Source organism: Corynebacterium gottingense (assembly GCF_003693265.1).
In the GTDB taxonomy this organism is placed as follows: domain Bacteria; phylum Actinomycetota; class Actinomycetes; order Mycobacteriales; family Mycobacteriaceae; genus Corynebacterium; species Corynebacterium gottingense.
In genome coordinates, this window is sequence record NZ_RDRE01000005.1 from 1 (window position 1) to 57,671 (window position 57,671).

The following is a 57,671-nucleotide window of genomic DNA, read 5'->3' on the forward strand; positions in this document are numbered from 1 at the left end:
TCACCCACGTGTTACTCACCCGTTCGCCACTCGAGTACCCTGCAAGCAGGGCCTTTCCGTTCGACTTGCATGTGTTAAGCACGCCGCCAGCGTTCATCCTGAGCCAGGATCAAACTCTCCACAAAAAGTTTCAGCAAGAAACAAAGGCCGTGAAAAGCCCAAACCTAACCAAAAACAAACCAACCCACACCACAACCAAATGCAGTGCAGGACTGGCAAATCCTCAAATTACCTTCACGTGCCGACCCAACCCGACGGGGCAAAAACAGGCCGACACAACAAAAAAATAGTTACAAAACGCGAATCAAATCACGCACCATAACCAGCAAACACCACCTGCAACTAGAGGTTCACAAGCAGCGCCACCGGCACACACCAACCACACAAAACGTGCAGCCAGCACAACACAGGCACGCAACCAATCCACAAACAAAAGTACATTGGCACACTATCGAGTTCTCAAACAACACACGCACATTTACCCACCACCAGGCGAATCACCCAGTAGCTGTAAAAAGCGACTTTGTCGACACTACATAAACCACGATCCGAAAGTCAAATCCTTGACTTAAGCCGGACCGAAGTCCATATTTTCTTATGTCGGCCAGCGATCGTTTTCCTGACCGCCATCTCACCAGCTCAACCCCCTTGCGGAGTCTGTCTGGCGGGGCGTTGTCGGTCTCGCTGACTCACATAAAGTTACACACACCCAAACACCAACACAAATCCCCAGCGTATGGGGCCTAAATCGCGCGTTAAAGGTGTCACTTAATCGCGCTTACGCAAGCGAACGCTCGATCTTGCCACCGAGCTCGTTGATCTGCTCGACAAACTTGGGATATCCGCGGTCAATGTGGTGGACATCGTGCACGGTTGTCTGCCCATCGGCGACCAGGCCAGCGAGCACGAGTCCGGCGCCGGCGCGAATATCGCTGGACCACACGTCAGTGGATGAGAGGTTTTCCACTCCCCTGATCACCACGTGGTGGCCGTCGACATTGGCGTCGGCACCCAGGCGAAGCATCTCGTCGACAAAGCGGAAGCGGGCCTCGAACACATTCTCCGTGATCACGGTGACGCCCTCGGCGACCGCGCTGATTGCGATGGCCATGGGTTGCAGATCCGTCGGGAACCCGGGGAACGGCAACGTCTGGTAGTCCACCGCCTTGGGGCGCTGGTCCATGCGGACGCGGAAGCCGTTTTCGTAGGTTTCCACGTTGGCACCCGCGAGCTTGAGCTTGGACAGCGCAAGGTGCAGGTGGCGCGGGGCAATATCGGTCACAGTGATGTCGCCGCGGGTGATCGCGGCCGCGTATGCCCAAGTACCCGCCACGATGCGGTCGCCCACCACGGAGTGCTCGGTGGGTCGCAGCTCGTCCACACCGTCAATGGTGATGGTGGAGGTGCCAGCGCCGCTGATCTTCGCGCCCATGGAGTTCAGCATGTCGCAGAGGTCGACAACCTCGGGCTCGCGCGCGGCATTGTCCAGCACCGTTTGCCCCTCCGCGAGGACGGACGCGGTGAGGATGTTCTCGGTCGCGCCGACAGACGGGAAGTCCAGACTGATCTTCGCGCCCGTGAGCTTCTCGGCGCGCGCAACGACGGCGCCGTGCTCGATGTGCGTCGTAGCCCCCAGCTTCTCCAGGCCGGATTGGTGCATATCCAGCGGTCGCGAACCGATCGCGTCGCCGCCCGGCAGCGCCACGTATGCCTCATGGCAGCGCGCCACCAACGGCCCGAGCACGGCGACGGAGGCGCGGAACTGGCGTACCGCATCGAAGTCGGCGCGGGGAGAGACGGTGGCCGGGGTAGTAATGCGGACGGTCGAGCCGTCGATGTCGACGTCACAGCCGAGCCCGATGAGCACGTCGCGCATGAGCGGAACGTCGAGGATTTCGGGGCAGTTGTGCAGCGTTGTCGTGCCCTCCGCCAGGAGTGCCGCGGCCATCAGCTTCAGCACACTGTTTTTCGCGCCGTCGACCTTGACCACGCCTTCGAGTCGGTTACCGCCTGTTACAAGAAATCGCTCTTTCACGGGGCCTACTGTACTCAACTCGGGGTGCGGCGTGGCGTCGATAGGCAAAAAGCGTTACGGCAAGGCACCGATGCGGCGCGCGGCGTTGACCGCCTCGTAGCGGGTGTGCGCGCCGAGTTTGCGCATCACGCTGCGCAGGTAGGACTTGACGGTTTCGGCGCCGATGCCCATTTCTTCGGCCGCCTCGACGTTGGTGTGACCGAGCGCGACGCAGGACAGTACGTCCAGCTCGCGGGCCGAGAGCTTGGTCGACTGCTTGACGCGGACGGGCGAGACCATTTGGTCACACAGCTGCTCGAGCTCCTTGCGGAGCGCGTCGTCGTCGACCCGGTTGGCCAGCATGCGCAGCTTGGAGTGCGTGGAGCGGATCTGCTCCCACTCCGCGCCGTTTATCACGCGCCCCACCTTGGCCGTTCCCTTGCCACCGTCGGCATTGCGGAGCGCGGCGTTCACGGCCAGCTCCTGTTCGAGGGTGCGCGCCGTCATCGCGACCTCCTCGATCACCTTCTCCCCCAACCGCACCGGCGAGTGGACGCCAACATAGAGGACACCGCGAATATCGCGCAGCACGATGACCGGGACAGCGACAACGGAGTGCAGCCCCTCGTCCTGAATCTGCTTATCGTACTCGTGCGAAATGACCGCCGCACGCGTGTAGTCCGAGACGCCAACTGCGCGCCGCGTACTCACCACGCGACCGCCGACGCCGGAGCCGCTGTCCAGCACGAGGTCCTGCAGCGCGGGAGTGCGCAGCCCGATCCACTGGGTGATCTGCAGCCTGTTGTCCGGCAGCAGCGTGCCGTACATGGCAACGGGGATGCCGGTCGCCGTCTTCAGCGCCGTCAGGGCTGCCCGAATCGCGTCGTCATCGTCCTTGATCCGCTGTGCGTCCATGGTCATTGCTGTTGAGCCTTCCACCCATCTGAGTGTCCCCACGGGGCCACCCGCGAGTTGAACTTGACGTTGAATCCCAACCATCATAACGCGACTTTGGGGGTAGCCAAAGTTCACCCCTCCCGCTGTATTCACACGCGCGGGTGTGGTTTTTTGGGGGCGGCGGGCCTTCGCTTATCGACGCCCCCGCGCCCCCCACACCAAATAGACCATTCGGTCTACTGCTGTGAGACTACATAGTCTGTTTTATCCGTGTATAGTTGGCCGCACAACGGATTTGGATATGAACAGCAAGGAGCTGATCACCATGGCAAAGATCGCCAACAACGTCCTCGAGCTCATCGGCAACACCCCGCTGGTTGAACTGCACGGTGTGTCCAAGGATTCCAAGGCCCGCGTGCTGGCCAAGCTGGAGTTCTACAACCCGGCAAACTCGGTGAAGGACCGAATTGGTAAGGCCATCATTGAGGCCGCTGAGAAGTCAGGCGACCTGAAGCCGGGCGGCACCATCGTCGAGGCAACCTCCGGCAACACCGGTATCGCCCTCGCACTGGCTGGCGCGGCCAAGGGTTACAAAGTCATCCTGACCATGCCGGAGACCATGTCCATTGAACGCCGCGTGGTCCTGCGCGCGTTCGGCGCAGAGATCGTCCTCACCCCGGGCGCGGCCGGCATGAAGGGCGCCGTGGAGAAGGCCGACGAGATCGTGGCTAATGATGAAGGCGCGATCCTGGCTCGCCAGTTTGAGAACGAGGCCAACCCGGCCATCCACTACGCCACCACCGGCCCGGAGATCTGGAACGACACCGACGGCGAGGTCGACATCCTCGTCGCGGGTGTGGGCACCGGCGGCACCATCTCCGGCGCCGGCAAGTACCTCAAGGAGCAGAAGCCGGACGTGAAGAACGTGGCCGTCGAGCCCGCTGCGTCCCCGCTGCTGTCCACCGGCGAGGCCGGCCCGCACAAGATCCAGGGCCTGGGCGCCAACTTCATCCCGGGCACCTTTGACCGTAACCAGATCGATGAGATCATCACCGTCTCCAACGAGGACGCCGTGTCCACCTCCCGCGAGCTGGCTCGCGAGGACGCCGTCCTCGCCGGCATCTCCGCCGGCGCGAACGTGAAGGCCGCACTCGAGCTGGCCGAGCGCCCGGAGAACGAGGGCAAGACCATCGTGGTCATCATCCCGGACTTCGGCGAGCGCTACGTCTCCACCATCCTCTTCGAGGACATCCGCGACTAGCGGAGGCGTTGGCCGCGGACTGCGCGGCGTCGAAAAGCACCACCCCGTGGTGCTTTTTATTTGCGCGGTTGTCCGAAAAGAGTAGGTAGACTACCCGTCATGCTGAGCGTAATTTCCCGCATGAGAGAAGACCTGGCCAACGCCAGGGAGCACGACCCCGCAGCGCGCGGCGATCTGGAAAACGCGGTGGTGTATTCCGGGCTGCACGCGATCTGGGTCCACCGCATCTGCCACTGGATGTGGGAGCGGGAATGGAAGGGCGCGGCGCGCATCCTCGCGCAGGCCAACCGCTTTTTTACCGGGATTGAGATTCACCCGGGCGCGACCATTGGCCGCCGATTCTTCATCGATCACGGGATGGGCATTGTCATCGGCGAGACCGCCGAGATCGGCGACGGCGTCATGCTTTACCACGGCGTCACCCTCGGCGGGCAGGTGCTGACGCAGACCAAGCGGCACCCGACGATTGGAGACAACGTCACCATTGGCGCGGGCGCGAAGGTGCTCGGTCCTGTCACGATCGGGGCGAACTCGGCCGTCGGCGCGAACGCCGTGGTGACCAAAGACATCCCCGAGAACTCCATTGCCGTGGGCATCCCAGCGAAGGCGCGCGAGCGCAAGGATACGGAGCTGCGGCGCCTGGTGGACCCGGACAGCTACTTCGACAACGGTCAGTACGTTATCTAGGGCGCTTACTCCACCAGGTCCTTGTACTCCGGGTGCTGCACGATGTAGCGGGCGACCGCCGGGCAGGACGGGACAACGCTGAGGTTGTCCCCGCGGGCATCATCAAGCGCGAACTTGATCAGCGGCTTGGACAGGCCCTCGCCGCGAAACTTCGGGTCCACGACGGTGTGCGGCAACTCGCGCGCAGAGCCGCTGTCCTTGTAGGTGGCAAAACCGGCGAGCTCGCCGTCCACGTGGATCTCGTACTGACTCTTGTCCTCATTCTTGGACAGTTCCACGTTTGCTTGTGAAGTCTCGGGCATGATCGCTCCTTCTGAGAAGTCCGTCAGAGAGTGTTCGCTCAATCGGTGGCCCAGCCTACCGAAAGCACGAAGCCCCTCCACATTGTGGAGGGGCTGGGGTGTGGCTAGAGCCAGGATCGAACTGGCGACCCCACACTTTTCAGGCGTGTGCTCTACCGACTGAGCTATCTAGCCAGAACTGCTCAGGCAGTTCAGCGACCCTGACGGGACTTGAACCCGCGACCTCCGCCGTGACAGGGCGGCGCGCTAACCAACTGCGCCACAGGGCCATTATTGTGTTGTCTGTGCGATTCCCTCAGTGTGTTGCACTGTCGCTCGCACGAGTTGATACATTACACAGACCCCGTGCGAGCAAGCAAATCGCCTGCGCATACCCCATTTCCGGGCGGCGCGCTAGGACTCCTGCATTGCGAGGTACCGCCCGGTCTCGGACCCGGTGTGCGCATGCTTGTCGACGAGCTCCCGCACCGTTCCCGCAGCCACCACCTTGCCACCAGCAGAGCCGGCGCCTGGGCCGAGGTCGATGACGCATTCGGCACGGGAAACCAGGGCCAGGTTGTGATCGACGACGATGGCGTCGTGGGCGTCTGCCGCAGCTACTTGGTGGTTCGCACCGTGGAGTGTGGCCCTCGCAGATGCTTATCGACGCCCACGCAGCCGCCCCTACCCGTACACCTTCTTCCCGGCGACCCAGGTCTGCCAGGTGATCGGCATGCCGGGCCGGTACGCCAGGTTGATGGCGTTGTCGGCGTCCAGGATGTGCAGGTCCGCTGCCGCGCCCGGCGCGAGCGTGCCCTTCGCGGGGCGGCCCTGCGGGTCCTTGCCTCCGCCGACGTTGTGGCGCCGCAGCGCCTTCGCGCCGCCGGTGGTGGCTGCCTCGATGGCCTCGTCCAGGGTGAGGCGCTGCTGCAGGACCGCGGTGGTCACGCAGAAGTTCATCGAGGACGTGAAGGACGTGCCCGGGTTGAGGTTGGAGGCGATGGCGACGGTGGCGCCGGCGTCGAGAAGCGCTCGGCCCGGCGCGAGCTCCTCGCGCGTAGACAGGTCGCAAGCGGGCAGCAGCGTGGCGACAGTGTCGGAGCCAGCGAGGAGCTGAATGTCCTCGTCGGAAAGGTAGTTGACGTGGTCGACGCTCGCGGCGCCCTGCTCCACGGCAAGCTTCACACCGGGGCCCTCGCCGAGCTGGTTGCCGTGGACGCGCACGCCCAGGCCCGCGGCCTTACCGGCCTCGAGGACGCGGCGGGACTGCGCCTCATCGAACGCGCCGCGCTCGCAGAAGACGTCGATCCACTGCACGTGGTCCTTCACCGCGTCCAGCATCGGGCCGACGACCTGCTCGAGGTACTCGTCGGCCTCCTCCCCCGGCGGCACGAGGTGGGCGCCGAGGAAGGTGACTTCGTCGACGTGGCGCGAGGCCACGCGCGCGGCCTCCGCCTCGGACTCGACGTTGAGACCGTAGCCGGTTTTGGTCTCGAAGGTGGTGGTGCCCAGCGCGTGGGCGGCCGCAACGCGCTCGGCGACCAGCTGGTCCAGGCGCTCCTCGCCGGCGGAGCGGGTGGCCTCCATGGTCACTGCGATGCCGCCGGCGGCGTAGGACTCGCCGGCCATGCGGGCTTCGAACTCCTCGGCGCGGTTGCCGTCGAAAACCATGTGGGTGTGCGAGTCCACCCAGCCGGGCAGGACGGCGCGGTTGCCCACGTCCACGGTTTCGGCGTTGCTTGCCTCCGCTGGGGCTTCGGCGGCTGGGCCGACCCAGGCGACCACGCCATCGTCGATAAGCAATGCGGCGTCTTTGATGGTCCCGAGCTCGGAGACGGTGCGGAGCTCTGAAATTCCGGTGATAAGGGTGCTCATGGGTTCCTTTCTACTTGTCGCGTGCGTGGAACTCCATGGGGATGCGCACACCGCGCTCCTTGGCCACCTCGTCGGCGCGGGAGTAGCCGGCGTCCACGTGGCGGATCACGCCCATGCCCGGGTCGTTAGTAAGCACGGCCTTGAGCTTCGCCTCGGCGAGCTCAGTGCCGTCGGCGACGGTGACCTGGCCGGTGTGGATCGAGCGGCCCATGCCCACGCCGCCGCCGTGGTGGATGGACACCCAGGTCGCGCCGCCGGAGACCGCGGTCATGGCGTTGAGCAGCGGCCAGTCAGCGACGGCGTCGGTGCCGTCGAGCATGGACTCGGTCTCACGGTACGGGGAAGCCACGGAGCCGGAGTCCAGGTGGTCGCGGCCGATGACAATCGGCGCCTTGACCTTGCCCTCCTTGACCAGGTTGTTAAAGATCACGCCGGCTTTGGCGCGCTCGCCGTAGCCCAGCCAGCAGATGCGCGCCGGCAGGCCCTCGAACTCGACGTATTCCTCGGCGGCGTCCAGCCAGCGGTGCAGGTGCTCGTTGTCCGGGAAAGCCTCCTTGATGGCCTGGTCGGTGACCTTGATGTCCTCCGGGTCGCCGGAGAGCGCAACCCAGCGGAACGGGCCGAGGCCCTCGCAGAACAGCGGGCGGATGTACGCCGGGACGAAGCCCGGGAACTCGAAGGCGCGGGTGTAGCCGGCCTTGCGCGCCTCGTCACGGATGGAGTTGCCGTAGTCAAAGACCTCGGCGCCCTCGTCCTGAAACTCCACCATGGCCTGGACCTGCGTGGCCATGGCCTCGCGAGCCTTCTTGGTAAAGGTGGTCGGGTCTTCGTCCGCCTCAGCATCCCAGTTCTCAAACGGGATCTCAGTGGGCAGGTAGGACAGCGGGTCGTGCGCGGAGGTCTGGTCCGTGACGATGTCCACGGTCAGCTCGCCCGCGCGGTGGCGGCGCAGCATCTCCGGGAAGATCTCGGCGGCGTTGCCCACCAGGCCGACGGACAGGGCGCGCTTCCCCTCCTTCGCCTCAGTGACCAGCTTGATGGCTTCCTCGAGGTCAGTCGTGACCTCGTCGAGGTAGCGCTTGCCCTGGCGGCGCTTTAGGCGGGCCTCGTCGACGTCCACGATGAGGCAGGCGCCGCCGTTAAGGGTGACGGACAGCGGCTGCGCCCCACCCATGCCGCCGCAGCCGCCGGTCAGCGTGAGGGTGCCAGCGAGGGTGCCGTCGAAACGCTTCTTCGCCACTGCCGCGAACGTCTCGTAGGTGCCCTGCAGGATGCCCTGGGTCGCGATGTAGATCCAGGAACCGGCCGTCATCTGGCCGTACATCATCAGGCCCTCGTCCTCGAGTTTGCGGAAGTGCTCCCAGTTCGCCCAGTCTCCAACCAGGTTGGAATTGGCAATGAGCACGCGCGGGGCCCACTCGTTGGTCTTCCACACGCCGACCGGCTTGCCGGACTGCACCAGCAGGGTCTCGTCGGACTCGAGGTCCTTCAGGGTTTCCACAATCGCGTCGAACGCCTCCCAGCTGCGCGCGGCGCGGCCGGTGCCGCCATAGACGACGAGGTCGTCCGGGCGCTCCGCAACCTCTGGGTCGAGGTTGTTCTGCAACATGCGCAGCGGGGCTTCAGTCTGCCAAGACTTCGCGGTGATGTCAGTGCCTCGCGGTGCACGGACCTCGCGCGCGCCTTCAGACCAGTTCTTCGCCATGGAAATGTCCTTTCGTGTTGTCCAACCGACTTACGCTAATGAGAGTAACGGCCATCACAAGCAGGCGAAAGGGTGATATACGGTCGGGTGTCTCGCATACGAGACACCCGAGGTAGGGGGCGAGTTTCCGCGACCCTAAAGTTCGACGCCCTTTGTTTCCCGCATAAAGAAACCGGTAGCAACCAGCACCACCGCCATCAACACGAGGTAGTACTGAAACACCTGGGGGCTTCCTTGCTCACCGAGCCATGCGTTGAGATACGGTGCGGTGCCGCCGAAGATCGCAGTAGCAAGCGAGAGGGTTGTTGCCACCCCCTTCGCCCTGAATCGGGTTGGAAGCGACTCGGTCCAGATCGCGCCGTTCACCCCGAACAGCAAGGACAACGCGAGCAGGGCCATCGTTTGCCCCAGGAACTGGGTGATAAACGTACCGTCGAGGAACCTGTACACCGGGACGGTAATCACCAGGAACAACACGCCAGAGATAAGCACCATCGGGCGTCGCCCAACCTTGTCGCCAAGGATGCCCATAATCGGGATAGCCAACAGGAAGAGGAACTCCGCGAGCAAACTCGCACCGAGCGCACTGTTCGCAGATTGTCCATGCACCACTTGCACATGCGTTGGCATGTAGATCGACCACGTATAGAAGAACAGAGATCCCCCCGCGGAGACGAAGAAAATCGTCGCCAGGCCGCGCCAGTGACTGAAGATCGAATCGCCAACCGTGGACTCCTCGTTCTCAGAACCCGATTCTTGGCCCGCTTCGAACGCTTCCGTTTCTTGCAGCCCGCGCCGGAGCCACAACGCGTAAAGCCCCAGAATGCCGCCGATAATGAATGGGATTCGCCAGCCCCACGCGGAGACCTGGTCATCCGTCAAGATGGCGTTGATGATCAACCCCGTCAGCGTCGCCACCATGGTGCCCAGCACCACACTAAACCATGAACTGGATCCGAAGAACGCACGCCGCTCGCGTGGAGCCCGCTCCACTAGATATGTCACTGCGGTCCCCATCTCGCCACCGTGAGCGAGGCCCTGCACCAGTCGGGCGGTGACCAGAATGATCGATGCCAGAATCCCGACCGAATCGAACGTCGGCGAAAAGCCAATGACCAGCGAGCCCCCCGCCGTGATCATCATCGCCACCACAAGGGATTGCTTACGCCCAACCTTGTCGGCGTATGCACCGAAGATGTACCCGCCGACCGGGCGCGCCACAAAGCCGACGGCAAAGACAGCGAGCGTGCTCAGCAACGCCGACGTGGGGTTGTCGTGATTAAAGAACTGCAGCGCAAAATATGGGGCGAAGATGGTGTAGATATTCCAGTCGTACCACTCGAGCACGTTGCCAAAATTTGCCACCACCATGTCGCGGACACGCTTACTCAGCGACCCGTCTGCCGCGTCTTCCCGCTCCGAGCGCGGGCCGTACGACGTCGCGCTACCAGGCCGGATAAGCGGTTCCCCCGGACGTCCCGTGGAGGGCTGCGTCATGCAGACCCCTCCAATCCCGCTTGGGCATCAGAATCGGAGCCGGGGACCCGCATCTCGAACTTTTCGGTGACCACCGTGTAGTCGAAGTACCCCATGCGCGCGATCGGCTTCATCCTCAGCACGTCAAGTTTTCCGTCATCCCCGAGGAAATCCTCGTTGATGTGAATCGTCATGACGTCTGCAACGACGATGTCGATCGTGCCAACCGGAGAGTTGCCGGGAACGCGCAGGGTGGTCTTGTACTTGCACTCAAATTTGATCGGACTTTCAGCCACCATCGGAATGTGGTGGTTGTCTGCGTACACCTTGGTCACGCCTTGCCCCTCAAGGTGGTCCCATTCGCTTTCGTCAGGACCGAGCGCCATCGCGGAGAGGTTCACAGCCTCACGGAGGTCGTAGGTGGCCATGTTCCACACGAACCACCCCGTCTCCTCAGCGTTGAGCACCGTGTCTTTGCGTCGCCCATCCGGGTACTGGTTCGCGGAAAACATCACCATCGGCGGGTCAAACGTGAGGTTTTGCCACTGGCTGTATGGGGCAATGTTTTCGCGCCCGTCGGTGCCCACGCTGGAAAGCCACCCGATCGGACGCGGGATGGTGCTGGACTTAAACGGAGAGTACGGCAGCGGGTTCTTCTCGCTCTGCGGGTGCCACTTCATCGTTTCCCTCTTTCACTCTAGATGTGATGCAACTTACACCAAACAGTGTAGTGAGGGGTACGTTACTCACGACGGGACTTGCACCACGTCTTGTCTCGCATACGAGACACCCGCGGCCGCCTAACGCAGCTCGCCGACCACGGCTTCCACGGCCGCCACGTAGTCACCGCCCTTCACCAGCTGCACGGAATGCTCCATCTCCGGGGCGAGGAAGCGATCGGTCGCGGGGGCGTCGACAAGCGCACGAAGCGCCCCAATTGCTGCCGCGGTACCGACTGCCGGCTCGCCCTCGCGCATGTCCAGGGCGCGCGCGGCGGTGAGGATCTCCACGGCCAGCACACGCTGCAGCCCGTCGACACTGCGGCGCAGCTTGCGCCCCGCGGCCCAACCCATGGACACGTGGTCCTCCTGCATCGCGGACGACGGGATCGAGTCGGCGGAAGCGGGCGTGGCGTTGCGCTTGAGCTCGCTGACAATGCCCGCCTGCGTGTATTGCGCGATCATGTGGCCGGAGTCCACGCCAGGGTCATCGGCGAGGAAGGCGTTGAGCCCGCGGTTGCGGGCCGGGTCAAGGAAGCGGTCGGAGCGGCGCTCGCTAATCGACGCCAAGTCGGCGACCACAATGGCCAAGAAGTCCAACGCGTAGGCCACCGGCGCGCCGTGGAAGTTGCCGTTAGAGGACACTCGGCCGTCCTTGGTCACCACCGGGTTGTCGATGGCGGAGGCGAGCTCCCGGTTCGCCACGTTGGTGACGTGCGCGAGCGTGTCGCGCAAGCCGCCGGCAACCTGCGGCGTGCAGCGCACGGAGTACGCGTCCTGCACGCGGGTGGCCTTGAACTCCTCGCGCGCCGCCGCCAAGATCGGCGAGTCTGCAGCCACGGTGCGGATGTTGTAGGCGGCGTCGGCCTGCCCCGGGTGCGGGCGCAGCTGCTGGAGGTCGTCGTCGAACACGGTGAGCGTGCCGGTGAGCCCCTCCACGGTCATGGCGGTCGCGATGTCGGACACCTTGGCAGCTTCGCGCAGGTCCGCGATGGCCAGGCACAGCATGCCGAGCATGCCGTCGGTGCCGTTGATGAGTGCCAGGCCCTCCTTCTCGCGCAGGACGAGCGGCTCAATCCCCGCCTGCGACAGCGCGTCGGCCGCTGGCACGACCTCGCCGCCCCGCACGCGGACCTCGCCCTCCCCCAGCAGGGCGAGCGCGCAGTGGGCCAGCGGCGCGAGGTCGCCGGAGCAGCCGAGCGAGCCGTACTCGCGCACGACCGGGGTGATGCCCGCGTTCAGCGCCGCCGCGTACGTCTCTGCAACGACGGGGCGAACACCGGTGCGGCCCGTGCACAGGGTGGACAGGCGCAGCAGCATGAGCGCGCGGATGACCTCTTCCTCGACCTCGGGGCCAGAGCCGGCTGCGTGGGAGCGCACGAGCGAGACCTGCAGCTGGGCGCGCAACTCCTCGGGGATGTGGCGGGTGGCAAGGGCGCCGAAGCCGGTGGAAACGCCGTAGACGGGAGTGGGGTCTGCGGCGAGTTCCTCGATACGGGTGCGAGTGGTGGCGATTTCTTCGAGCGCGGCCGGGTCGATGGCCACCTCAGCGCCGTGGCGAGCGACGGCGACGACGTCCTCGATGGTCAGCGCGCCGATTCCTAGTGAAACTGTCTGCATATCTGTCATGGGCGCGATAATAGACCATAAATGTGTCACATCTCATAACTGCCCGAAGAAATGTGCGCGCAGGTGCGCGGCTGCGTCGCCCAGCGCGGACGTCAGCTTCCGCTCGTCGGCGCTGCCCACCGGATACGTCACCGCCAGCGCGGCCGCCGGGCGCGAGAGGTGGTCGAGCACCGCCACGGCGACCGACTCCTGCCCGCGGGAGACATCTTGGGATTCTGTGGCCCACCCTTGGCGTCGATAAGCGTGCAGCTCCTCCTTGCACTCGCGGAAGCTGCGGCGCGACCCGGAAGCATTGAACACCGCGCGCAGCTCCGGCTCCGGCAGATGCGCAAGCATGATGCGCCCCGAGGCGGTGGAGAGCGTGGGCAGGCGCACGCCGACCTCCGTGACCAGCGAGGCGGCGCCCGGCGCGCGCACCTCGTGGAGGTAGACGGTCTCGGCGCCGGCGAGCCTGGTGAGGTGTGCCGACCCGCCGGCCAGCTCCGCAATCCGGGCGAGCGGCGCGGTGGCCAGGCGCACCAGCGGCTGCTGCGTGGTGTACGCCTGCGCCATGCGGTACGAGGCCAGCCCCAGCCCGTAGGTGCCCGCCTGGCTCAAATGGACGACAAAGCCGGAATCCTCCAGCTCGCGGAGCAGGTGGTACGTACTCGAGCGCGGGAGACCCAGCTCGCGCTGGATGCGAGTGGCGGAAAGCGGCACGTCCGAGGCAGACAGCAGGGCGAGGATGCGCAGGACATTGTGCGCGGCCGGGACTTGTGGTGAATTCATCCCGCCTAGTATGCAACGGCGCTAGGCTCGGGTGGCATGAATACCGTTACCGCCCCTTTGTTCTCCCCCGCATCCGAATGGTCCGGCCGCAACGACGGCCCGGGCCCCGAGCACGCGCGCTGGCACAGCACCATCGACACCACCTCCGGCCCCACCGCAGGCGCCGTCCACCTCATCGGCTTCGCGTCCGACGAAGGCGTCGAGCGCAACGGCGGCCGCCAGGGCGCCGCGAAAGGCCCCGCCGCGTTGCGCGCCGCGCTCGGCTCGCTCGCCGTGCACGAGCCGCGAAAGCTTATCGACGCCGGCACCGTCACCACCCAAGACGACGACCTCGAGACCGCACAGCGCGAGGTGTCCGACCGCGTCCGCGACCTGGTCGCCGCGCAGGGCCCGGCCGGCGTGACGGTCGTGCTCGGCGGCGGACACGAGACGTCCTTTGCCACCCACCGCGGGGCGTACGAGGCGCTCGGGCCGATGCAGGTGATCAATTTCGACGCGCACTTCGACCTGCGCACCGCGGACCGGCCGACCTCCGGCACGCCATTCAGACAGATCGCAGAGCTGGTGGGGGACGGCTTCGACTACTCCGTCTTCGGCATCTCGCGACCCAACAACACCAAGGTGCTCTTCGATACCGCCGAGCAGCTCGGCGTGACCACGGTGCTGGACACGGAACTGGCGGCAATGACGGTGCGCGAGGCCGCCGAGCGCGCCCTCGCCGCCGTGGAGGGGGACCTGCCGATCCACCTGTCTATTGACCTGGACGTGTTGCCGGCCGCCGTGGCGCCCGGGGTGTCCGCGCCCGCCGGGTTCGGGGTGGACTACGCCGCGTTGCGCGCGATGGTCGCCGCGGTGGCCTCCACCGGCCGGGTCGCGCTCCTGGACGTCGTGGAGCTCAACCCGGAGTTCGACGTGGATAACCGCACCGCAAAGGCTGCGGCGCGGTTGATAGATGACGCGGTGGTGGGGGCCACGGGGCGTCGATAAGCAAAAGGCCCCTAGAACAGCAGGTGGGCCACCGGCACCGTGATCAGCACGGTGAGCACGACGCGGATGAACCAGATGGCGATCATCTTCCCGATGTTGAGCGGGATGTCCGTGGCCAGCACTGCGGGCACCATTGCGGAGAAGAAGAAGATCTGGCTCACGCACACCACGGCGATGGTGAACTTGAGCACCATGTCGTCCGTGCCCGCAGTGAGCGTGGCCGGCAGGAACATCTCCGCAAGGCCCGTGGCGAGCGCGCCCGAGGTGGCCCACGGGTCCGGCAAGCGCAGTAGCCACACGATGGGGAAGAACACGACGCCCAGCGCCTTGAACACCGGCGTGTAGGTGGCCAGGACCAGGCCGATCACGCCCACGGACATGATGCCCGGGGTGACCTGCACAGCCATGATGAGGCCGTCACGGAAGTTGACCCACAAGACCTTGTGCAGCGGCTCGGCGCGGTTGAGCTCCTTCTTCGCCTCGCGCCACGCGGCCTTGAACCGGTTGCCGGTAATCGGCTTCTCCGGGTGCGGGGTGGCGCCCGGCGCGTACTCCTCGGGGATGCGGGTGATGGGAGGAATGCGCACCACGATCGCGGTGACGATGAACGTGATGATGAAGGTGATGAAGAAGTACGCGTTCCAGTGCTCCATCATGTCCAGCGTCTTGGCCACGATGACCATGAAGGTCGCGGACACAGTGGAGAAGCCAGACGCGACGATCGCGGCCTCGCGGCCGTTGTAGCTGCCGTTCTTGTACATGCGGTCCGTGATGAGCAGGCCCAGCGAGTAGGAGCCGAGGAACGACGCCACGGCGTCCACCGCGGACTTGCCGGGCGTGTGAAACACCGGGCGCATGATCGGCTGGACGAGCACGCCGATAAATTCCATCAGGCCGAAGCCGACGAGCAGGCCGAGGAAGATCGCGCCGACCGGGATGAGCAGGCCCACCGCGATGACCAGCTTATCCAGGATGAATGGGCCGATGTCCGGGTTGAACAGCCAGGAGGGGCCGAACCCGAAGGTGAGCATCGCGCACAGCACGATCGCCAGCACGGACAAGAGGGCGAAGACCGTGCGGGCGAGGTCCTCCTTCCACCTCCCGGATACGAACTGGTAGACAGTGCCCACGATGATGGCCAGCAGCGCCAGGTAGTGGGTGCCATCGCCGAGGGTGCTCGTGATCCAGGTGACGATGTGATCTAGCAGAATTGTCGACTTTGAGCCACCCACGGAAAACGGGATGAAGAACGCGAACAGGCCGATCGCGCTGTAGACAAAGAAGCGCCAGACCGCCTTGGGCTTCGGGTCCGCGTCTGGGGTGCCGGTTGCGCCTTGCTCGCTTGGTCCGTCGTCGCTCAGCCCCTGGATGAGCACGCTCGAGCCGGCGGGCAGGTCCTTGACCGGCCAGGCGGGGCTAAACCGGCGCCGCGAGTGCGGCTGCGGTGGGGTTGTCTCCATTGAAGTCCTTTCACGTTCATCGAGATCGCACGGCGGGCCCACCTCCGCGTGGTTTTCTACACCACAGATGACGCGCCTGAGTGATTGGCAATAATTTTTTCACGAAAGTGACCCACGGCACAACTCGATGGTTTAGATTCATGGGTACCGCACATTTACCCCAGGTCAACCCTGTAAGGAGGGCTCCATGGAAGGCTTTATTGACACCGTCAATAGCGTCATATGGTCCAACTGGCTCGTCTATCTCTGCCTCGGCGCGGGTGCCTATTTCACGCTCGCGACACTGTTTTTGCAGATCCGCTGCTTCCCCGACATGATCCGGCAGCTCAAATCCGGCGAGAGCTCGGACCAAGGCATTTCCTCGTTCCAGTCACTCATGATCTCCCTGGCCGGCCGCGTCGGCGTGGGCAACATCGCCGGCGTCGCCACCGCCATCGCATTCGGCGGCCCGGGCGCTGTGTTCTGGATGTGGCTGGTGGCGCTTTTGGGCTCAGCGACCTCGTTCATCGAGTGCTGCCTGGCACAGATTTACAAGGAAACGGACCGGGACACCGGCGAGTACCGCGGCGGCCCCGCCTACTACATTGAGAAGACCTACAAGCACACCGCCGCAAAGCCGTTCATGCTGGTCTACGCCATCATCTTCGCGGTCTGCATGCTCTTGGCAACCTCCTACTTCCTGCCCGGCATCCAGGCCAACGGTGTCGCGGCCGCCGTGGACAACGCCTGGGGCGTCAACGTGTGGATCTCCGCGACCATCATGGCGATCATGCTCGCGTTCATCATCATCGGCGGCGTCAAGCGCATCGCAACGTTCGCGTCGATGGTTGTGCCGTTCATGGCCGGCATTTACATCATCATTGCGATCGTGGTGCTGTTCGCCAACGCGTCACAGATCCCCGAGGTCTTCGGCACCATCGTCCGCGCGGCCTTTGACAAGGAAGCGGCGTTCTCCGGCATGCTCGGCGCAGCCATCATGTGGGGCGTGAAGCGTGGCATCTACTCCAACGAGGCCGGCCAGGGCACCGGCCCGCAATCCGCGGCAGCCGCCGAGGTCTCGCACCCCGCCAAGCAGGGCTTCGTCCAGGCCTTCGCCGTCTACGTGGACACGCTGTTCGTCTGCTCGGCCACCGCATTCATCATCATTTCCACCGACATGTACAAGGTCTTCGAGGGACAGTCCGAGGATGGGGCCGTGCTTTACGACGGCTCCCTGCCCGACGGCGTCGCTGTCGGCCCCGGCTTCGTCCAGGAAGGCCTGAACTCCATCGCGTCCGGGCTGGGGCCAGCGTTCATCGCCCTTGCCATCATGTTCTTCGCCTTCACCACGGTGCTGGCCTACTACTACATGGCGGAGACAAACTTCACGTACCTGAACCGCTGGGTGAAGAACGAGGCGGCCCGCAAGGCCATCATCTGGTTGCTGCGCGCCCTCATCATCATCGCCGTCTTCGTCGGGGCCACCACCACCCCGGGCACCGCCTGGGCGCTTGGCGACATCGGCGTCGGCGCCACCGCGTGGCTGAACATCGTAGCGATCATCTTTCTCCAGGTCCCCGCCCTGAAGTGCCTGTGGGACTACCGCCGCCAGAAGAAGGCCGGGCTGGACCCGCAGTTCGACCCCGAGGCCCTGGGCATCCAGAACGCCGACTTCTGGGTGGAGCGCAAGCAGCGCATGATCGAAGCCGGCACCTGGCCGGGTGCCACGGCCGGCGACCCCGCAACTGCCGAAACCGACGACCCGCTCAACGGCACCGGAACCGGCTCCACCATAGTCCGCTAAAACTGTGTGGCGGGACTTCTTCCGCGCGCCCGCCCGGGCGCTATTCGGCCCCGCACCGTTCCCGAGTTCATTCGGGCAACGGTGCGGGGCCCTTTACCTTCCGGGGATGATGCCCGCGCAACCGGCCTTTACCCTCCTACAGCCGGTCGCCGCGCTGCTTGCGCACGATGACAAACACCACGGCCGCGACGATCAGCAGCAGTACCAGCAGGCCACCGAGCAGCGTCGGCACCAGCCCGAAGCCGCCATCCTGCTCGTCGCTCGCAGCGTTGACCTCTTCGTCACCGTCGCTCTCTTCCTGCGAAGCGGACGTCTCGGCGGTGTTGTCCGCCGCATCAAACTTGATCGGCTCGTCCGCAGGCTCCGGGCCGTTCTCATGCGTCGGCGTCCAATCCGGGCCGCCGTTGGCAGGCTCGCCATCCAGGAGCACCTCGAACTCGAAGGGCTGATCGACGCCGGCGATCCCGTAGCCCTCGGACACCCAGCCCATACCGAACCAGACGTAGTAGTCGCCCTGATAGGGAGTATTGCTGTCGTACCACACGTATTGGTTCAAGGTTTCCGGGTCGGACTCCTCCGCGTCATCGAAGAAGATGAGCTTGCCGCCCGCAACTTCATTACGCAACGGGTCGAAAATTCCAAAGCCGATGTCGTCAGCGTTGCGTGCCACAGACGGCGGCGTTTTCGCTCTAAGGACGGGCCGCTGCCCGTAGGTCACCGGGATCTTGTAGAACTTGAACTCGCCCGGGATGATTGTGTCGGAGTACGAGCCCTCGGAGATCTCCACCGCATCGTTGAACCCGGTGCCGCCGGAAATGGGCTGCGGGTTGTCAATCGGCATCTCCCCCAGGTAGTCGCCGGCGCTGGTGATGCGGCGATCCTTCCACTCAGTCGCTTGCTCGTCCGAGGGGATCGGCTCGTAGAACACGTTGACCTCGAGCGCGATGTCGTCGCTCACCTCGTCGCCGTCGTTGGAAATCTGCATCTTCACCAGAATGTCGCTCATGTCGCATTCCATGTCGTCCTCGTCGTTGCGTTCAACAGAAGCGTTCGCAGCGTCGATGCCAAAGCCCGGCCCACCGGAGTCGAACTCGGTGTGCGTGGTGGGGATCCAGCCGCACTCCGGGTCGCCCTGGTTGGTCACCTCGGCGGGGTCGATCTTCAGGTGGGAGTGCTCATAGTTTCCTTCGGTCTGCCGCATCGGCGTGAACACCATTCGCGCGTGATGGCGCGGCGGCACAGAGATGCGGAAGTAACGGTCGGTCAGGGAGACGCGGTCAGGCGTCACCGTGGTCTGGTACTGCCCCTCCCCCAGCCATTTCGCGTCTTCAGGCGTGTCCGAGAACTCGAAGTGCGTGCCAGCCGTCTGGTACTTGGTTACCGAGCGCTGGGAGAGGAACTTCAACGACTCCGCCAGGCTCGTCGAGTCCGCTGCCTCGAGGAACTGCCCGCCGCCGGCCTCGGCAATGCACTCGAGTTCCGCGCGGGCGTCCTCATCGGCCTTGAATCCAACGGTGTGAATGGTCAAGTCCACGCCCTGCCCCGCGAGCTCCTTCGCCACGTCGCACACCTCCGGCGGCGCGCATGTATCAATGCCGTCGGAGACCAGGATGATCGAGCGCTCACCATCGTTGCCCAGTTCCTCCGCGGCCTTGCGCAACGCATTGCCCATCGGGGTGTAGCCCTTCGGCGTCAGCCCGTCGATAGCGGACTTGAATTTCGCCTTGTCTAGCGTGTCCACTGGCACGAGGCGCTGGATGTCCTTGCAGCCCTGCTCCCTGTTGTCGGGCGCATTCGATTCCTGCGCGCCGTACGTGAGTAGGCCCATCTTCGCGGTGTCCGGCAGGGAATCGACCAGCTCGTTCGTGGCCTTCTTCGCTGCGTCGATACGCGGCCCATCCGCGTCCTCCTCGAGCATGGAGAAGGACGCGTCGAGGATGAGCGCCGCTTTCGCGTCGGCAGAGCCAGTGCTTGCCGACGCCCCCTTGTCCTCCTTCACCCGCGTCGTCGAGCTCGACAGCGTCTTCGTTTCGGTGCTGACCGCCGTGCTCGATTCGGTGGCGAACGCTGGCGCCATCCACATTGCGGCGCACGCGATGGCCAGTAGCACCGCCACCACTGCCCGCGTGCGCCCAAACCGTATTGTGTGAGACATTCCCAAACTCCCATCCAGGTTATGACAAGTATCACAGACAACAGTAAAGGACTAGTCGTAGTGGTGCAACAGGTGTCAGGGACTTCTTTGGGCGACTAAACCAGGACCCCCTGAAACGCAAAAAAGCCAGCTCCCGTGCTTGGGAACTGGCTTGATATTTGGCGACCCTGACGGGACTTGAACCCGCGACCTCCGCCGTGACAGGGCGGCGCGCTAACCAACTGCGCCACAGGGCCATCGCACTGCAACCCCCACCGTAACGGGGATCACTGGTACCCCCAACGGGATTCGAACCCGTGTTGCCGCCGTGAAAGGGCGGAGTCCTAGGCCTCTAGACGATGGGGGCTAGCGACTTGATCCAATCTAGTTCATCGCCTGTGACAATGGCAAAACGGCTGCGCACGCCATGTTTCTTACGGGCCGGTCGGTCGGTTAAGATGACCGCATGCAAGAAGACTCGTGCCAGCACGGCTACTTTGATGAGAAGTCCCGCTACCTCGCCCGCCTCAAGCGCATCGAGGGACAGGTGCGCGGCATTCACCGGATGGTTGATGAGGACCAGTACTGCATTGACATCCTCACCCAAATCGCGGCGATCGACTCCGCCCTGGAAAACCTCGGCCTCGCCCTGCTGGAGGACCACCTCAACCACTGCGTGAAGGGCGCACTCGCCGCGGGCGACGATCAGGCCGACGAGAAGGTCGCCGAAGCCATGCTGGCCATCAAGCGGATGGTGAAGTCCTAAGAGGCAGTCGCTTTTCGACGCCCACGCTGCCCTTCCGTGCCGGCCCGAGCCACGCCTGCGCGGGCCCGAGCCCACCCAAACGCTAGATACCGATACTAAGACCCCGATTTCGCCCGCCAGGAGCGTGTTGTCGGGGTCTTACTATCGGTATCTGCGCCTAAAGCGCTGCAACGCCCGGCGCAAAGCTCCCCACCAGCCGGTCACTGATGCCTCAGTCCGACTAGTGGGGAGCAGTTCATTCCCGGGCGAGTGCCCGGGACTTGCCGCACGACTTACTACCCGGTCTTGCCGTCCTTCGAGGAAGAACCGCCGAGGGACGACGCCTCATCCGCGCCCTCCGGGCGCACGGTGGTCATCCCGTTATCGCCCTTGGACGAGCTGGTCCAGCCGTCGAAGCCTTCCGGCTTACATGCCTGGTTGATCAGCGCGATGCCGACGGCTGCGGCACCGATGACGGCCAGGCCGATGCCCAGCGGTCGCAGCTGCTCGCCCACACCGGCGTACTGCTGTTGGAGGCCAGCAAACTGCTGGTTCACGGCGTCTGCCTGGGCCTCGAGCTGGCGGTACCACTCGGGCTTGTTGTTGCCACCCATGCCCACGTCCGGCAGGTCCGGCGTGTTCTCGCGGATCTTCTGGTTGATCTGGCCGTTGATCTCGCCAAACGCCTGGTTGATCTGCGGGCCGAACTGCTGGGACAGCGGGCCGCCAACGGCAGCCAGCAGGCCGATCGGCACCAGCCACAGCAGCGGGCTGTTCGCAGCGAACGCGTTTGCCACGCAGCGCTGGAAATCCTCAGACGAGCCGGTTGTCCCCGGTACCGGGGTCGGATCCGTCGTCGGCTCCGAAGGCTTCGTTGTCGGCTTCGTCGTCGGCTCCGTAGTCGGCTCCGTCGTCGGTTCCGTCGTCGGCTCCGCCGGCTCGGCCTGCTTCCCGGAGACGGCAACCTTGACAAAGGTCTCGAGGACGCTGCCGTCCGCACGGGTCACCTTCACCGGGATGGTTGCGATGGTTCCCGGCTCGACGTCGTCCGGCGTGGTCACGGAGACCTCGCCGGTCGTTTCGTCGATCGTCACGTCCCAGCCTTCGGGGACGTCGCCGATCTCGTAGGAGTCGCCGTCGACGTGGCCGTGCTCCAGCTCGACGCGCTCGGTTGCGCCCTTGCCCAGAACGACCGGCGGGAAGTAGGGGCGCTCTTCCGTCTTCGCCTGCTCGCCCGTGTGGGGCGTACCGGTGCCGACGCGCAGGATGCGGTTGGTCGGCTCCGTGATGGTCTCGGTGGAGACGGTCGGGTCGCCGGTGACGTGGCCGTCGACAAGCTTCCAAGTGCGCGTGGTGCGCTGCGAGCCTTGCTGGCCGTTCTGCTCGGTGAAGACGACGCCTGCCGGCAGTGTCGGATCCTCGATGATCTCAGTCTCGAACGGCAGCGCCGACTCGTTGACCTCGGTGATCTCGGATGCTTCGCCGCCGGTGCCGACCTCGATGACGTGGTCGGTGGCCGGGGTAATGACCTCGGTGAACTCCTTCGGCACGAGCTTGCCGTCGACGATCTCGTAGCGCACGCCACGCTTCTGCGTGCCGTTCTTGCCCTGCGTGATTTGCTCGACGGATCCGCGCGGCTTATCCGGGTTCTGCTTCACAATCACCTCGAACGGCAGCGGCTCCTCCCAGGACACCTCCTCCGGGATCTCGGTGGTGCTCTCGGACGGCTTGGTGCCGATGCGCACGACCTCGTCCTTCGGCTCGACGCGCTCGACGTCAGTGCCGGTGACAGTCACGCGGCCCGGCACGCCCTCGGTCACGGTCGCCTTCTCGCCCGCTTCGAGCGTCGGGTCGAAGATGACCTTGGTACCAAACGGCAGGTCAGTCGTCACCGACTTGACCTCGGGTGTCTCGGCCGGCTTGGTACCCACGCGCATGACGCGGTTCTCCGGCTCCACCAGCACGGTCGAGGTGCTGGTCGGCTCGCCCGTCGGCTTGCCGTCCTTGTACTTCTGGGTGGTCACGGTCTGCTGCTTGCCGGGAGCACCAGGCTTTTCGACGATCACCTGCCCGGCCTCCAGCGTCGGGTCCTCAATGACCTCCGTGTCAAACGGCAGGCGCTCGATGGTCACGACCGACTGCTCTGTCTCCTGCGGCTCGCCCGGCTGCGTTGGCTCAGTCGGGGTGTCACCCTTAGTGCCGATCTCGACGATCTTGTTCACCGGCTCCTTGGTCACCTCAGTGGATTCCTCCGGGGTGAGCACGCCGTCCTTGAGCTCGAAGTGGACGGTGTGCGTCTCCTCACCGCGTTCGCCGTCGCGGACAACTCGCTTTTCACCCTTCGGCAGATCGGGGTTCTCGCGAATCTCCACGTCAAAGGCGGTGGACTCAGTCCAGGAGTAGTCCTTCGGCGCCTGAGTCTCCGGGTCGATTCCCGGGTCAGTTGCCGGGTCCGTGGCTTGCTTCGTGCCGACGACGATGACGCGTGGGGTTGCCGGCTCGGTGATCTTCAGCTCGCCGTTTTCCACGACGCCCTTGCCGTCCTTGCCCGGCTGCTTCTCACGTTGCTCGCCTGCGGGGAGGGTGTCGTCGAACTCAACGATCGTCGTAAACGGCAGGCTTACCGACGCCGACGGGACCGACGGGGTCGGCTGCTCCGGCTGCTTCGTGCCGACGCGCATGACGCGGTTTTCCGGCTCCACCAGCACGGTCGAGGTGATGGTCGGCTCGCCCGTGGGCTTGCCGTCCTTGTACTTCTGGGTGGTCACGGTCTGCTGCTTGCCAGGAGCACCAGGCTTATCGACGACAACCTGCCCGGCCTCCAGCGCCGGGTCCTCAATGACCTCCGTGTCAAACGGCAGGCGCTCGATGGTCACGACCGACTGCTCTGTCTCCTGCGGCTCGCCCGGCTGCGTTGGCTCAGTCGGGGTGTCACCCTTAGTGCCGATCTCCACGATCTTGTTGACCGGCTCCTTGGTCACCTCGGTCGTTTCCTGCGGTGCGTACACGCCGTCCTTGAGCTCGAAGTGGACGGTGTGCGTCTCTTCGCCGCGCTCGCCGTCGCGGACAACTCGCTTTTCACCCTTCGGCAGATCGGGGTTCTCACGGATTTCCACGTCAAAGGCGGTGGACTCAGTCCAGGAGTAGTCCTTCGGCGCCTGAGTCTCCGGGTCGGTTCCCGGGTCAGTTGCCGGGTCCGTGGCTTGCTTCGTGCCGACGACGATGATGCGCGGCGTCGGCTCCTCGGTGATCTTCAGCTCGCCGTTTTCCACGACGCCCTTGCCGTCCTTGCCGACCTGCTTCTCACGTTGCTCGCCAGCCGGGAGGGTGTCGTCGAACTCGACGATCGTGGTAAACGGCATGCTTACCGACGCCGACGGGACCGACGGGGTCGGCTGCTCCGACTGCTTCGTGCCGACGCGGATGATCTGCGTTTCCGGCTCCTTCGTGCGCTCGGTGCTGACGACTGGGTCGCCGGAGGGCTTGCCGTCGACAAGCTTCTGCGTCGACGTCTCGGTCTCCTCGCCGAGCACGCCGGCCTTTTCAACTTCGGTCTTGCCGGCATCGAGGTTCGGGTCGGCCTTGACCTCGGTGTCGAACGGCAGCTGCTTGGTGGTCTTGGTCACCAGCTCGGTCTCGCCAAGCTGGGGGCCGTACTCCACGATCCGCTCCACTGGGTCCGTCCGCTTCGTCGACTCCACGTGGCTGGCCTGGTCGCCCTCGGCGTCAAATGTGGCGGTGTAGGTTTCCTCGCCGTTTGCGCCTTCCTGGACGACCTTGGTCTCGCCAGGCTGCAGGTCGGGGTTCGGGCGCATCGTTGTCGGGAACGGCAGCGGAACGGTCCAGGTCACCTCGTCGGTGGCCTTAGCCTGCTGGGTGCCCACAAGCACGACCTCGTTCGTCGGCTCCTGAGTCCGCGTCCAGGTTCCGTCCTCGTTCTGCTTCTCCGCGCCAGCGGTGCCTTCCTTCTCCACCTTGTACTGGCCCGCGGGGAGCGTGTTGTCGTACTTGTACTCGACCTTGAATGGCACCTCTCGGGTCGGCTGGTCCACCACGGTGACCGGTGCGGAGACCCTGTCCACGGAGCCGTCGGCGTACTTCACGGAGACCGGGACGTTAATCGCATCGCCCGGCTTCGCGGTTGCAGGGGACTCTGCGAGGACGGTGCCGTCCTTGTCCAGGCTGACCAGCCAGTCGCCGTTGGCGGTCTTGACCTTGTACACCGGGTTGCCAAACTCGTTGACGTCGCCGGTGTCGGTGTAGTTCTTCGCGGGGCGGATCTTGTACGGATCCTGCGCCGCGACCTCGACGCCGTTCGGGTTGTCCAGCGTCAGCGGCAGCGAGGTCTTGGTGCCCGGGTACACGCTCTCGGCCGGGTAGGTCGGCTCGACCTCGAAGTTTTGGGTCAGGCTGACAATGGTGGTCACGGGCGCCTCATCGGTCGAGCCGTCCGGGTAGGTCACCGTTGCGTTCTTCGTCTGCTTGTCGCCCGGCTTCGCATCGGCCGGCGGGGTGACGGTGATGTCACCGGTCTTCGGGTCGATGGAGTACTTCCAGCCGTTCTCCTCGGTCTGGGTGATCGGTGTGTCGCCGTCCATGCCGAAGGAGAAGGTGCTGCCTTCCGGCAGGTTCTTCGGCGTGATGCTGCGGGTGACTTCCTTGCCCGGCGTGGTCGACTCCGCGGGGTAGCCCGGCTCGTACAGTTCGGCCTGCTTATCGCGCACGACGAACGGGGCGTAGACGACGTCCTTGCTCCCGTCGTAGTACGTCACGGTCACCGGCACATCGACGTGGTCGCCGGCGCGGGCTCCCTTCGGAGCCGTCGCGTGGACAGTGCCGTCGTAGTCGACCGTGAACGTCCACCCGTCGATTTCCGCGGGGACCGAGTAGCGGTCATCCACATTATCGGCGAGGTCGCGCCACGGGACATCCGAGGCCGCCGTCGGCTTCGACGTCTGCGTGCCGCCCGGAGACGTCCACGCCTGCAGGTAGTCCGGGTTGTAGATCTGGCGGGCCTCGGCATCAACGATAAATGTACCGCTGGTCACGTCGGAGGAGCCGTCGTTGTAGTTCACGCGCACGGGCACCTGCGCGGACGTTCCCGGCTTCGCGTTCGAACTGATCTTCATGGTGATCTCGCCCGTATCGGGATTAATCGTCAGGTCGTCCCAGGACAGGTTGCGCGGCAGCGGGATGTAGGAAGGATCGTTGGGATCCGTGATGAACTCGTACTTCGGCTCGTACGCCGGGTTCACGTACGTGGTGTCGACCGGGCTCTTCACCTCGTCGCCGGGCTGGCCGTGCACGGTCTTGTAGTTCGGGTTGTTCGCGCCAGATGCGGTGGACACCACGCTGAACTCGGCCGGAACCGTGGCGCTCGAGCCGTCCGGGTAGGTCACGGTCACTGGGAGGTCTGCGGTTGCGCCATCCGGCAGGGACGCATCAGGGGTCGCGGTGACCGTGCCGTTGTCATCAATAGCAAACGTCCAACCCTTCGGGCGATACTTCGGATCCGGAAGCTTGTACGTAGCACTCTTGGGGTCCTTCAGCTGCGTGGAGATGTCCGAGGTAACGGCAACGCCCGGCTTAGTCTGGCGCGGCGGGTAGCTGGCCACGTCTGCTCCCTGCTTGTCACCAACGACGTTGATGGTGCCAGTGGTGACCTGCGGAGTCGCGCCACTGGCATAGTGCACCTGGACAGGGAACGTCAGGCTTGCCCCCGGGAGCGCGTCGGCCGGGATCTCCGAGGTGACCTCGCCCGTCTCCGGGTTAATGGTCAGGAACCACTCGCCCTGCTGCAGGGTCGTCCCGCCGTCCGGGAAGGAGTAACTCGACGGGGCCTCATCATCCTCCTCGCCACCGATGCCAATGTTGGGAATGGTCGGGGTCAGCGAGACCTTATCCTGCGCCTTGCCGGTGACGGCCTGGTAGTCCGGAACCTTCACGCTCGCGGCGACCTTAAAGTCGACGTTCGTCTCGTCCGTCGTCCCGTCCGGGTAAGTCGCAAGCACCTTGACGTTTGCGTGCGAGTTGTTCGGGGCATCGCTTGGCGACGTCGCCGTGACGGTCCCGTCCTCGTCGACCTTCACGTCCCAGCCCTCCGGAACGGAGGCAGGGTCGATTTCGAATTTCGTCGGCTTCACCGCGTCGTAGCCGCTCATCGTTGGCTGGTAGCCCACCTTTGACTTCAGCTCGGCGCCCTGCACGCCGCTGACGGTCTCCGGATCGGGGGCCAGCTCCGTGACCTGGGTGTTGTTGGGGTCCACCAGCACCAGCAGCGGAATCATGTCCCGCGAGCCGTTGGAGTAGGTGACAACCACGCGAGGCTGTGCGAACGTGCCCGGCTTCGGGTTCGCCGGCGCAGTCACCGTGACGTTGTTCGTCTCCGGGTCCAGCGTTGCCTTCCAGCCTTCGTAGACGTAGCGGGTGTTCAGCTCCACCGTGGCGTTGTTACCACCGTCGGCCTTCTTCTTTATGAGTTCCGAGATCCGCGCACCGGTCTGCTCGAAGGTCACTTGCTGCGGCTCATTGGTGACCGGTCCGTTCTCGGATTCGGTGCCGGAGATGATCGCCTTATCGGCGGCGTCGTACTCGGGATCGTGGAACTTCGTGTCGTCCAGCGTGATCGTCGAGGTGCTCACCATATTCGGTGTGCTGTAGCGAGGCAGGCTGTTGGATTCCTCGCTGACCTTCGCCCAATTTTCTTTGTTCTGGGCGGCCGCCCCATCGGCGGCCGCCGCATCAAGTTCCTCCACGGTACGGGGGTTGGCAACAACAGTGAAGGTGACATTCTGGTCCCCGCTAATTGCCTTGTTACCAACGTACTTCGGGGAGGTGTACTTCACAGTCCCATCGTCCTCAACGACGAGTTTGGGTTCGTCACCATCGGTCGAACCAAGCAGGTTGCCCTGCTGGTCGTGAGCCTCCACGACGATGCGCTTAAGCGTCTTCGGCTGCGCGTTGATCTTGCCGACCTCGACCGGCTCGTCGGGCTCGATGACCATTTGCTTGATGGGCTTCCAGTCCACCGTGATCGGCGAACAATCGTCGTTCTCGTTCGGCCATGGGTTCACCGTCGCCTCAATATACGGGTCGCTAAAGATCTGCCTGGCTGGCTTGTCGTTGTCCTCCGTATACCGGTCCGACCACGCATACCTGACCGGGTTCTCCGCAGTCGCTTTCGCGTACTCCGCGATCTTTTTCCCGTCCAGGTCCGCCGCAATCGTGGCGGTGAGAGGATCCCGCCCCACCTTGTTAATAGTCATAACCTCGTCGGCGTCACGAGTCGGCGCAAACGCGTCAATGGGGAATGGATCTGACGGCGCCGCGGCTTTGACCGTGTGCCGAGTAACCGGGGCATTATTGTTTGATCCTAGGATCAACCAATCGTTAAATGTGCGCTGCTTGTCCCCCGTGAACTCAACTGACGCGCCGAAGGCACGCTTGTCGGAGTTTTTTCCTGGCCCGGGTTCGAAAATCTCCGCCTTGAATCCTGCCTGCTCAAACGACTGCTTGCCGGAAGTCACCGTGCAGCTTCCGGCGCTGAGGTCGGACGCGATGAGGTCCGAGCCCTGCATCACGCCCTTGCCGTCGGCACCGAAAACGCCACCTGTGTACTTGGCGGACGAGCCGGAGCCTTCCGCAGCCGCTGCCTCGGCTGCGCGGGCCGGGCCCGGGAGGTGCGCAGCCGACCCGAGGGCCAGCGAGATGACAGAGAGCATCGCAACACCTGTGCGGGCGCCGCGCTTTCCTGGCTTGCGGATCTGAAAAACACTCTTTGCCACGTGGATTCTCCTTAAAAACCACTTTGATGCCATGCAGTGCACACCGCCCGTCGGCCCGGGTGAGGTGCAATGTTTCTGCAACTCGACTGGCCAACAAGTGTACTCGGCTTGTACAGCGGTTTACAAGCAATTAGTCATACCTAAAAAGTTTGGCGTGTATGGATGATGGCGGGATGGGATTACGGGGGCGTCGATAAGCGCCTTGCCCCCTGCATACGCGCAAACCCCCGGTCCGGGAAAGACCGAGGGTGTTCACGGTGGGCCCTGCGGGGATCGAACCCGCGACCTGCGGATTAAAAGTCCGTAGCTCTACCAGCTGAGCTAAAGGCCCATGCGAAATATAGTAGCGGGCCACATGCGCGGGGCGAAAATTGACCGACGCACGCAACCAAACGCCCGCGCTACCAGCATGAACCAAACGGGGGTAGCGCGGGCGAAAGGGCTCACCTACTTCTGCATCGTGCCCGTCTCCATGATGCGGTTGTGGAAGTCGAAGGCGTGGCGCAGGTCGTGCGGGGTGGCCTGGTACTTGCACTTGGCAGCCTGCTCGACGTACTCCTCAAGCAGCGGGCGGTACGACGGGTGGGCGATGGAGATCATCTTGGCCACACGGTCACGCGGGGCCAGGCCGCGCAGGTCGGCCACACCGTACTCGGTAATGAAGACCATGGCGTCGTGCTCGGTGTGGTCAACGTGCGAGACCATCGGCACGATCGCGGAGATCGCGCCGTCCTTGGCCACCGACGGGGAGATGAAGGAAGAGATGTAGGCGTTGCGGGTGAAGTCACCGGAACCGCCCAGCGCGTTCATCAGGCGGGAGCCGTTGATGTGCGTGGAGTTCGCGTTGCCGTAGATGTCCGCCTCGATCATGCCGTTGGAGGCAATCAGGCCCGTGCGGCGAATAACCTCCGGGTGGTTGGAGATGGACTGCGGGCGCAGAATAATGGACTCGCGGTACCGCGCAGCCTCCTCGTTCATCTTGTGCGCGTAGTCCGGAGAGAGGGAGAAGGAGGTCGCGGAGGCGACGGTCATCTTGCCCGCGTCGATCAGGTCGACCATGCCGTCCTGAATCACCTCGGTGTAGGCCTGGATGTTCTCAAACTTGGAGTCCATCAGGCCCGCCATCACGGCGTTCGGGACGTTGCCCACACCGGACTGCATCACGTAGCCGTCGTACGCCAGGCGGCCGGCCTTCACCTCGTTCTCCAGGAAATCCAGGAAGTTGCCGGCGATCTGCTCGGAGGTCTCGTCCGGGGCCTTGAACGGGGCGTTGCGGTCCGGGTCGTTGGTGTGGATCACCGCGACGACCTTCTCCGGGTCGATCTCAATGTAGGAGGTGCCGATGCGGTCGCCACACTTGGTAATCGGGATCGGGATGCGGTTCGGCAGCGGCGGCACAGTCCAGATGTCGTGCATGCCCTCGAGGTCCTCGGACTGCCACTCGTTGATCTCAATGATGATCTTCTTTGCGGCGTTGAGGAACTCCACGGAGTTACCCACGGAGGAAGACGGCACAATGTTGCCCTCCTCCGTAATACGGACTGCCTCGACGATGGCCAGGTCGACCTCGCCAAAGAAGCCCTGCTCCACCATCATGCCGGAGTGGGAGAGGTGGATGTCCTGGAACTTCATCTCGCCGGCGTTGATCTTGCCGCGCATGGTCGGGTCCGACTGGTACGGCATGCGGTAGCGCAGCGCGCCCGCCTCCGCCATCACGCCGTCGCACTCCGGTGCCGTGGACGCGCCCGTGTAGACGTCAATGCTGAAGTCCTGCCCTTTGTCGTGCGCGGCCTTCGCCTTCTCTGCGATGACGCCCGGCATAGCCTTGGGGTAGCCGGCGCCGGTGAAGCCGGACATGCCGACCTTGTCGCCGTGGTTGACAAACTGGCCCGCCTCTTCGGCGGTCATGACCTTGTCACGAAGCTTTGCGTTGGCGATACGGTCGCCCATGTTCATCCCTCACTTGTGTTTGTCGGTACGGAATAACAACTCCACTGTATTGTGACCTACCCCGCATTGCCAGCACGTGAGCGCGCACACCTCTCCGCTTCGCACCACCCCGAAAATTGGTATTACCAGCAGTTTCGCAGGTCGCGGGGGCTTCAGGGCGCTTATCGACGCCACACCACCCCCACAAACCAGACCCCCAAACCCCCGACGTCACCCCCAAAGGGGGTGGAACGGTACGCACCGCGGCCCCTCTCGCAGCCACGCCACAGGGCCACCGGCGAATTGCACTTATCCCCTCCCAACAGGAACAATAGAGAACCATGACAGCACCGACGACCAGCGCAGGCCCCGCGCTACGCATCGGCGGGATGGACCTGGACTCCCCCGTCATCCTGGCCCCCATGGCCGGGGTGACCAACATGCCATTTCGCGTCCTGTGCCGCGAGATCGAGCAGGAGCTCACCGGAACCAGCTCCGGGCTCTACGTCTGCGAAATGATCACCGCGCGCGCCATGGTGGCCCGCAACCCGAAGACACTGCACATGACCACCTTCGCGGACGTGGAGACGCCGCGCTCGATGCAGCTCTACACCGTGGACCCCAAGTTCACGTATGACGCGGTGCGCATGATCGTGGAGGAAAACATCGCCGACCACGTCGACATGAACTTCGGCTGCCCCGTCCCCAAGGTCACCCGCAAGGGCGGCGGCTCCGCTATCCCCTACAAGCGCCGCCTGTTTGGCAACATCGTCGCCGCCGCCGTGCGCGCCACCGAGGGGACCGACATCCCCGTCACCGTGAAGTTCCGCGTGGGCATTGATGCTGAGCACCACACCCACCTCGATTCTGGCCGCATTGCCGCCGAGGAGGGCGCGGCCGCTGTCGCCCTGCACGCCCGCACCGCGGCGGAGCGCTACTCCGGCACCGCGCACTGGAACGAGATCGCCCGGCTGGTCGAGCACATGGACGGCACCGGGGTGCCCGTCATTGGTAACGGCGACATCTTTGCTGCCGGCGACGCGCAGCGGATGATGCAGGAGACCGGCTGCCACGGCGTCGAGGTCGGCCGCGGGTGCCTCGGAAGACCGTGGCTGTTCGCCCAACTCGGCGCGCAGCTACGCGGCGAAGAAGTCCCCGCGGAACCGACGCTGGGCAAGGTTGTCGGGATCCTCTACCGTCACGCGGAACTGCTGGCGGACCACGACGGCGAGGAGCACGCCTGCCGCGACATCCGCAAGCACACCGGCTGGTACCTGCGCGGATTCCCCGTGGGCGGTGAGTTCCGCAAGGAGCTCGCGCAGGTGACGTCACTCGGCCAGCTGTGGGACCGGCTGGCACCGATTGCAGATTCTGATGCGAAGGCGGAGCAAGCTGACAGCGCGCGCGGCCGCCAGGGCGGGTCCTCCAAAGTCGCGCTGCCAGAAGGATGGTTGGATGATCCCGAAGATGACGCGGTCCCACAGGGCGCGGAAATTGAAAACAACGGCGGGTAGCCCGGAGGCACCGAACGCACGCGAGCCCGAGGAGCCCTCGGAGCACGCCGAGTCGGCCCACGCAGGCGAGGCGGGTGACGGGGGTGACAGTGGTGACGGGGGCACGAATAAGCAAGACGGCCCGCCGCAGCTGCGGACCGCTTACCGCGAGCACCTCGAGGCGTTCAACGCGGACCTGCTCGAAATGTGTGACCGGGTGCGGGCGGCGATGGCGCAGGCCTCCGAGGCCTTGCTGCGCCAGTCGCTCGAGGGCGCGGAAGACACGCTGTCGCAGGTCGACGCACTGCGCGAGCTCAAGACCCGGTGCGAGGAGCGCGGCATGAGCCTGCTTGCGCTCGAGAGCCCCGTGGCTTCTGACCTGCGGCAAGTGCTGTCGTCGATCTACATTGTGGAAAACCTGTCGCGCATGAGCTCCCTCGCCATGCACGTGGCCACGCTCACGCGCACCCGCCACCCGGATGCGGTGGTGCCCGGCCCGCTCGTCGGCTTCATGGAAGAGATGGCGCGGCTCTCCGACGCCATGGTGGCCCAAACCCGCGAGCTCCTCCTCCACCCCGACGCGGAGTGCGCCGCGCAGCTGCACACGATCGACGAGGACATGGACGACATGAAGGCGTACCTGCTCAACCTGGTCACCGCCCCGGAGTGGGAGTACAGCAACCGGGAGGCCGTGGATGTGGCCATGATGGTGCGGTACTACGAGCGCTTCGCCGACCGCTGCGTCAACGTGGGCAACCGCATTGTCTTCCTGGTCACCGGGTTGCAGCCGGAACAGTACCGGGAGCAGCGCGACGGCGATTACGACTTGAAGGAAAAGTTCGCCACGATCGAGCGGCGCTTTACCCGCAGGTAGTACCGAGAAATGCGACGGCGCCCCGGATTGCTCCGGGGCGCCGTACTTTCTGCGGGGACCGTCGGCCCTTAGCCGAAGCGGCCGGCGATGTAGTCCTCGGTCTCTTTCTTCTCCGGGTTCTCGAAGATGGTGGTCGTGTCGTTGAACTCGACCAGGTTACCCGGCTTGCCGGTTGCCTCGAGGGAGAAGAACGCGGTCTTGTCGGACACACGGGCTGCCTGCTGCATGTTGTGGGTCACGATGACGATGGTGTAGTCGGCCTTCAGCTCGTGGATGAGGTCCTCCACCGCGAGGGTGGAGATCGGGTCGAGCGCGGAGCAGGGCTCGTCCATGAGCAGGACCTCGGGGCGCACAGCGATCGCGCGGGCGATGCAGAGGCGCTGCTGCTGACCACCGGAGAGGCCGCCGCCCGGCTTGTCCAGACGGTCCTTAACCTCGTCCCACAGGTTCGCGCCGCGGAGAGATTCCTCGGCGACCTCCTTGAGCTTCTTCTTGTTCTTCTCGCCGGACAGCTTCAGGCCGGCGACGACGTTGTCCTCGATGGACATGGTCGGGAACGGGTTCGCCTTCTGGAACACCATGCCGATGGTGTTGCGGACGGACACCGGGTCCACGTTCTTGCCGTAGATGTTGTGGCCGTCGAGCAGGATCTCGCCCTTGACGCTGGCCTTGGGGATGACCTCGTGCATGCGGTTCAGAGTGCGCAGCACGGTGGACTTGCCGCAGCCGGACGGGCCGATGAAGGCGGTGACGGCCTGTGCGGGGATCTTCATGTTGACGTCGCGGACGGCGTGGAAGTCGTCGTAGTAGATGTTGACGTCGTTGAGTTCGAGCTTAGACATCGGGGATTCTCCTCAGATGATGGTTGTGTGGGGCGGTTACTTCTTCACGGAGTACTTCTTGGCAATCGCGCGTGCGAGCAGGTTGAGCACGACGACGATGACTACCAGGGTGAGGGCTGCGCCCCACAGGCGTTCTGCGGCAAAGCCGGTTGCACCGGACTTCCACATTTCGAGCATGAACAGCGGAAGCGAGGACTGCGGCTCGCCGAACAGGCCGAACCAGTTCAGTGCCGGGGTGGAGCCGACGAGGATCAGCACCGGAGCGGACTCGCCCATGACGCGGGCCACTGCGAGCATGATGCCGGTGACGATGCCGGACAGGGCGGTCGGCAGCACGATGCGCAGGATGGTCTTCCACTTCGGCACGCCGAGCGCGTACGACGCCTCGCGCAGGTCCATCGGGACGACGCGGAGCATCTCCTCGGTGTTACGCACCACCAGCGGGACCATCAGCAGGATCAGGGAGAGCGACACGGCGAAGCCGGAGCGCTCCATGCCCAGGATGGTGATCCAAAGTGCGTAGATGAACAGCGCGGCGACGATGGACGGCACACCGGAGAGGATGTCCACCATGAAAGTGGTGAGCTTGCCCAGTTTGTTGCCGTTGGAGTATTCGACCAGGTAGACGGCGGTGAACACGCCGATCGGGATGGAGATCAGCGACGCGATGAGCGTCTGCATCAGCGTACCGGCGATCGCGTGGAGGGCGCCGCCGCCTTCCTTGGACATGCGGACGCCGACCATATCGTCGGTCCACCAGCCAAGGTCGAGCACCGCGGGGGCACCGCGGAGGATCACGGTGATCAGGAGCCAGAGCAGCGGCACGAGCGCGATGATCATGCACAGCCACATCAAGCCGCCCATGACGGAATTCATGGTCTTACGGCCCGAGGAGATGTCGGTGAAGGGGTTGTCTTTCGCGGAGCGAGTGCTTTCCGACGCCACGTTGGCCGTCGCGTTGCCCGCGCCCTGAGCACCGGCGTTGTTGGGAACTGCTGTAGACATTCGCTTGCCTGCCTTACTTCTTGTTGACGATCGCGCGGGCGATCGAGTTGACAACAAAGGTCAGCACGAACAGGACAAGGCCTGCCGCGATGTAGGCACCAGCAGAGATTGGGTTGTTGAACTCTGCGGATGCGTTCGCGATGGCGGTAGCGAAGGTGGTGCCACCGTCAAAGAGCGAACCACGGAAGTCATTGGCCGGCGCGACCACCATGTAGAGCGCCATCGTCTCGCCAAGCGCGCGGCCGAGGCCGAGCATGGAGCCGGCGATGAAGCCGGAGAGGCCGAACGGGATGACGGTCATGCGGATGACTTCCCAGCGCGTTGCGCCGAGCGCCAGTGCGGACTCGATCTGCCCCGGAGGGGTCTGGACGAAGATCTCGCGGGCGGTGGCCGCGATGATCGGCAGGATCATGATGGCCAGGACGATGCCACCGGTGAGCATGTTGCGGGCCGTGGAGAACGGCGGGGAATTCTGGTAGGTGGCGAACAGGAAGAAGCCACCGCCCCAGGAGTTGATCCACTCGTAGAACTTGCCCAGGGCCGGGCCGAGCACCTGCGCGCCCCAGAGGCCGTACACGATGGAGGGGACCGCGGCGAGCATGTCCACGAGGGTGCCCAGTGGGCGCACCAGGTTCTTCGGCGCGTAGTTGGAGAGGAAGAGCGCGATGCCGAGTGCGACCGGCATGGCGAGGATCAGCGCGATGAGGGAGATCATCACGGTGGAGAAGAACAGGTTCGGGATACCGAACTGCATTGCGTCCAGGTTGGCAGTCTGCCAGTTGCCGCCGTAGGTGAAGAAGCCACCGACGCCGCCTTCGTTTCGGCTCAGCGGCGGGATCGCCTGGAGCACCAGGAACAGGCCGATCGCGATGATGATCACGGTGATCAGCGTTGCCGAGGCGGTCGAGAGGAATTCAAATACGCGGTCGCCCGGGCGCTTCACGCCCGCGCCGGAGGTCGTTTCCACCGGGGCCGCCTGGGTGGTTTGTACCGGCGTACCGGTAGCGGACTGGACCTCGGGCTGCGCAGGCGCAGCCGTCGACCCCGCTCGGCGGTCGTCCGCCGGAGTCAGTTCGTTGTCAGCCATGGTTACTGGTCCTTATATGGTTGAAAAGAGGGGGAGCCAAGCTCCGAATGTTCAATTTTTTGGTAACAGTTTGCACACTTGGTGTTAACCGTGCCCTCACATGGGCGTGCCCCCCGCAACGGCATTCGCCGCGTTGGGGGGCACCACACCGCCAAGTGGCTTACTGGATGGCGTTGACTGCCTCGCGCAGGCGCTCAGCGTGTGCGCCGGCGACCGGGATGAAGCCCTCAGCTGCGAGCTCGTCATCCTGGGAGTCCAGAGCAACGTTCAGGAAGTCCTTCACCATCTTGGAGGTGGACTCGTCGTAACCAGCGGAGCAGACGATCTCGTAGGTGGTCAGCACCAGCGGGTATGCGCCCTCTGCGTCGGTCTTGAACAGCTTGTCAGCGTCGACGACCATGTTGTGACCCTCGGTCTTGAACTCCAGGGTGTCCAGGGTCTTCTCAATGGACTCGTCGGTCAGCTCGACCGGGCCGGAGCCGAAGTCGATGTTGGCCTTCTTGTCAGCGAAGCCAGCCTCGACGTAGGTGATTGCGCCCGGGGTGTTGTTGACCTCGGTAGCAACGCCGGAGGAGCCGTTCGCACCGGTGCCGACCTCGCCCGGGAAGGACTTGCCGGAGCCGGTCCACTTGCCGTCCGAAGCAGCAGCCAGGAACTTCTGGAAGTTGTCGGAGGTGCCGGACTCGTCAGAGCGGTAGAACGGCTTGATCTCCTGGTCCGGAAGCTCGGCGTCCGGGTTGGACTCGGCCAGAGCCGGGTCGTTCCAGTTGGTGATGTTGCCCTGGAAGATGTCGACGATGTTGTCGACGGTGAGGTTCAGCTCGTCAACGCCGTCCAGGTTGTACGCGATGGCAACCGGGCCGATGACGAACGGCAGGTGCCATGCCTCGTTACCACCGCAACGCTCAGCGGCAGCCTCAACCTGGTCGTCCTTCAGCGGGGAGTCGGAGCCAGCGAACGCAGCCTGGTTAGCGATGAAGTTCTTCTGGCCGGAGCCGGAACCGGTGGCGTTGTATGCCAGGGTCGCGCCCGGAACTTCCTCGGCGTAGCGAGCTGCGAAGTAGTCCATTGCGTTCTGCTGAGAGGTAGCACCCTCGCCGACCAGCTGGCCCGTCTGGCCGGAGAGCTCTGCGCCGGCACCCTCGGATTCGGAACCCTCAGCGGCGGAGGAAGCCTCGGAGGAGGTGTCGGTGGAGTCAGAGTCAGAGGAATCGCCACAAGCGACGAGGGCTGCGGAGGAGACTGCGACGGCGCCGATGATGGCGGCGGTGCGCTTAAAGTTGCGGTTCACGGGATACCTTTCCGGTGCTTAGTTAGTTACCACTCGAGCATCGGTGCCACTCTCGGCCGGTTTTGCCCACAGCGAGGTGGACGAAACTCTTTCCGATTACTCACGGTTACTCAACCTAGAAGTCAGCGGTTAACCCCGAGTGTCCAGTTTGGTAAACAGTCGGTGAACTTCTACAACACGCCCGAAAAAGCCTGATAAAACACTGCAGATGCGATGAATGTCACACACTCAGGGGTTGACTCACACCCCCTTAGCCCCACTAGCAACAGCAGTTACGCGCTTTCCGACGCCCCGCCGTACACCACGTGCCGCTCCGCCACAGCAAAGCCGAGGCCCTCGTACCGCGCCACAGCCGGCGCGTTATCCGCCTCCACATACAGGATGACGCGCTCCCTCCCCTCCCCCACCAAGTGGGAGAGTGCAAGCTGCATCAGCGGGGCGCCGAGCCCGCGGCCACGGTAATCATTGGCCAGGCCGACGACGTACAGCTCGCCCGTACCGTCCGGGTGCACCTTGGTCCAGCTGAAGCCCGCGAGCTCGTCCCCGCAGGAGAGGAACCAGACCCCCTCCGGGTCAAACCACTCCGCCCGCATCGCGCGGTGGAGACGCTCCAGGTCCCACCCGCCCTGCTCGGGGTGCCAGGAAAATGCCTCGTTGTTGACGCGCAGCCACTCGCGCTCGACCGCGTCCTGCTCGCCCGCCGCTTTCGCGCTGGCAAGGGTGCGTGCCTGGTAGCCGTCCGGGAGCGTGAGCTGCGCTGCGTCCCGCAGGTGGTCCCCCTCGCACGCCATGACCAGGAGCTCGCGCGTGGACTTCAGCCCCAGGAACTCCGCGAGGGCGCGCGCGCCCGGCAGATTGCCGTGCGCCCACAAGCCGGCGTCGGGGCGCTGCTCGAGCACCCGGCGCGCCAGCTCGGCACCGATTCCGCGGCGGCGGACCTCCGGGTGCACCACCAGCTCCGCGGAGCCGTCCGGGGCGATGGAGGCCAGGCCCGCGAGCCCACCGGGGACGTCGGTGGAAGGGGTGGTGAGGAGGGAGTGGTTCAGGGTGGCGTCGCTAAGCGCCTGCTCGAACGCCTCGGAGAATGGGGCGACCCCGTCGGCGTCGGTGGCTGCGTGGAGGATGGTGCTGTAATCGTGCATGGACCCAGGCTACGGTACAAGTATGCAATTGAAGCGAAGTGCGGCTGTCGGGGTCGCGGCGATCGCGCTGCTGGGCTACCTCGCGGACACGGCGGCGGGGATGCGCGCCGAGCAGGCACTCTCCGCGCGCGCCGCTGAGCTGGGCGAGCTGTCCACCGCCCCCGCTGCGTATGTCGGCGGCCTGCCTTTCGGCCGCACCGTACCCCGCATCACAGTCGACGCCCTGGATGTGCCCGTTGCCGGCGTCGGCGTGGGCAACGTGGGCATCAAGCTTGTCGACGTCACCCTGCCCCACCCCCGCACCGCGCACCTCGTGGACGACCTGCCCGGCGCGAAGGCGAGCCTCGTGCGCCGCATCGTCCGGCTCGACGGCGTGGCCTTCGGGCAGCTGCTGGGCATGACGAACCTGGACATCGCGAGCCCCTACGACATCTCCCCGTCCGGCGGCGGCGCGAGCGAGGCGCGGCTGACCGGCACGATCCCGGGCACGGAGGACCCCGTGACGGTGGTGGTGACGCTGCGAATCGACGGCACGAAGTTTGTCATGCGCCCGAGCGAGCTCGTGGACGTCCCCCCGGAGCTCACCGACCGCGCCGTGCAGGCGTTCAGCCTGGAGCGCGATACCCGGGACCTGCCGCTTGGTGGCCCCGCCGACTGCGTGCAGCTCACCGGCGGATCGATCGAGTTTTCGCGGGACCGCATTAATACCGTCGTGGAGGAGACGGACCTTACCCCGCTCCTGCGGGACCCGTCGACGGACGAGGGCGCCCGGCAGGCGGAGGATTCGCCGCTGGCGTCGGACGCGGAGGATGCCTCGGCAGGCTAAGCAGGCGAGGCAGGCGAGGCAGAGTGCGGTCGCGGCACGCCAACGACTACCCTGGCTGGCATGGCTGATACAGAGAACCCCACCCCCGAGAACACCGGCTCGCTCAACGGCAACGAGGCCGTCAACCTGGCCGCGGAGCAGTCGAAGAACACGGCGCACCGCAACATCCCGGCGCTGGGCTTTGAGGACTTCCCGCTAGAGGAGGACACGGCGAACCTGCGCCAGGGTCCGAGCCTGCACGACGGGCTGCTGGCGCTGTTGCCGCTGGTCGGCGTGTGGACCGGCACCGGCCAGGCCAACGACAACGGCGAGGAGTACGCCTTTGGCCAGCGCCTGGTGATCTCTCATGACGGCGAGAACTACCTGCGCTTCGAGTCGCGCATCTGGCGCATCGACGAGGACGGCAACGCCACCGGCGCCGACCAGCGCGAGGTGGGATTCTGGCGCATCTCCCTGAAGGACGAGATCGAGGTGACCCTCACTAACTCCCGCGGCCTCGTCGAGGTGATGTACGGCGAGCCGGTCAACGAGCGCGCCTGGCAGCTGCAGAGCGCCACCACCCTGGCCACCGAGTCCGGCCCGAAGCAGCACGGCGCGGGCAAGCGCCTCTACGGGCTCATGCCCAACAACAACCTGGGCTGGGTCGACGAGCGCGCCGTCGGCGGCGAGATGGTTCCCTACATGTCCGCCGAGCTCAAGCGCATCGCCGGCTAAGCCCTATCCAGCGCGGCGACGATCAGCTTTTGCACCTCCGCCGCGTTGTCCGGTGCCGGCAGCTTCTTCCCGTTCAGCTTGCGCACCCGCGCGTACATGCGCGTGGAGCTGACCAGCCAGACGGATTCCGCCTTCAGCAGCTCGCTGAGGTACATGTCCTTCTGCTTACACTTCCACCCCTTCTTCTCCGCGTGCGCGAACAGCGCCGCTTGGGTGGTGCCGGGCAGGATCCCCGGTCCCGGCTTCGGGGTGCGCAGCCGCCCGCCCTTCTTCACAATCACCACCGTCGAGGTCGCGCCCTCCAGGACACGGTCCGTCTCCGGATCGATATAGATGACGTCGTCGTACCCCTCTCCGCGGGCCCACCGCAGCGCCGCCATGGACGCCGCGTAGTTCAGCGTCTTCGCGCCCACCCGCATCCAGGGGACCTCCGCCTCCCCGCCTTCGCCGCGGTTGATGGTGTAGCCGCGCGGGGTGGTCACCACGCTCACCCCGTTCTTGCGCTCCTCCAAGACCGAGTCCGGGATCGGCCGGATGGTCAGCCAGGCTGTGGGCACGCCGGTAGTCTCGCGCCCGCGCGACATGGTCCAGACGCACTTCGCGTCCACGTCCTCCGCAGCAAGCCCACGTTCACGCACGTAGTCGGCCACCGCCTCCCGGGTCGCCTTAATCCAGTGCTCCCTGCCGGGGTCGGGCAGGTCGAGGGTGGCGGCGGAGCGCCGGAACCGCTCCACGTGCTGCTCCAGGTTCGCGGGCTCGCCCTTGCGGATGAGGATCGTTTCAAAGATCCCGTCGCCGCGCGTCACAGCCGCATCGTCCCAGAAGATGTGGGGCGTGTTCGCGTTTTGTCTGCGCACGGAGCCGCCGAAGGGCTCGACGAGGTAAATGACCGGAGCGGGTGGGAGCATCGATGCCATACTGTCCCATTATGCCCGTATGATCGGGGTCTATGTCGTATTCGTCCGATCTTTTACAGCTGCCAGGCGCCACCCCCATCGAGTCCAACCCGCTCGCCGAGGGAGTGGCCTGGCACTACGGCAATCCGCTCGCGGAGCAGCAGGGCTTACGCGTCATCGATCGCTCGCACCGCCGCGTCATCGCCGTCTCCGGCCCCGACGCCGCCGAGTTCCTGAACAACCTGCTTTCGCAGAAGCTTATCGACGCCACGCCGTCCCTCACCGCCGCCGCCCTCGACCTGGACATCCAGGGCCACATCCTGCACCATGCCGACCTCGCGCTGGTGGACGGCACGTTCTACCTCGACGTCCCGCCCGCGCAGTTCGACTCCTTCGTGGACTACCTGCGCAAGATGGTGTTCTGGTCCGACGTGACTGTGGAGGAGGCCGACTTGGCCATCCTCACCCTGCTTGCAGACGACGCCGAGTTCCCCGCCATCGACGAGGCCGTCTTCACCCGCCGCGTCAGCGACTTCTCCCCCGCTCGTCTGGACGTGGCGGTACCGCGTGGGGAGGCGCTGGGCGTGGCCAAGCACCTCCACGAGCAGGGGGTGGCCTACGCCGGCATGATGGCGTTTACGGCCGCGCGGGTGCGCAACGTCGAACCCGAACTTGGCGTGGACCTTGACGAGAAATCCATCCCGCACGAGGCGCCGCGCCTGATCAACCGCGGCGAGCACATCGGGGCCGTCCACCTGAACAAGGGCTGCTACCGCGGGCAGGAAACCGTCGCGCGCGTGGAAAACCTCGGCCGGTCCCCTCGCCTGCTGGTCATGCTGCAGCTCGACGGTTCTGCCCCGCACGACCCGCAGCCGGGCGAGACCATCACCTCCAACGGGCGCAAGGTAGGCCGGCTGGGCACCGTCGTCCAGGACGCCGACTACGGCCCGGTCGCGCTCGGACTGGTCAAGCGCTCCGCCCTCACCGCCCCGCTGGACATCGAGGGGGTCGCTGCGAGCGTGGATCCGGACTCGCTGCCTACCGACGAAGGCGAGAAGCTTGGCCGTCTCGCGGTGGACAAACTGCGCCGCGGGCGTTAATCCCAGCTCAGGGGCCGGGTGAGCATTTTCGTGGCGTACAGGCTATTATGTCCCCCAGGACAATAACTATCGAAAGTATGAGGCCGCCTTCTTAGGCCGCCCTAGAACCACCTCAAGGGGGTCACGCCATGGGCCGCGGACGCGCCAAAGCAAAGCAGACCAAGGTTGCTCGCCAACTTAAGTACAACACGCCTGAAATGGACCTCGATTCTCTGCAGCGTGAGCTTGCAGGCAAGGCACCGCAGCGGCGTTGGGACGAGGACGACGACGAGGTGGATGACCAGTACGCCGAGTACGCGGACTGGGACGATGATGACGAGGACCGGAAGTAAGTCCGCCCGGCCCCACAACGCCACCATTCACACCGTTTGAGCACAAGCACCCGGTAACACCGGGTGCTTTGTTTATGTGCGGGGTGCGCCGCGCCTAGTACTGCGGGTGCCTAGTACTGCGGGTGCTCGCCCACCAGCACTGCACGCTGGGTCTCGCCGTTGTCCGCAGCGCGGACCTCGCCGAGGACCCAAGAGTCCACGTGGCGGGCGGCCAGGATCGCCAGCGCGCGGTCCCGGTCCTCCGGCGCGACGACGGCGACCATGCCGACACCCATGTTGAAGGTCTTCTCCATCTCCTCGTCCGGCACCTGGCCGACCGACTTGATGGTGCGGAAGATCTGCCCCGGCGTCCAGGTGGCGCGGCGCATCTCCGCAACCAGGCCCTCCGGGATGATGCGGACCATGTTGCCCGCCAGGCCACCACCGGTGACGTGGCAGAAGGTGCGGACCTCGCACTCGGAGGCCAGCTCGAGGCAGTCGCGGGCGTAGATGCGCGTCGGCTCCAGCAGCTCCTCGCCGAGGGTGCGGTCGAACTCCTCAATGTGGCCGTCAAGCGGCAGACCGGCCTTCTCCAGCAGGACGTGGCGCGCCAGGGAGTAGCCGTTGGAGTGCAGGCCGGACGAGGCCATGGCGATAATCGTGTCGCCCTCGCGCACGCGGTCCGGCCCGAGCAGCTCATCCGCCTCCACGACGCCGACGGCGGTGGCGGAGACGTCATAGTCGTCGGCCTCCATCACGCCGGGGTGCTCGGCGGTCTCGCCGCCGAGGAGCGCGCAGCCGGCCTGGACGCAGCCTTCGGCAATACCGCCGACGATGTCGGCGATCTTTTCCGGCACGACCTTGCCGGTAGCGATGTAGTCCTGCAGGAACAGCGGCTCGGCGCCGCAGACGACCAAGTCGTCGACGCACATGGCGACCAGGTCGATGCCGATGGTGTCGTGCTTGTCAATCGCCTGGGCGACGGCCAGCTTAGTGCCCACGCCGTCGGAGCCGGCCGCGAGCAACGGCTCGCGGTACTTGCCCAGGGCGAACAGGCCGGCGAACCCGCCGATGCCGCCCTTGACCTCCGGGCGGGACGCGCGCTTCGCGTGGCCCTTCAGCAGCTCGACGGCGCGGTCGCCGGCCTCGATGTCAACGCCCGCGGCGGCGTAGGAGACGGAAGGGTCGGAGTTCTGGTTAGTCATGTCGGGTGTCACCTTTCTGGATGCGCCGGACAAGGTCGGCGTTCGGGTTGCCGTCGGGAAGCCCGAGCGGGTAGTTGCCGTCGAAGCAGGCCGCGCAGAGGTTTTCTGCGGGGTGGTTTGTGGCGGCGATCATGTCGTCGATAGGCACGAAGGCCAAAGAGTCGGCGCCGATCATGGTGCGGATGGACTCGGCGACCTCCGCATCGGTGCCGCCGCGGCCGTGGTTGGCAATGAGCTCGCCGGGGCTGGCGAAGTCGATGCCGTAGAAGCACGGCCACTTCACCGGCGGCGACGCGATGCGCACGTGTACCTCGGCGGCGCCCGCCTCGTGCAGCATGCGGATCAGCTTGCGCTGGGTGTTGCCGCGCACGATCGAGTCGTCCACCACCACGAGCCGCTTGCCCTCGATGACGGCGCGCACCGGGTTCAGCTTCAGCCGCAGCCCGAGCTGCCGCAGCGTATCGGACGGCTGGATAAACGTGCGACCCACGTACGCGTTCTTCATCAACCCCTGCTTGAAGGGGATCCCGGACTCCTCGGCGTAGCCGATCGCCGCGGGGGTGCCCGACTCAGGCACCGGCATGACCAGGTCGGCCTCCACCGGGTCGACTCGCGCTAATCGACGCCCAATCTCAACGCGGCTGGCATTTACCGTCTGGCCGTCCAGCACCGAATCCGGGCGCGCCACGTAGACGTACTCGAAGACGCAGCGGGCCTGGCGCGGCGCCTCGGCGAAGCGCTCGGAGCGGATGCCGGTGGCGTCGATGGCCACGAGCTCCCCCGGCTCGATGTCGCGCACGAAGGAGGCGCCGACGATGTCCAGGGCGCACGTCTCGGAGGCGACGACCCAGCCGCGCTCCAACCGGCCCAGGGACAGGGGGCGGACGCCGTGCGGGTCGCGGGCGGCGTAGAGGGTGTCGCCGTCGGTGACCATGAAGCAGAACGCGCCCTGGAGGCGTGGGAGGAGGTCGAGGGCGGCGTCGATAAGCGTGTGCTCCCCGCGGATCCGGTCGGCGAGCAGCGCGGAAACGACCGCGGTATCGGAGGACGAGCCCTGGCCCTGCACGCCGTCGGCCGGGATGAGCTTGCGCTCGATCGCCTCGGCCTGCAGCTCCTGGTAATTGGTCAGGTTGCCGTTGTGCGCGAGCGCGACGTCCGTGCCGTTTGGCGAGGTACGGAACATCGGCTGCACGTTATCCCAGGAATTGCCGCCCGCGGTGGAGTAGCGCGTGTGCCCGATGGCCACATCGCCCTGGAGCGCGTCGAGGACGGACTCGTCGAAGACCTGGCTGACCAGGCCCGTGTCCTTAAACACGACGATGTTGGAGTGATCGCCCACCGCAATGCCCGCGCCCTCCTGGCCGCGGTGCTGGAGGGCGAACAAGCCGAAATAGGACAGTTTGGAGACGTCTTCACCAGGCGCCCACACGCCGAACACGCCGCACTCATCGCGCGGTGTGTCGTCGAGCTGCGCCCGGGAGTCCCCGTCATTTTCCATGCTCACGGTATGCACGGCCCTTACTTTAACGGACCGCGCCTACGAAAGGGCAATTACGGGCAACCCCCGCGCGATCTCGCCCGCACGGGAGCCGGAGGCGTCGATCCTGCCCGCGGCCACCTCATCCTCAAACGTGCTGCGACCGGTGGCGATGCGCAGCCAGGTCTCCGGAGCCATCTCCACCACGTTCGGCGGGGTGCCGCGGGTGTGCCGCGGGCCCTCAACGCACTGCACCGCCACGAACGGGGGCACGCGCAGCTCCACCGACTTGCCCGGGAGTTCTTCGGCGAGGGTGCGGGCGGTGCGGCGGGTGGCGTCGGCAAGCAATGCCCTGCCGGGTGTCTCCCCTTGACCATCGAGCCACGCGGCAACCGCCGCCACCGCCTCGCGCGTTGCCGCCGGGTCCTGCTTCGAGCTTCTGCTGGATGCCATGCGCTCCATACTAAGATGCCTAGCCATGACGAACACAGCAGTCCCCGTGAACCGGTCGGCGTCCATCACACTGCGGTTCATGGCATCGCCTACCGACGTCCTCATCGCCGGCGCCCAGGGCGTCTCGGGCGGCCGCGTCCTCGAATGGATTGATAAGGCCGCTTACGCCTGCGCCGCGCAATGGTCCGCCACCTACTGCGTGACCGCCTACGTGGGGCACATCCACTTCACCCGGCCAATCCCGTCCGGCCACATCGTGGAGGTGCGCTCCACGATCGCCATGACCGGGCGCAGCTCAATGCACATTGTCAACGAGGTGCTCTCCGCCGACCCCCGCGAAGGCAAGTTCACCCGTGCCTGCGACTGCCTGGTCATCTTCGTGGCCAAGGACCCGGAGACCGGCAAGTCCATGCCCGTGCCGACGTTCGTGCCGATTACCGACGAGCAGCGCCGCGTCGAGAAGGCCGCGAAGTCGCGCGTGGACCTGCGCAAGGCCATCGAGGCGTCCATGGAAGAGCAGACCTACACCGACGACGGCACCGCGCCGCGCCTGACCCACCGGTTCATGGCCAAGCCCACCGACGTGAACTGGGGCGGCAACGTCCACGGCGGCACCGCGATGGAATGGATCGACGAGGCCGGCCTCGCCTGCTCCATGGAATGGTCCGGCGAGCGCACCGTCGCCGTCTACGCCGGCGGCATCCGGTTCTACAAGCCCATCCACATCGGCGACCTCATCGAGGTGGAGGCGCGCATCACGCGCACCGACTCCCGCTCCATCCACGTCTCCACCTTCGTCCGCTCCGGCGACCCGCGCGGCGGGCGCGAGCAGCTGAGCAACGCCATCCACGCCTCGTTTACCTACATCGGCATCGACGTCGACGGCCACCCGCTGCCCGCGCGCCAATTCGTGCCGGTGACTGACGAGGACAAGCGACTCTGGGAGCACACCCAGACACTCAAGGACCTGCGCGGCCAGTACGAGCCAGAACCGCTGGTCGAGCGGCCGGGTCCCACGCAGCGGGTGGACTAGGGCTGGGTTGTTGGCTGGGTAGCTGGGGTTGTTGGGGGTGCGCCGCTGGGTTTTTCGCTGCGTAACTCCGTCGTCTAAATGGAGCTAGCTCCGTTTAGGGTTTACGGGTCCGTGCGACCTGGGGTTTTACCGGCGGGGCAGGTCCAAATGGAGCTAGCTCCATTTAGGGTTCACGATTCTGCGCGACCTGGAGTTTTACCGGCGGGGCAGGTCTAAATGGAGCTAGCTCCATTTAGGGTTCACGGTCCCGCACGACCTGGGGTTTTACCGGCCGGGCAGGTCCAAATGGAGCTAGCTCCATTTACGCCGCGCTCCCGAAGCCGTAACGAACCCCAGCAACGTCGCAGAAACGACAAAGCCCGCCGCGCCGGCACCTGTGGCACCGGCGACGACGGACATGCCGAAGATAGCGGCGAGCGTCAGCAGTAGCGCAACCACGTGACGCCCGCCTAGGCGCTACACCGCCGCGTTCGGCGCGTGCGCTGCGGCGAAGTGCGACGGAAGGGTGTCGGCCCAGGCGTCGCGAAGCTGGGCAATCTCCAGCTGCTCGGAGCCGAAGTGCAGTTCGCCGTCCGCACGCGTGCTGCCGATCACCGCGGCCGGCACGCCTGCGGCACCGGCGCGCTCCACCAGCGCGTCCGCGCGGTCGGCGGTCACGGCGACCAGGACGCGGGACGCGGACTCCGAGAACAGCGCGGTGAACGCGTCCTCATGCACGGCCGCGAGGTCCAGGTCAGCGCCCTTTCCGGAGGCCTGCAGCATCTCGAACACGGCCTGCGACAGGCCACCCTCGGACAGGTCGTGGGCGGCGGTCACGCCACCGTTGCCCGCGGCATCGGCGAAGAACTTCGCCAGCCGCTCCTCGTTTGCCAGGTCCACCTTCGGCGGCACGCCGCCCAGGCCCGCGCCAGAGATGTCCTGCCACACGGAGCCGCCGAACTCGTCGGAGGTCTCGCCGAGCAGGACCAGGGAGAACTCCTCCTCCGTCGAAGGCACGGCGTGCGGATTGGCCTTGGCCACGTCGTCGATGACGCCGAGCACGCCGACGACCGGGGTCGGCAGGATCGGGGTCTCGCCGGTCTGGTTGTAGAAGGACACGTTGCCGCCGGAGACCGGGATGTTCAGCTCGGCGGCGCCGTCGGCAAGCCCGTGCACTGCTTCGCGGAACTGCCACATCACGTCCGGGTTCTCGGGCGAGCCGAAGTTGAGGCAGTTGGTCACCGCGACCGGGGTCGCGCCGGTAACCGCGACGTTGCGGTAGGCCTCGGCGAGCGCCAGGCGAGCGCCCTGGTTCGGGTCGAGGTAGGTGTAGCGGCCGGAGGCGTCGGTAGCGATGGCGACGCCGCGGTTGGTCTCCTCGTTAATGCGCAGCACGCCGGAGTCTGCGCCGTGGGCCTGCACGGTGTTGCCGCGTACGTAGCGGTCGTACTGCTGCACGATGTAGTCGCGCGAGCACAGCGCAGGCGAGGCCACCATCTTCAGCCATGCGGCGGACGGCGCCTCCTGCTTGTTCACTTCGCCGCGTTCAGCGACCTCGTCAATCCAGTCCGGGCGGGCGTAGGGCCGCTCGTACACCGGGCCTTCGTCGATCGACGACGGCGGCGCGTCCAGCACGACCTCGCCACCGTGGGTGACCACGTAGCGGTCCTTCTCGTCGGTGACCTCGCCGATGACGGCGGCGCCCACCTCCCACTTCGCGCAGATCTCCATGAAGCGGTCCACGTTCTCCGGGGTGACCACGGCGCACATGCGCTCCTGGGATTCGGAGGCGAGGATCTCGGCGGCCGACATGTTCTCGGCGCGCAGCGGGACGTTGTCCAGGTTGACGCGCATGCCGCCGTCGCCAGCCGCGGCCAGCTCGGAGGTGGCGCAGGCCAGACCACCGCCACCGAGGTCCTGGATGCCCACGACCACGCCGGCGTGGTAGAGCTCCAGGCAGCACTCGATGAGCACCTTCTCCGCGAACGGGTCGCCGACCTGCACGGCCGGCAGCTTGCGCTCCTCGCCCTCCTCGAAGGTGGCGGAGCCCAGCACGGAGACGCCGCCGATGCCGTCGAGGCCAGTGCGCGAGCCGAAGAGCACCACTTTGTTGCCAGTGCCGGACGCGAAGGCGAGCTTCAAGTCCTCGACTTTCAGGGTGCCCACGCACAGGGCGTTGACCAGCGGGTTGCCGGCATACGCGGCGTCGAAGACGGTCTCACCGCCGATGTTGGGCAGGCCGAGCGAGTTGCCGTAGCCGCCGATGCCGTGGACCACGCCGGGCAGGACGCGCTTGGTGTCCTCGGCATCCGCCGGGCCGAAGCGCAGCTGGTCCATGACAGCGATCGGGCGCGCGCCCATGGCCATGATGTCGCGGACGATGCCGCCCACGCCGGTTGCGGCGCCCTGGTAGGGCTCCACGAACGACGGGTGGTTGTGGCTCTCCACGCGGAAGGTCACCGCGTCGCCGTCGCCGATGTCCACCACACCGGCGTTTTCGCCAATGCCGGCGAGGATCTTGGAGGCCATCTCCTCGGTCATCGTCTCGCCGAAGTAGCGCAGGTGCACCTTGGAGGACTTGTACGAGCAGTGCTCGGACCACATCACGGAGTACACGGTCAGCTCCGCGTCCGTGGGGCGGCGGCCCAGGATGGACTTGATCTTGTCGTATTCCTCATCGCGCAGGCCCAGTTCCGCATACGGCTGGTCAAGGTCAGGGGTCGCTTGCGCGTTCTCGACGGTGTCGTCGTGCACGGTCATAGTCGTTTACGCTCCGATCTTCGAGATAGCGTCGATGGCGGATTCGAACAGGCCCAGACCGTCGGTGGACGGGCCGGTGAGCAGCTCAATCGCGTGTTCCGGGTGCGGCATGAGGCCGACGACGCGGCCCGACTCATTGGTCACGCCCGCGATCGAATTGGCGGAGCCGTTGAAGTTGTCGGTGTAGCGGAAGACCACGCGGCCCTCCTGCTCCAGCTGGTGCACCGTCTCTTGCGAGGCCTGGAAGCGGCCCTCGCCGTGCTTCGCTGGAACTAAGATCTTCTGGCCAGCCTCGAAGCGGGAGGTCCACGCGGTGTCCGCGTTGGCGATCTCCAGGTAGGTGTCCACGCAGTGGAAGTCCAGGTGCTGGTTGCGGGTGAGCGCGCCTGGCAGCAGGCCGGCCTCGGTGAGGATCTGGAAGCCGTTGCAGATGCCCAGCACCGGCATGCCCTTCTTCGCGGCCTCCACCACGGCACCCATCATCGGTGCCTGTGCGGCGATCGCGCCGGAGCGCAGGTAGTCGCCGTAGGAGAACCCGCCCGGGACGACGACGGCGTCCACGCCGGTCAGGTCGTCGTCGGCGTGCCACAGCTGCTTCGGCTCGGCTCCTGCGAGGCGGACGGCGCGGAGGGCGTCGACGTCGTCAAGCGTGCCCGGGAACGTGATAACCCCGATGGTTGCCGTCATCGAACAACCTCGAAATCCTCGATCACGGTGTTGGACAGGAGGGTCTCCGCGACGCGAGCGAGCTCCTCATCCGTGACGGAGTCGTCCACCTCGATCTCGAAGCGCTTGCCCTGGCGGACATCCTGGACCCCGTTCACCCCGATTCGCCCAAGTGCGCGCTGGACAGCCTGGCCCTGCGGATCCAGGATTTCAGCCTTCGGCATGACATTTACCACGACACGTGCCATGAGATTCCTTCATTAGTCAGAGGTCAGCAGACGTGGGCAAGTATATCCGACGCCCCCGGGGAACCAATAGCGGTCCAACAGATGAACAATGCCTGAACTTTAAGTTTTTACTGAGTTTATACCCAGCACAGTCTAGCGACCGGCGTTATTTTAGCTGGGAAATCACTCCATCTTCTCAGCAAAGGGTTCCACATGCGTTTCAACCACCGCCACGGGTTCTCCGCAGCGTTCATCGTCGCGCTCGCAGCCGGCACCATCACCGTCCCCACCGCGCACGCGGCGACCGACGGCTCCAACGTAGTCATCAACGAGGTCTACGGAGGCGGCGGCAACTCCGGCTCCACCATCTCCAACGACTTTGTCGAGCTGTACAACCCCACCGACAAGGACATCGACATCACCGGATGGGTCCTCGACCAGCAGTCCGCCGAGGGCAATACCGGCAACACGACCACGCTTTCCGGATCCGTGCCTGCGGGCGGCTACTTCCTGATCAAGGGCGCCGCGGGCAAAGACACGTCTAACCCGCTCGAAAATGCCGACTACGAAAGCTCCTTCAACTTCAGCGGCACGAAAGCGAGCGCAGTGCTTACCGACGCCTCCGGCACCCAAATCGACCTCGTCGGCTGGGGAGGAGCGGCCAACTTTGAGGGCAAAGCCGCCGAGGGGACGTCGAACTCCACCTCCATCCAGCGCAAAGAGGCGGGCGTAGACACCGACGACAACGCCGCTGACTTCCACGCAGCCGCGCCGACCCCGCAGGGCTCGGGCAGCGATCCGGTCGTGCCGTCTGAGCCGACCGACCCCGCTGACCCGTCCGACCCCGCGCAGCCAGCCCCGGAGCCCGGCGCGATCACCCCGATCGCTGAGATCCAGGGCACCGGCGCCGCTTCCCCGCTCGAGGGCAAGACCGTGACCACAGAGGGCGTGGTCACCGCCGTGTACGACGAGGGCGGCAAGAACGGCTTCTTCCTGCAGACCGCGGGCACCGGCGGCGCAGAAAAGAAGGCCGGCGACGCTTCCGACGGCATCTTCGTCTACATGGGCGGGAACAACGACTTCCCGCAGCGCGGCGACTCCCTCCAGGTGACCGGCAAGGTCTCCGAGTACTTCAACCAGACCCAGATCACCGTTTCCTCCAAGCAGAAGCTGGATGAGGCGCTCGAGGCACCGAAGGCGGTGGAGCTCACCGAGCTCCCGGCTGGCGACGACGCCCGCGAGCCCTACGAGGGCATGCTGGTCCGCCCGGGCACCTACACCGTGACCGACAACTACAACCTGAACAACACCGGTGACCTCGGCCTGGTGGCGGGCACCGAGCCGATCTACAACTTCACCGACAAGAACGCACCGAGCGTCGACGGCTACCGCAAGTACGAGGCTGACGCCGCAGATCAGCTGGTTTACCTGGACGACGGCCGTACCAAAAACTACTTCCGCTCCGACAAAGAAACACCGCTGCCCTACCTGGTGACCTCGGATAAGGGCGTGAAGTCCATCCGCACCACCGACCAGGTGGAGTTCCAGACCGACGTGGTTGTGGACTACTCCTTCGACCGGTGGCGCTTCCAGCCGCTGCAGCCGATCACCGGCAAGAACGCCGCCGACGAGCTGCCGATCACGTGGGAGGACTCCCGCGCGAAGTCCATCGACGTGCCGGGCACCGTGAAGGGCGACTTCTCCCTCGGCTTCTTCAACGTCCTGAACTACTTCAACTCCCTGGGCCAGGATGAGGCCAACTGCAAGGCTTACCCGGACATGAACGGCACCCCTGTCGGGTCCAACCGCTGCAAGGTCCGCGGCGCGTACACCGAGGATGCGTTCAAGGACCAGCAGGCCAAGATCGTCACCGCGATTAACACGCTGGACGTCGACGTGCTCGGTCTCTCTGAGATTGAGAACTCTGCGACCGTCACCGGTGACGTGGCCAAGCGCGACGAGACCCTGCAGAACCTGGTGGACGCGCTCAACGACGCCGCGGGCGAGGAGAAGTGGGCCCTGGTGAAGTCCCCGACCCAGCTGGGCACCGACGAGGACTACATCCGTGTCGCGTTCATTTACCAAAAGGACAAGGTCCGCCCGGTCGGCGAGTCCAAGATCTTCAACGACGACGCATTCACCGGCACCGCCCGCCAGCCGCTGGCCCAGGAGTTTGAGCCGGCCGAGGGCGGCGACAACTTCGTAGCCGTGGTCAACCACTTCAAGTCCAAGGGCTCCGTTGCTAACAGCGACAAGGATTCCGGCGACGGCCAGGGCAACAACCCGGCCGTTCGTGAGGCCCAGGCACAGGCGCTCATTGATCACCTGAACAAGGAGGACGAGTGGGCTGACCTGCCGACCTTCATCCTCGGCGACCTGAACTCCTACACCAAGGAAGACGCCATCACCACCATCGAAAAAGGCGGCTTCTCCCTGGTCCACCACGAAAAGGACTTCAACCAGGCCTCTTACCAGTTCGGCGGCCGCCTCGGCACCCTCGACCACGTGCTGGCCAACGCGTCCGCACGCGACCTGGTCCAGGACTCCGCAGTGTGGAACATCAACGGCGACGAATCGGTCGCGTTCGAGTACTCACGCCGCAACTACAACGCGCAGGACTTCTTCGGCAGCGGCGACGATAAGCTCTACGGCTACGGCAACCCGTTCCGCTCCTCCGATCACGACCCGGTCAAGGTCGGCTTCAACATCACCGTCGATCCGGAGCTCGAAGGCCGCACCATCATCAAGGCAGAGGTGCTTGACGACGGCCACCTGTGGGTGACCTACTCCGACGACAAGGACAACCCGGTCGACCTGGGCAAGGTTACTGGCGAGGACGGCGCCGCGGGCAAGGATGGCCAGGACGGTAAGGACGGCAAGCCGGGTGCCACGGGTGCCGATGGCAAGGACGGCGACAAGGGCGACAAGGGCGACAAGGGCGAAACCGGCGAGCCGGGCGCCGCAGGTAAGGACGGCCAGGACGGCGCCAAGGGCGAGAAGGGTGACAAGGGCGACAAGGGCGAAACCGGCGAGCCGGGCGCCGCAGGTAAGGACGGCAAGGACGGCGCCAAGGGCGCCAAGGGCGACAAGGGTGACACCGGCGAGCCGGGCGCCGCAGGCAAGGACGGCAACGACGGCCGTGGCATCGAGTCCGTTGCCATCAACGAGGACGGCGAGCTCATCGTCCACTACAACGATGGCCACGCCGAGAACGCTGGCAAGGTCAACGGCACCAGCGGCGAGGATGGCAAAGATGGCACCGACGGCACCGACGGTAAGGACGGCGCTGCGGGTAAAGACGGTAAGGACGGCGCTGCCGGGCGCGGCGTTGCCGGCTTTGAGGTCGTCGACGGCGAGCTCGAGGTGACCTACACCGACGGCACCACCCAGAAGGTCGGCCCGATCGCTGGTCAGGATGGCGCTACTGGTGACAATGGCAAGGATGGCACCGACGGTAAGGACGGTAAGGACGGCGCTGCCGGCCGCGGCGTTGAGAAGGTCGAGGTCGACGACGAGGGCAACCTCGTCGTCACCTTCACCGACGGCACCACCCAGAAGGCCGGCAAGGTGCAGCCGGACGCACCGGAGCAGCCGCAGAAGCCGGTCCAGGACGGTGGCGACCAGGGCACGTCCGCGGACGGCAGCTCCACCTTCGGCACGATCCTCGGCATCATCGCTGCGCTTATCGCGGGGCTCGGCCTCGCGGGCGCGGCTGCGTACCACTTCATGCCGCAGCAGGTGAACGATCTGCTCAACCAGCTAGGTCTGCGTTAAAGACCTCGCTGAGCAAGCCGCGAGGAAGCCCGCCCTACAGGAACGCCCTGTAGTCGGCGGGCTCTGCGCCGTTGGCCTGGGCGCACAGGACAGCCGCGGTGAAGTCGCGGCGGACCTTCTTTTTGTGCAGCTCACGGGCGGAGATAGATAAGCGAAGGGTGTTGCCCTTCTCCGCGCCGCGGACGGCGGCAGCGATGATGTTGCGTCGCCACCACTTGGCCGTGCCGTAGCCCTCGCCGACGGAGAGGTTGCGGCAGCGGGTGAAGGGGGTGGCGGTGGCGTCGGTAAGCGAATAGATGCCCTTCGTTGACACGGCGAGGCGAAACCCGAAGTCCGGGAGCACGCCGAGTGTGCCTGGGGACATGCGCCAGCGCGGCGGGGCGAACATGTCGAGGTGGAAACCGAGCGCCTCCATCTGGCGGGTCGCGCCGGTGAGGCGCAGGCGCGCTTCGTGCTCGCCGAGCGACGCGAACTCGGAGCGGCGGCCCTGCACCGCCTGGTCGAAACCGTTGAGGAGCAGGGCGCGGTGCTCGGCCTGCTCGAGGAGCCAGCCGCGCGTGCGCGAGTCCTTGGCCAGGTGCCACTTCTTGTCGATGTGCGGTGCGACCAGCAACGACACCGGCACGCGTTTGCGGTCCAGGCCCTCGACGAGCCGGACTACGTCATCGAGCGTGTCATCAAAAATGGACGAAATTGAGACGAGAACGCGACCAGACATACCCGCTATTCTCCCACAGCGGCCACGGCTTTGCTCTTCACCAACGTCCACGCGTACTCGAACGCCGTCTGCTTCCACTTGGCGTAGCGGCCGGACACGCCGCCGTGGCCCGCGGACATTTCGGTCTTGAGCAAAATCTCTCCGCCGGTGGCGTGCTCGCGCAGCTTGGCCACCCACTTCGCGGGCTCAACGTAGAGCACGCGGGTGTCGTTCAGGCTGGTCACGGCCAGGATGTCGGGGTAGTCCTGCGCGATGATGTTCTCGTACGGCGCGTAACCGACCATGTAGTCGTACACCTCGGGGTCGTGGTACGGGTCGCCCCACTCCTCCCACTCGCCGACGGTGAGCGGCAGCTCGGGCTTGAGGATGGAGGTCAGCGGGTCCACGAACGGCACGATCGCCTGGATGCCCGCGAACTTCTCCGGCGCCATGTTCGCCACCGCGCCCATGAGCAGCCCGCCCGCAGAGCCGCCCTCGGCGACGAGGTGCTCCGGATCGGTCATGCCCAGTTGGATGAGCGTGTCAGCGCACGCGATGAAGTCCGTGAACGTGTTCTTCTTGTGCAGCATCTTGCCCTGGTCGTACCAGCTGCGGCCCATCTCGCCGCCGCCGCGCACGTGCGCGCACGCCCACACCATCCCGCGGTCCAGCAGCGAGAGTCGCGCGATGGAGAAGCCTGGGTCCATCGACGCCTCGTACGAGCCGTAGCCGTACAGCAAGGTGGGCGAAGCGTTCGGGGCAGTCGCTTTTCGACGCACCACCGACACCGGAATCTCCACCCCGTCCTCAGCCTTCGCCCAGATCCGCTCGGCAACGTACTCGTCCGGGTTGTAACCGCCCTCAACCTCCTGCTCCTTGAGCAGGGTGAACGAGTCGTCCTTAACCCGGTAATCCAACAGCTGCGACGGCTGCGTGTACGAGGTGTAGCCCACCCGGACCACGGGCGCGTCCCACTCCGGGTTGCCGGCCAGGCTCGCGGTGTAGAGCTCCTCGGAGAACTCCAGCTCCTTGAAGGGGGCGAAGTCCTCGCCCGTGAGCGGCGCAACGGCCAGGCGCGGGATCCCGCCGCGGCGGTACGACATGAACACGAAGTCGCGGTAGACGTCCAGCCCCTCGATGCGGGTCGTGTCCGAGTGCGGGACGATGACGTGCAGGTCGCGCAGGTCCGGTAGCTCGGCGGCGAGTGCGACCGCGCTGACCGCGAAGTTCGGCCCCGCGGCGTTGTGCGTGACCAGCCAGTACTCGCGGTCCCCCAGCGCGGCGTAGTCCGGGTGGTACTCCACGCCCTCCTCGCGAGGGCGCATCACCTGAAACTCGGCGGTGGGGTGCTCAAGCGGCGCGACGCGGTACTCGGTAGTCAGGGACGACGAGGACAGGATGTAGAGGAAGCGCTCCGCGCGGTCCGCGCCCACGCCGACGCCGAACTTCTCGTCCTTCTCCTCGAAGACCAGGACGTCCTCGGACGCGTCCGTGCCCACCTTGTGGCGCCAGATCTGATGGGGCCGCCAGGCGTCGTCGCAGCGGACGTAGAACAGGTAGTCATCGCCTGCCCAGGTCGCGCCGTAGAAGACGCCCTCGATGACGTCGCCGAGCAGCTCGCCGGTCTCCAGGTCCTTGATGCGTAGGTCGAAGCGCTCGTCGCCGGTGGTGTCCACCGAGTAGGCCAGGAGGCGGCCAGAGGTGGTGACCGAGGAGGCGCCAATGGAGAAGAATTCGTGGCCGTCGGCGAGCTCGTTGGCGTCGATAAGCACCTGCTCCCCGGGCATCTCCTCCGAGACCTCGGGTGGGGTCCAGGGGTCGTCGGCGGCGGGGACGCGGCACGAGAGGGCGTAGTTCTTGCCCTCGATGGTGCGGCCGTAGTACCACCAGTCGCCCGCGCGCTGCGGCACGGACATATCCGTTTCCTTCACGCGCGACTTGATCTCGCCGTAGATCGCGTCGGTCAAATCGCTCAGGTGCGCGGTGGCCTGCTCAGTGGCGGCGTTTTCCGCCTCCAGGTACGCGATCGTCTCCGGGCTGTCTTTGTCGCGCAGCCACTCGTAGTTGTCCACGAAGTCGCGGCCGTGGAACGAGCGGGTGATCGGGTGCTTCGGTGCCTTGGGGAAATCCATAGGCACCCAGCCTAGGGCACCGCGCTTACGCGTTGGCGCCCGGCCAGTCGCCGAACTTCTCGCCGCTCAGGCGCTCGTACGCCTCGATGTAGCGGTCGCGCGTGGCCTCCACCACGGAACCCGGCAGCTCCGGCGGCTGCGTGCCCTCCGAGGGGCGCCAGCCCGACTTCGGGCCGGTGAGCCAGTTGCGCACGTACTGCTTGTCAAAGCTGGGCTGCTTCTGCCCCTCCTTGTAGGAATCGGCGGGCCAGTAGCGGGAGGAATCCGGGGTCAGGACTTCGTCGGCAAGCACGAGCTCCCCGTTGCTATCCAGGCCGAACTCGAACTTGGTGTCCGCCAGAATGATGCCCTTGGTCTCCGCGTACTCCGCAGCGCGCGAGTAGACCTCGAGGGTGCGATCGCGCAGGCGCTCCGCCAGCTCGGTGCCGATCTTGCCCGCCATGTACTTGAACGTCACGTTTTCGTCGTGATCGCCCTGCGCGGCCTTCGTCGCCGGGGTGAAAATCGGCTCCGGCAGCTTCGACGCCTCAACGAGACCCTCGGGCAGCTTCACGCCGCAGACCATGCCGCGCTCGTCGTACTCCTTCTTGCCCGAGCCGGTGAGGTAGCCGCGGGCGACGCACTCGAACTCGACCATGTCCAGTTTCTTCACCACCATCGCTCGGCCCAGCACCTCCTCCGGGATCCGCGGATCATCGATCGGCCCCGCGAGGTGGTTTGGAATCCCGTCCAGCAGGTCGAAGAAAAACATCGACGTTGCGGTGAGGATCCGCCCCTTGTCCGGGATCTCGGGCTCGAGCGAGAAGTCGAACGCGGAGATGCGATCCGAGGCCACCATGAGCAAGGTGTCCGCATCTACCTGGTAAATCTCGCGGACTTTGCCGCCGGAAAGGTGAGTGTAGTCAGAAAGCTCTGGACGCATGGCACCAAGCATATACCGCGCCACTACCATGTTCCGCATGGTCTCTCGCCTCCCAGTGTTGCTCGCGCTGCCGGTCGCCGCCGCACTCGCCGCGTGCTCGCCGCAACCCGCCGGCACGGACGCCGCCGACATGCCCGACTTCGCCCCCACCCGCGACAACGCCGTCCTCCGCTTCGGCGACACCGCGCTCGTCGCCACCGAGGACCCCGCAACCGGCACCCAGGTGCAGTGGGAGGTCACCGTCGAGCGCCCGCGCCGCATCACCGGCACCCAAGCCGCCAACAACCTCCGCTCGCCCGACCCGCAGCGGTTCGCCGCGTTCACCTGCTTCCCGGTCACGCTCACGCCCGTCGCCATCGGCAGCAACCCCACCGGTCCCACGGTGCCCGTGCCGGAGCTTTCGCTTATCGACGCCACCCCCGCCCCCTCCACAACCCTCACCGCCAACTCCGTCCCATCCCAGCCGGGCAGCGGCACGGGCCTCGGCGACGGGTCGGGTGCTGGGTCGCGGGCTGGGGCTGGTTCGCGGGCTGGGGCTGGTGCTGTGCCTGGGGCCGCTTCGCCGTCCGCGGCGGAGGCGTACTGCGACATGGGCAGCGGCGCCCCCTCCGGCTACACCGCTGAACTGGAG

Annotated in this window: 42 protein-coding genes, 5 tRNA genes and 1 rRNA gene (1 of these 48 running past the window's edge); 14 read left to right on the top strand and 34 right to left on the bottom strand. The window is 65.5% G+C overall.

Translation table 11 applies throughout. The annotated features are described in order from the left end of the window. The 3 genes from EAW56_RS04340 to ramA form a co-directional block, all read right to left on the bottom strand. Positions 1–125 (bottom strand): 16S ribosomal RNA (locus EAW56_RS04340); the annotation flags it as partial. A gap of 653 nt (positions 126–778) precedes the next feature. Next, a complete protein-coding gene (murA, locus tag EAW56_RS04345; RefSeq protein ID WP_122085293.1) occupies positions 779–2,035 on the bottom strand; it encodes a UDP-N-acetylglucosamine 1-carboxyvinyltransferase in 1,257 nt (418 codons plus the stop codon). A 54-nt stretch (positions 2,036–2,089) separates the two neighbouring features. Next, the gene (gene ramA, locus EAW56_RS04350; RefSeq protein ID WP_122085442.1) at positions 2,090–2,929 is read right to left on the bottom strand and encodes an acetate metabolism transcriptional regulator RamA; all 840 of its coding nucleotides are present in this window, start codon (positions 2,927–2,929) and stop codon (positions 2,090–2,092) included. 307 nt (positions 2,930–3,236) lie between these two features. Here ramA and cysK point away from each other — a divergent pair, with 307 nt between their 5' ends. Beyond that, a complete protein-coding gene (gene cysK, locus EAW56_RS04355; RefSeq protein ID WP_095279019.1) occupies positions 3,237–4,172 on the top strand; it encodes a cysteine synthase A in 936 nt (311 codons plus the stop codon). Between the two features lie 99 nt (positions 4,173–4,271). Continuing rightward, positions 4,272–4,859 (top strand): serine O-acetyltransferase EpsC, encoded by a 588-nt coding sequence (epsC, locus tag EAW56_RS04360; protein WP_095279006.1) that lies wholly within the window; start codon positions 4,272–4,274, stop codon positions 4,857–4,859. A 5-nt stretch (positions 4,860–4,864) separates the two neighbouring features. On the opposite strand, the gene EAW56_RS04365 is transcribed toward epsC, so the two are convergent. The 9 genes from EAW56_RS04365 to EAW56_RS04405 form a co-directional block, all read right to left on the bottom strand. Then, positions 4,865–5,161, bottom strand: a complete 297-nt coding sequence (locus EAW56_RS04365) for a GNAT family N-acetyltransferase (RefSeq protein ID WP_095279007.1) — start codon at positions 5,159–5,161, stop codon at positions 4,865–4,867. A gap of 101 nt (positions 5,162–5,262) precedes the next feature. Continuing rightward, positions 5,263–5,335 (bottom strand) — tRNA-Phe (locus EAW56_RS04370). A gap of 21 nt (positions 5,336–5,356) precedes the next feature. Continuing rightward, a tRNA-Asp gene (locus tag EAW56_RS04375) sits at positions 5,357–5,430 on the bottom strand. Between the two features lie 394 nt (positions 5,431–5,824). Beyond that, positions 5,825–7,015 (bottom strand): imidazolonepropionase, encoded by a 1,191-nt coding sequence (gene hutI, locus EAW56_RS04380; protein WP_122085295.1) that lies wholly within the window; start codon positions 7,013–7,015, stop codon positions 5,825–5,827. A gap of 10 nt (positions 7,016–7,025) precedes the next feature. Beyond that, positions 7,026–8,720 carry a urocanate hydratase gene (gene hutU, locus EAW56_RS04385; RefSeq protein ID WP_122085297.1) on the bottom strand — a complete coding sequence of 565 codons (1,695 nt, stop codon included), beginning with the start codon at positions 8,718–8,720 and terminating at the stop codon, positions 7,026–7,028. A gap of 135 nt (positions 8,721–8,855) precedes the next feature. After that, positions 8,856–10,217, bottom strand: a complete 1,362-nt coding sequence (locus EAW56_RS04390) for an MFS transporter (protein ID WP_122085299.1) — start codon at positions 10,215–10,217, stop codon at positions 8,856–8,858. Further along, positions 10,214–10,876 (bottom strand): flavin reductase family protein, encoded by a 663-nt coding sequence (locus EAW56_RS04395; RefSeq protein WP_122085301.1) that lies wholly within the window; start codon positions 10,874–10,876, stop codon positions 10,214–10,216. The genes EAW56_RS04390 and EAW56_RS04395 overlap by 4 nt, the downstream gene beginning before the upstream one ends. A 120-nt stretch (positions 10,877–10,996) precedes the next feature. Further along, positions 10,997–12,544 (bottom strand): histidine ammonia-lyase, encoded by a 1,548-nt coding sequence (hutH, locus tag EAW56_RS04400; RefSeq protein ID WP_122085303.1) that lies wholly within the window; start codon positions 12,542–12,544, stop codon positions 10,997–10,999. Positions 12,545–12,577: 33 nt separating this feature from the next. Further along, on the bottom strand, positions 12,578–13,312 hold the full coding sequence (locus EAW56_RS04405) for an IclR family transcriptional regulator (protein ID WP_095547761.1): 735 nt from the start codon (positions 13,310–13,312) through the stop codon (positions 12,578–12,580). A gap of 36 nt (positions 13,313–13,348) precedes the next feature. On the opposite strand from EAW56_RS04405, the gene hutG reads away from it, so the two are divergent. Next, entirely contained in the window at positions 13,349–14,299 is a 951-nt protein-coding gene (gene hutG, locus EAW56_RS04410; RefSeq protein WP_122085305.1) for a formimidoylglutamase, read from the top strand. 11 nt (positions 14,300–14,310) lie between these two features. On the opposite strand, the gene EAW56_RS04415 is transcribed toward hutG, so the two are convergent. Further along, positions 14,311–15,759, bottom strand: coding sequence for a YjiH family protein (locus EAW56_RS04415; RefSeq protein ID WP_122085307.1), 1,449 nt, complete (start codon positions 15,757–15,759; stop codon positions 14,311–14,313). A 187-nt stretch (positions 15,760–15,946) separates the two neighbouring features. Here EAW56_RS04415 and EAW56_RS04420 point away from each other — a divergent pair, with 187 nt between their 5' ends. Then, positions 15,947–17,542 carry an alanine/glycine:cation symporter family protein gene (locus EAW56_RS04420; RefSeq protein WP_095547762.1) on the top strand — a complete coding sequence of 532 codons (1,596 nt, stop codon included), beginning with the start codon at positions 15,947–15,949 and terminating at the stop codon, positions 17,540–17,542. A gap of 136 nt (positions 17,543–17,678) precedes the next feature. Here the strand turns inward: EAW56_RS04420 and EAW56_RS04425 are convergent, their stop codons facing one another. The 3 genes from EAW56_RS04425 to EAW56_RS04435 all read right to left on the bottom strand — a co-directional run bounded on the left by EAW56_RS04425 (position 17,679) and on the right by EAW56_RS04435 (position 20,043). Then, entirely contained in the window at positions 17,679–19,697 is a 2,019-nt protein-coding gene (locus EAW56_RS04425) for a vWA domain-containing protein (protein WP_095547763.1), read from the bottom strand. Positions 19,698–19,856: 159 nt separating this feature from the next. Next, positions 19,857–19,933, bottom strand: a tRNA-Asp gene (locus EAW56_RS04430). Between the two features lie 34 nt (positions 19,934–19,967). Then, positions 19,968–20,043 (bottom strand) — tRNA-Glu (locus EAW56_RS04435). A gap of 99 nt (positions 20,044–20,142) precedes the next feature. On the opposite strand from EAW56_RS04435, the gene EAW56_RS04440 reads away from it, so the two are divergent. Continuing rightward, the gene (locus EAW56_RS04440; RefSeq protein ID WP_095279017.1) at positions 20,143–20,442 is read left to right on the top strand and encodes a metal-sensitive transcriptional regulator; all 300 of its coding nucleotides are present in this window, start codon (positions 20,143–20,145) and stop codon (positions 20,440–20,442) included. Positions 20,443–20,717: 275 nt separating this feature from the next. Here EAW56_RS04440 and EAW56_RS04445 read toward each other — a convergent pair whose 3' ends face one another. The 3 genes from EAW56_RS04445 to EAW56_RS04455 form a co-directional block, all read right to left on the bottom strand. Continuing rightward, complete coding sequence (locus tag EAW56_RS04445; protein WP_167457390.1) at positions 20,718–28,205, bottom strand: G5 domain-containing protein; 7,488 nt, start codon at positions 28,203–28,205, stop codon at positions 20,718–20,720. 258 nt (positions 28,206–28,463) lie between these two features. Continuing rightward, positions 28,464–28,536: transfer RNA gene (locus EAW56_RS04450), tRNA-Lys, on the bottom strand. 116 nt (positions 28,537–28,652) lie between these two features. Further along, positions 28,653–30,155: an acetyl-CoA hydrolase/transferase family protein gene (locus tag EAW56_RS04455; RefSeq protein ID WP_122085444.1), complete on the bottom strand. Its 1,503-nt coding sequence runs from the start codon at positions 30,153–30,155 to the stop codon at positions 28,653–28,655. Between the two features lie 320 nt (positions 30,156–30,475). On the opposite strand from EAW56_RS04455, the gene dusB reads away from it, so the two are divergent. Beyond that, positions 30,476–31,648, top strand: a complete 1,173-nt coding sequence (dusB, locus tag EAW56_RS04460; protein WP_122085311.1) for a tRNA dihydrouridine synthase DusB — start codon at positions 30,476–30,478, stop codon at positions 31,646–31,648. Positions 31,649–31,778: 130 nt separating this feature from the next. Next, a complete protein-coding gene (locus EAW56_RS04465; protein WP_122085446.1) occupies positions 31,779–32,501 on the top strand; it encodes a phosphate signaling complex PhoU family protein in 723 nt (240 codons plus the stop codon). Between the two features lie 68 nt (positions 32,502–32,569). Here the strand turns inward: EAW56_RS04465 and pstB are convergent, their stop codons facing one another. The 5 genes from pstB to mshD form a co-directional block, all read right to left on the bottom strand. Further along, positions 32,570–33,343 carry a phosphate ABC transporter ATP-binding protein PstB gene (gene pstB / locus EAW56_RS04470; RefSeq protein WP_095278685.1) on the bottom strand — a complete coding sequence of 258 codons (774 nt, stop codon included), beginning with the start codon at positions 33,341–33,343 and terminating at the stop codon, positions 32,570–32,572. 36 nt (positions 33,344–33,379) lie between these two features. Further along, a complete protein-coding gene (gene pstA, locus EAW56_RS04475; protein WP_233127033.1) occupies positions 33,380–34,219 on the bottom strand; it encodes a phosphate ABC transporter permease PstA in 840 nt (279 codons plus the stop codon). 142 nt (positions 34,220–34,361) lie between these two features. Further along, positions 34,362–35,435 carry a phosphate ABC transporter permease subunit PstC gene (gene pstC / locus EAW56_RS04480; RefSeq protein ID WP_095278686.1) on the bottom strand — a complete coding sequence of 358 codons (1,074 nt, stop codon included), beginning with the start codon at positions 35,433–35,435 and terminating at the stop codon, positions 34,362–34,364. A 160-nt stretch (positions 35,436–35,595) separates the two neighbouring features. After that, positions 35,596–36,726: a phosphate ABC transporter substrate-binding protein PstS gene (gene pstS, locus EAW56_RS04485; protein ID WP_122085313.1), complete on the bottom strand. Its 1,131-nt coding sequence runs from the start codon at positions 36,724–36,726 to the stop codon at positions 35,596–35,598. 272 nt (positions 36,727–36,998) lie between these two features. Beyond that, on the bottom strand, positions 36,999–37,868 hold the full coding sequence (gene mshD, locus EAW56_RS04490) for a mycothiol synthase (protein WP_122085315.1): 870 nt from the start codon (positions 37,866–37,868) through the stop codon (positions 36,999–37,001). Between the two features lie 22 nt (positions 37,869–37,890). On the opposite strand from mshD, the gene EAW56_RS04495 reads away from it, so the two are divergent. Together EAW56_RS04495 and EAW56_RS04500 are read left to right on the top strand one after the other, a co-directional pair. After that, a complete protein-coding gene (locus EAW56_RS04495; RefSeq protein ID WP_167457391.1) occupies positions 37,891–38,694 on the top strand; it encodes an LmeA family phospholipid-binding protein in 804 nt (267 codons plus the stop codon). 60 nt (positions 38,695–38,754) lie between these two features. Next, on the top strand, positions 38,755–39,408 hold the full coding sequence (locus tag EAW56_RS04500) for a heme-binding beta-barrel domain-containing protein (protein ID WP_095546742.1): 654 nt from the start codon (positions 38,755–38,757) through the stop codon (positions 39,406–39,408). Here the strand turns inward: EAW56_RS04500 and EAW56_RS04505 are convergent. After that, on the bottom strand, positions 39,405–40,316 hold the full coding sequence (locus tag EAW56_RS04505; protein ID WP_369801180.1) for an aminodeoxychorismate lyase: 912 nt from the start codon (positions 40,314–40,316) through the stop codon (positions 39,405–39,407). The two genes, EAW56_RS04500 and EAW56_RS04505, sit on opposite strands and share 4 nt — an antisense overlap. A 41-nt stretch (positions 40,317–40,357) precedes the next feature. Between EAW56_RS04505 and ygfZ the strand changes: the two genes are divergently transcribed. Beyond that, positions 40,358–41,404: a CAF17-like 4Fe-4S cluster assembly/insertion protein YgfZ gene (gene ygfZ, locus EAW56_RS04510; RefSeq protein ID WP_122085318.1), complete on the top strand. Its 1,047-nt coding sequence runs from the start codon at positions 40,358–40,360 to the stop codon at positions 41,402–41,404. Between the two features lie 128 nt (positions 41,405–41,532). Continuing rightward, a complete protein-coding gene (locus tag EAW56_RS04515; RefSeq protein WP_095278693.1) occupies positions 41,533–41,736 on the top strand; it encodes a DUF3073 domain-containing protein in 204 nt (67 codons plus the stop codon). 110 nt (positions 41,737–41,846) lie between these two features. Here the strand turns inward: EAW56_RS04515 and purM are convergent, their stop codons facing one another. The 3 genes from purM to EAW56_RS04530 are packed head-to-tail and all read right to left on the bottom strand — an operon-like array spanning position 41,847 to position 44,850. Then, complete coding sequence (purM, locus tag EAW56_RS04520; RefSeq protein ID WP_122085320.1) at positions 41,847–42,920, bottom strand: phosphoribosylformylglycinamidine cyclo-ligase; 1,074 nt, start codon at positions 42,918–42,920, stop codon at positions 41,847–41,849. Next, positions 42,913–44,418: an amidophosphoribosyltransferase gene (purF, locus tag EAW56_RS04525; protein WP_122085322.1), complete on the bottom strand. Its 1,506-nt coding sequence runs from the start codon at positions 44,416–44,418 to the stop codon at positions 42,913–42,915. Before purF ends, purM begins: the two co-directional genes overlap by 8 nt. 39 nt (positions 44,419–44,457) lie before the next feature. Next, on the bottom strand, positions 44,458–44,850 hold the full coding sequence (locus tag EAW56_RS04530) for a sterol carrier family protein (RefSeq protein ID WP_095536258.1): 393 nt from the start codon (positions 44,848–44,850) through the stop codon (positions 44,458–44,460). A gap of 25 nt (positions 44,851–44,875) precedes the next feature. Between EAW56_RS04530 and EAW56_RS04535 the strand changes: the two genes are divergently transcribed. Next, entirely contained in the window at positions 44,876–45,883 is a 1,008-nt protein-coding gene (locus tag EAW56_RS04535; RefSeq protein ID WP_122085324.1) for an acyl-CoA thioesterase, read from the top strand. 456 nt (positions 45,884–46,339) lie between these two features. Here the strand turns inward: EAW56_RS04535 and purL are convergent, their stop codons facing one another. The 3 genes from purL to purS are packed head-to-tail and all read right to left on the bottom strand — an operon-like array spanning position 46,340 to position 49,536. Continuing rightward, positions 46,340–48,622 carry a phosphoribosylformylglycinamidine synthase subunit PurL gene (gene purL, locus EAW56_RS04540; RefSeq protein ID WP_122085326.1) on the bottom strand — a complete coding sequence of 761 codons (2,283 nt, stop codon included), beginning with the start codon at positions 48,620–48,622 and terminating at the stop codon, positions 46,340–46,342. Between the two features lie 6 nt (positions 48,623–48,628). After that, positions 48,629–49,309, bottom strand: a complete 681-nt coding sequence (gene purQ, locus EAW56_RS04545) for a phosphoribosylformylglycinamidine synthase subunit PurQ (protein ID WP_095278702.1) — start codon at positions 49,307–49,309, stop codon at positions 48,629–48,631. After that, on the bottom strand, positions 49,306–49,536 hold the full coding sequence (gene purS / locus EAW56_RS04550; RefSeq protein WP_095278703.1) for a phosphoribosylformylglycinamidine synthase subunit PurS: 231 nt from the start codon (positions 49,534–49,536) through the stop codon (positions 49,306–49,308). Before purS ends, purQ begins: the two co-directional genes overlap by 4 nt. Before the next feature lie 192 nt (positions 49,537–49,728). Between purS and EAW56_RS04555 the strand changes: the two genes are divergently transcribed. Continuing rightward, positions 49,729–53,289, top strand: a complete 3,561-nt coding sequence (locus tag EAW56_RS04555; protein ID WP_167457392.1) for an ExeM/NucH family extracellular endonuclease — start codon at positions 49,729–49,731, stop codon at positions 53,287–53,289. Between the two features lie 34 nt (positions 53,290–53,323). Here EAW56_RS04555 and EAW56_RS04560 read toward each other — a convergent pair whose 3' ends face one another. The 3 genes from EAW56_RS04560 to EAW56_RS04570 are packed head-to-tail and all read right to left on the bottom strand — an operon-like array spanning position 53,324 to position 57,040. Further along, positions 53,324–54,007: a DUF2334 domain-containing protein gene (locus EAW56_RS04560; RefSeq protein ID WP_095278705.1), complete on the bottom strand. Its 684-nt coding sequence runs from the start codon at positions 54,005–54,007 to the stop codon at positions 53,324–53,326. Between the two features lie 5 nt (positions 54,008–54,012). Then, complete coding sequence (locus EAW56_RS04565; protein WP_122085328.1) at positions 54,013–56,118, bottom strand: S9 family peptidase; 2,106 nt, start codon at positions 56,116–56,118, stop codon at positions 54,013–54,015. Positions 56,119–56,143: 25 nt separating this feature from the next. Next, the gene (locus EAW56_RS04570; RefSeq protein ID WP_095536342.1) at positions 56,144–57,040 is read right to left on the bottom strand and encodes a phosphoribosylaminoimidazolesuccinocarboxamide synthase; all 897 of its coding nucleotides are present in this window, start codon (positions 57,038–57,040) and stop codon (positions 56,144–56,146) included. A 37-nt stretch (positions 57,041–57,077) separates the two neighbouring features. Here EAW56_RS04570 and EAW56_RS04575 point away from each other — a divergent pair, with 37 nt between their 5' ends. Continuing rightward, positions 57,078–57,671, top strand: the 5' portion of a protein-coding gene (locus tag EAW56_RS04575; protein WP_147453252.1) for a hypothetical protein. It continues 111 nt past the right edge of the window; only the first 594 of its 705 coding nucleotides appear in the window; its start codon is at positions 57,078–57,080; the stop codon falls past the right edge of the window.

Excerpts from the sequence above, each read along its gene's own strand:
- ramA (WP_122085442.1), bottom strand. The coding sequence starts at position 2,929 with ATGGACGCACAGCGGATCAAGGACGATGACGACGCGATTCGGGCAGCC.
- cysK (WP_095279019.1), top strand. The coding sequence starts at position 3,237 with ATGGCAAAGATCGCCAACAACGTCCTCGAGCTCATCGGCAACACCCCG.
- epsC (WP_095279006.1), top strand. The coding sequence starts at position 4,272 with ATGCTGAGCGTAATTTCCCGCATGAGAGAAGACCTGGCCAACGCCAGG.
- EAW56_RS04365 (WP_095279007.1), bottom strand. The coding sequence starts at position 5,161 with ATGCCCGAGACTTCACAAGCAAACGTGGAACTGTCCAAGAATGAGGAC.
- hutI (WP_122085295.1), bottom strand. The coding sequence starts at position 7,015 with ATGAGCACCCTTATCACCGGAATTTCAGAGCTCCGCACCGTCTCCGAG.
- hutU (WP_122085297.1), bottom strand. The coding sequence starts at position 8,720 with ATGGCGAAGAACTGGTCTGAAGGCGCGCGCGAGGTCCGTGCACCGCGA.
- EAW56_RS04390 (WP_122085299.1), bottom strand. The coding sequence starts at position 10,217 with ATGACGCAGCCCTCCACGGGACGTCCGGGGGAACCGCTTATCCGGCCT.
- EAW56_RS04395 (WP_122085301.1), bottom strand. The coding sequence starts at position 10,876 with ATGAAGTGGCACCCGCAGAGCGAGAAGAACCCGCTGCCGTACTCTCCG.
- hutH (WP_122085303.1), bottom strand. The coding sequence starts at position 12,544 with ATGACAGATATGCAGACAGTTTCACTAGGAATCGGCGCGCTGACCATC.
- EAW56_RS04405 (WP_095547761.1), bottom strand. The coding sequence starts at position 13,312 with ATGAATTCACCACAAGTCCCGGCCGCGCACAATGTCCTGCGCATCCTC.
- hutG (WP_122085305.1), top strand. The coding sequence starts at position 13,349 with ATGAATACCGTTACCGCCCCTTTGTTCTCCCCCGCATCCGAATGGTCC.
- EAW56_RS04415 (WP_122085307.1), bottom strand. The coding sequence starts at position 15,759 with ATGGAGACAACCCCACCGCAGCCGCACTCGCGGCGCCGGTTTAGCCCC.
- EAW56_RS04420 (WP_095547762.1), top strand. The coding sequence starts at position 15,947 with ATGGAAGGCTTTATTGACACCGTCAATAGCGTCATATGGTCCAACTGG.
- EAW56_RS04425 (WP_095547763.1), bottom strand. The coding sequence starts at position 19,697 with ATGTCTCACACAATACGGTTTGGGCGCACGCGGGCAGTGGTGGCGGTG.
- EAW56_RS04440 (WP_095279017.1), top strand. The coding sequence starts at position 20,143 with ATGCAAGAAGACTCGTGCCAGCACGGCTACTTTGATGAGAAGTCCCGC.
- EAW56_RS04455 (WP_122085444.1), bottom strand. The coding sequence starts at position 30,155 with ATGGGCGACCGTATCGCCAACGCAAAGCTTCGTGACAAGGTCATGACC.
- dusB (WP_122085311.1), top strand. The coding sequence starts at position 30,476 with ATGACAGCACCGACGACCAGCGCAGGCCCCGCGCTACGCATCGGCGGG.
- pstB (WP_095278685.1), bottom strand. The coding sequence starts at position 33,343 with ATGTCTAAGCTCGAACTCAACGACGTCAACATCTACTACGACGACTTC.
- pstA (WP_233127033.1), bottom strand. The coding sequence starts at position 34,219 with ATGAATTCCGTCATGGGCGGCTTGATGTGGCTGTGCATGATCATCGCG.
- pstC (WP_095278686.1), bottom strand. The coding sequence starts at position 35,435 with ATGGCTGACAACGAACTGACTCCGGCGGACGACCGCCGAGCGGGGTCG.
- mshD (WP_122085315.1), bottom strand. The coding sequence starts at position 37,868 with ATGCACGATTACAGCACCATCCTCCACGCAGCCACCGACGCCGACGGG.
- EAW56_RS04495 (WP_167457391.1), top strand. The coding sequence starts at position 37,891 with ATGCAATTGAAGCGAAGTGCGGCTGTCGGGGTCGCGGCGATCGCGCTG.
- EAW56_RS04500 (WP_095546742.1), top strand. The coding sequence starts at position 38,755 with ATGGCTGATACAGAGAACCCCACCCCCGAGAACACCGGCTCGCTCAAC.
- EAW56_RS04505 (WP_369801180.1), bottom strand. The coding sequence starts at position 40,316 with ATGCTCCCACCCGCTCCGGTCATTTACCTCGTCGAGCCCTTCGGCGGC.
- ygfZ (WP_122085318.1), top strand. The coding sequence starts at position 40,358 with ATGTCGTATTCGTCCGATCTTTTACAGCTGCCAGGCGCCACCCCCATC.
- EAW56_RS04515 (WP_095278693.1), top strand. The coding sequence starts at position 41,533 with ATGGGCCGCGGACGCGCCAAAGCAAAGCAGACCAAGGTTGCTCGCCAA.
- purM (WP_122085320.1), bottom strand. The coding sequence starts at position 42,920 with ATGACTAACCAGAACTCCGACCCTTCCGTCTCCTACGCCGCCGCGGGC.
- purF (WP_122085322.1), bottom strand. The coding sequence starts at position 44,418 with ATGGAAAATGACGGGGACTCCCGGGCGCAGCTCGACGACACACCGCGC.
- EAW56_RS04530 (WP_095536258.1), bottom strand. The coding sequence starts at position 44,850 with ATGGCATCCAGCAGAAGCTCGAAGCAGGACCCGGCGGCAACGCGCGAG.
- EAW56_RS04535 (WP_122085324.1), top strand. The coding sequence starts at position 44,876 with ATGACGAACACAGCAGTCCCCGTGAACCGGTCGGCGTCCATCACACTG.
- purL (WP_122085326.1), bottom strand. The coding sequence starts at position 48,622 with ATGACCGTGCACGACGACACCGTCGAGAACGCGCAAGCGACCCCTGAC.
- purQ (WP_095278702.1), bottom strand. The coding sequence starts at position 49,309 with ATGACGGCAACCATCGGGGTTATCACGTTCCCGGGCACGCTTGACGAC.
- purS (WP_095278703.1), bottom strand. The coding sequence starts at position 49,536 with ATGGCACGTGTCGTGGTAAATGTCATGCCGAAGGCTGAAATCCTGGAT.
- EAW56_RS04555 (WP_167457392.1), top strand. The coding sequence starts at position 49,729 with ATGCGTTTCAACCACCGCCACGGGTTCTCCGCAGCGTTCATCGTCGCG.
- EAW56_RS04560 (WP_095278705.1), bottom strand. The coding sequence starts at position 54,007 with ATGTCTGGTCGCGTTCTCGTCTCAATTTCGTCCATTTTTGATGACACG.
- EAW56_RS04565 (WP_122085328.1), bottom strand. The coding sequence starts at position 56,118 with ATGGATTTCCCCAAGGCACCGAAGCACCCGATCACCCGCTCGTTCCAC.
- EAW56_RS04570 (WP_095536342.1), bottom strand. The coding sequence starts at position 57,040 with ATGCGTCCAGAGCTTTCTGACTACACTCACCTTTCCGGCGGCAAAGTC.